This is a genomic window from Archangium sp., assembly GCF_057119385.1.
The window spans coordinates 1-57,671 of sequence record NZ_DBNGVP010000017.1 but is presented as its reverse complement, the minus strand read 5'-3'; the positions used below and the strand labels follow the sequence as shown (position 1 = coordinate 57,671).

Here is a 57,671-nt window from a genome sequence, read left to right as displayed (position 1 = left end):
AAGACGCAGGGGCTGCTCGGAGGCGCGGACGGCTACCTGGTGGCGCCGGTGGAGCCCGAGGAGCTGGTGGCCACGCTGCGCACCGTGCTGCGCACGCACGAGGTGGCCCGGGAGCGCGCGCAGCTGCTGGCGTCCGAGCGCGCGGCCCGCGCCGCGTTGGAAGCCGCCAACGCCCAGCTGCGCACGCAGGTGGACATCCTCGCCAACGTGCAGGACAGCATCATCGTGTCGGACCTGTCCGGCCGCATCACCTACTGGAACGAGGGGGCCACGCTGCTCTTCGGCTACGACGCCGCGGAGATGCTGGGCCAGTCGGTGGCGCTGCTCTACCCGAGCCAGGCCTCCCAGGAGCTGGCGAAGGGTCTCGCCGACGTCATCACCACGGGCGAGCGCTCGGGCGAGTGGCTGGGAAGGCGCAAGGACGGGAGCGAGGTATGGGTCAGCGTCCGCACCGTCCCCATGCGCTCGGCCCAGGGAGCGCCCACCGGCTTCATCGGGGTGAGCCGGGACATCACCGAGTTGCGTGCCCTGCGCGCCGACGCGCTGCACCGGGCGGAGCTCGCGCAACAGCTCATGGGCATCGTCAGCCACGACCTGCGCAACCCGCTCACCGCCATCACCCTGGCGGCGGAGTCGGGCCTGCGCAAGGAGGGCCGGGACGAGGCCGCCCAGGTGCGCCTGCTCACGCGCATCCGCAGCAGCGCCGAGCGGATGACGCGCATGGTGAGGGACCTGTTGGACTTCACCCAGGCCAGCATCGGCGGCGGCATCGTCCTCAACCTACAGCCCATCGATCTGCACGAGCTGACGCGGCAGGTGGTGGAGGAAGTGCAGTTCGCCCACCCCGGGCGCAAGCTCCGGGTGGAGTGCACGGGCGACGGCGAGGGAACGCTGGACGCCGACCGCGTCGCGCAGGTGCTGACGAACCTGTTGACCAACGCCCTCCAGTACAGCCCGTCCGATACCCCCGTGACCGTGCGCAGCATCGGCGAGGATGGGACGCTGCGGCTGTGCGTGCACAACCTGGGGACGCCCATCTCCCCCGAGGACCAGCGGCACATCTTCGAGCCCCTGCAACGCGGAGCGGACAGGACGGACAGCGCCCAGCGCAGCATCGGTCTGGGGCTGTTCATCGTGAATCACCTCGTGCGCGCCCACCACGGCGACATCCAGGTGCGCTCCAGCCCCGAGGAGGGCACCACCTTCCAGGTGCGCCTTCCTCGCCACGTAGGGGACGCCGGGTCCTCGAAGGACTGACCCGGCCGTCCCCTCGCCTCACGGACAGAAGCGGGTGTCCGCGTGCCGGCACGCGTGCAGGTTGCGAGGCACCTCGAGCCAGGAGATGTCCGGCGTGGTGTTCTTGCGCTCCCGCAGCGTCTCGCTCACGGGAGCCTGTCCCACGCCCGGCATCACCACCTCGTAGCGGATGCCGCCCGTCGAGGACACGGAGACGACCGCCGCCGGCTCCGGAGGCGGCGCGAACGCATCCAGCGTCTTGGCGGGCATGTACCCGAGCAGCCTGCCGTCCTTGTCCGTCACCCGGTAGCCCTCCGCCTGGTCCGGCATCCCGGTGATGACGTCCGCCTGCCACGAGCGGCTGATGTCCCCGCCCCCCGACAGCTTGCAAGCGGAGACGGTGGCCGACGCGGGAGGCGAGAAGCTCGGCCAGAACACGATGCCACCCAGCACGGCCGAGCCCGCCGCCGTCTTCTCCTGCAGGCCGCCATACCGGAGGAACCAGCCCGGCCCCTCCATCGTGCCCCGCGGGAGCGACGCGAGCGTGCTCGTGGGGACGTAGCGCTGAGGCCCCAGCTCCGGGTGCACGTACGTCGCGTAGGCGCTGTCCGGAAGGGTGACATCCACCAGCGAGCAGGCGACACCCGCGCCGCACGCGAAGGCGGTGTCCGTCACGCGCTTCTGGTCGAACGCGACGGCCTCGGTGGCGCTCTCGAAGTGGCGCTGCCAGCCGCCGTACGCGTGGAAGCCGAAGTAGCGGTTGTGCGGCACCTTGTCCGCGTCCGCGCCCAGGTTCAGGTCCCCGTGCGAGTCCGTGGGAAGCGTGGCCAGCGTGCACGACCACTCACCGCCCGCCTTCGCGCACTCGGCATCCGTGCTCGCGGGCGCAGAAGCTCCCGCCGCGGGGAAGTAGTAGGAGCCGCTGCCCAGCGCCGTGCTCTTGTCACACCGGATGCGCAGCCCCGTGAGCTCCATGCGCGCGGACGAGCACACCGGCGCCACCGAGCCCGTGAGCGCTCCCGTGTTCTTCACCAGCACCCCGTTGTCGTACTCGATGACGGACGTGCGCAGCAGACCGTTGATGTCCGCGGTGAGCTCCGCCTCCACGTCGCACTTCATCCGCACGCAGGCCAGCAGATCATCCGGGCCGCAGTTGGTCCCCTCCTTGGAGCGCAGGTGCTGCCGGTCTCCCGTGCCCAGGAAGGCACGCAGCCAGCCCGTCTCCGGCTGACGCACGGTGGAGGCGATGTGGAAGAACGGCTGCTTCTCGAAGTCCTTGCCACCACGCGCCATCTCCAGCGAGCGCGCGCCGAACCAGTTGTTCACCCGGCCATCGCTCCCGAGCACGCCCGGCGCATGGAAACGGAACGTCCACACCTGGCCTCCCATGTCACCTGCGACGAGCGTGTCGAAGAAACCATCCAGGTCCATCTGCACGCTCTCCGCGTCACCGATGTCCACCAGCGCGGGTGCCGCCGCGATGGGCAGCATCCGGTTGAGCACCTCCGTCGTGTACGCATCCGGCGAGGCCACACCGGGCCGCGCCTCCGCGGACCACAGCGTGTCACCCGTCCACGCATCCAGCATGTACACACCGCGGCCGCGCGACAGGTCCGTGCTGTACCCGCCGTTGAGCACCGCCACCCAGCGCTCCTCCCAACCGCGCGCATTGCTCTTCGCGAGCCGCACCGGGCCGATGGGCGGCGGCTTGGGCGCGAAGTTCGTCCACGACTGGCCCACCATGGCCGACTCCGGCTCGCACGCGTTGGGGAACATCCACCGGAAGGGCTTGCCGTCCGGCTTCAACATCTCGCGCGGGTTCGTCAGGTCCAACGCCGCGAAGCGCTGGCCCCCCGAGCGCTCGGTGAGGATGGCGAGCGTGTGGAACTCGCCCGCCTCCTTCACGCCGTTGCCCGTGGCGCCCGCCGAGCCGTCCGTCCAGACGTCGCGCACCATGGCCGTGCCGTCCACGAAGTACTCGTGACCGTTCATCATCAGCCCCAGCTTGGGCAGCAGGTCCGGCGGGATGAAGCCCCACAGCTCCTGGCCCGTGCCCAGGTCGTGCACGTCATCCACGGCGCTCGTCTTGTCCCGCGCGAGCGCCGTGCCCGCGTGCACGGCGTGCAGCATGCCGCCGTTGGAGCCCACCAGCACGATGCGCTCGCGCTTCGCGTTCGTCTTGCGGAACACGTCATAGGAACCGAACCGGCTCGCGCTGGAGCCGCGCGGTGGATCCATCGGCGTGGCCGCGTAGCAGGGCGTGCCCGCGGACGGCGTGGCGCACGACGTCTCGGACGACACCGAGGCCGTGAAGTCGTCGTAGAGCGTGGACAGACACTGGCCACTCAGCCCCAGCGAGCACAGGAAGGGCTCGATGGGCGGCTCCACCGTCACCGGCGTGGAGTGGAAGATGTCCGCGAGCTTGCACGAGCGCGACGTGCTGCCCGAGCACGGCCGGTCCTCGCCCGTGAGCAGGTCCCCGTCGTAGTCGAACACGTCCACGCCGCGCACGAAGCGGATGAGCGACTCCACGCACCCGGTCCGCTCCGCGGGCGTGCCCGTCCAGGCCTTCTTCATCTTCGCGAAGGCCACGGCGCAGAAGCCGTCCCCCGCCGACAGCAGGTACTCCTCCAGCTCGGCGCGATGGGCCACGTCGAAGGGCATGGGCGGGTTGTCCGCCGCCGTGAAGCGGCCATCCTTGTCACGGTCCACGAGCGTGAAGAGGCAGCGGCCTCCCGTGGGGTTGAGCGGATCCGCCGGGTCGCACGGCGCACTCGCGCTCCGCTGGCCGAGCGTCTCCGCCAGATCCCAGAAGGGCTGGGCCGGCGTGCCTCCCACCAGACGGCCATCGCTGGAGAGCGAAGCCGTCCGCACCTTCACCCAGACGCCCTCGGTGTTCTCCTGGACGATGTTGGCGCGCGTGAAGCTCGCGGGGTCCACCACCGCGCCCGGCGCGGGCGTGAAGCCCGCCGGCTTGTCGAGGAAGAAGGAGTCGTCGCAGTCCTTGTCTCCATTGAGATCGCGCGGGTCTCCCAGCGGGCTCCGGGCCAGCGACAGCTGGCAGCCCTGCGAGAACTCGCTGAAGAAGAAGAAGCGGTAGAGGTGGCCCTCGTAGGGACGGCCCCGGCGCGGCGTGAAGCGCGGCACGTACGAGGACTGCGAGCCTCCCGCCTGCACGCTCGCGACACTCGCGGACGAGAACGCCGTGGAGACCTCCTTCACGTCCCCGAGCGCGGCCATGAGCGCATCGCGCAGCTCTCCCGCGTTGTTCGCGCGGAAGAACCGGCCCTTGCCCGCCTTCGCGATGCTCTGGAGCATCGGGCTGTTGTCGCCGTAACCAATCGTGTACGTGCGCACCGACTGGTCCCCGTCGAGGTCGTCGCGCAGGTCCGCGTTGGCCAGGAAGAAGGCCACGTCGTCCATGAAGTTCTTGTTCGTCTTCGCCAGCCCCGTGGGCCAGTTCGCGTAGTCGCAGTCCTCCTTCGTCGCGCCGAACTCGTCGCAGTAGTTCACCCCACCCGGCGCCGGGTTCGTCTCCGGGCTGCTCGGGTCGAACGTGAGCGGCGTGCCGTCCGCGTGCTTCGCGCCCCGCGCCTTCAGCACCTCCATCATCTTCGTGATGGGCACCGTGTTGTCGTACCGGGGCGCGCCATCCGCCAGCACGATGATGGAGCTGGCCTGGCAGGCCGAGCACACGGAGCGATCCGTACCCGTGCCCTCCCACGGCTGCGTGTCCTTGAGCCACTCGTCCGGCGACTGCGCGCCCCACGGCTTGCCGTCCTTGCCCGTGAGCACGTCATCCACCGTGCCGCCATTGCAGCACCCCGGCCAGCCCCAGCCCGGGCTGATGGGGTTGGTGAACCACCTGGCCCACCGCCCGTCCACCTTCTGCGAGGAGAAGTACCCGCCCAGTCCGAAGAGCGCCTCGCCGATGGAGCGCTCGTCGTTGCGGAAGGAGATGGAGTTGATCGCCTTGCGCAGCTCCGCCCGCCCCAGCGCCGTCTCGTCCAGCACCGGCAGGGACTTGTCACACGAGGGCTTCAGCGGACGCAGCAGCACCGGTGGATCGAACCAGCCGTGGTCCGGGCCGAACGTGGCCACGCCCATGCGCAGGTCCACCGCCGTGGAGACCACGTCCTTGAGCACCTTGCGCGCCACCACGAACTTCGGCGGACGCACGTTGAGCACGCGGCCACTCAGCACCCACCTGCGCCGCGCCTCCACCGGCAGCGTCTCGCCCGCGGAAGGCGTGGGCGTGCTCGCCAGCGGACCTCGCCACCAGCCCTTGTCCGTCAGGCACTTCTGGCACTCCGCGTACACGGGCGAGCCCCACGGCTCGCTCCAGTCCAGGGCGTTGCCGCACACGTTCATCGTGTCCGTGAAGCCCAGCGTGCTCCGCATGTCCACCGGCAGCGAGTACGGGCCCTCCTCCACCTGCCACGCCAGGCGCCGCCCACGCGAGTGGTAGTACTTGTCCGGATCGAAGAAGTGCGTCTGCGTCGTGGAGAAGTCCGGATCCGCGTCGAACGGAATGGAGCCATTCAGCGCTGGATCCGCGCTCCCACGGTCGAACCACTTCATCGCGTCCACCAGCGCCGGGTCCGAGCAGCCCGGCTTCGAGGTGTCACCCACCTCGGGCAGGTACTGCGCGTACTCCTGCATGGACGCGTTGTTGCCCACCAGGAAGAGGGCGCCCGGCGGGCTCGAGGGCACCTCGAAGAACTCCTTGTCGCCTCCTCCCGAGGCGTTGATCATCGTGTCACCCAGCGCGGCCGCGCCCGTGCAGCACGCGGCCTTCCCGGGCACCGGCACACTGCCCGTGCGGCCAGGCAGGGCCAGCAGCCCCACGGCTCCAGCGGCCACCAGCCCCACCGCCAGTCCCACGCGACGGTTGAACCACCGCTTGCCCGCACGTCCCACTGCGTCGAAATCGATGCGCATATCCAGGCTCCCAGAGGACGGCCTCCCCCCACGGACTCCCTTCCACCTCGCATCCAGACAGCGTCGGGCCGCCCCCCTCCAGCAGAGTCCGGAGCCCTGACACCCCACACCCACCGTGAGGGTAAATGTGCCGTGGCATCGAATCCGCCCGGATTGAGGTCATAATGGGCCCGGCTCGGTGAGGACTTCCCTCGGCCCGGGGGATTGACATGGGCGGCCGGGCCCTTCTGGAGACCTGTTCATGCTCGCTCTGGCGCTCCCCGCACGTGACACCCTCCGCGTCCGTGCACTCCTGGCGGATACCCACCGGCTCGTCTGGGTCGTGGACGAGGCGGGACGGATGCAGGAGGCCTCACCCTCGTGGGCGGCCTTCACCGGCCAGTCCCCCGGTCAGATGATGGGCTGGCACTGGCAGCACGCCATCCACCCCGAGGATCGCGGTCCGTTGGACCCGGAGGGCGAGCTGCTCGGGCCCGGCAACTCCACGGGAGGGGAGCTCACCTTCCGCGTGCGCCGCGAGGATGACGTCTGGCGCGACGTCCAGGCGCGGGCACTGCCCGTGAAGGACGAGTCGGGCCGGACCGTGGAGTGGCTCTTCCTGGGCGAGGACATCACCGGGCACGCCAGCGCCGAGCACACCGCGGAGGCGCTCAACGAGAGCGAGGAGCGGTTCCGCTCGCTGGTGCAGACGTCGGCGTCGGCCATCTGGACCACCAACGCCCAGGGCCTGCCCGTGGAGGACGCACCCACCTGGCGGGCCTTCACGGGCCTCACGCTCGAGCAGTGGCTGGATGGAACCTCGTGGCTGGAGGCCATCCACCCCGAGGATGCGCCGGCCGCCCGCGAGGCCTGGAGGAACGCCGTCACCACGAAGACGCCGTTCGCCCGCGAGTACCGCCTCAAGCACGCCAACGGGAGCTGGCGCTGGGTCATGTCGCGCGCCGTGCCCATGTTCAACCTGGACGGCGAAGTGCGCGAGTGGGTGGGCACCAACACGGACATCTCCGAGCGGAAGAACGCCGAGGCCGAGCGCGACCGGCTGATGGCGGAGCTGGAGACGAACGAGCGGCTGCTGTCGGCCATCCTCGAGCAGATGCCCTCGGGCTTCCTGCTCGCGGGGCCCCATGGCGAGCTGACGTACGCCAACGCCCAGGCGGAGGCCATCTGGGGCCACGAGCTCATCCAGTCGCCGGACGTGCGGGGCTACGCGGCCTACCACCAGCACCGCCTGGATGGCACCCCGTACCCGCCCGAGGAGCTGCCGCTGGCGCGCAGCGTGCTGCACGGCGAGGTGGTGCGCGGCGAGGTGCTGTGGCTGCGCCGCCCGGACAAGGACAACCGCTTCATCAAGGTCAACTGCGCCCCCATCCGCGACGAGCGCAGCCGGACCATCGCCGCGGTGATGGTCTTCGACAACATCACCGAGGCCCGGCAGGCCGAGGAGCACGCCGCGCGCTTGCAGGTGGTCACCTCCGCCCTGTCCCAGGCCCTCACCCAGGCCGACGTGGCCCGGACGGTGCTGTCCGTGGCCGTGGGCGGCATGGGCGCCGAGGCCGGAGCCGTCTACCGCCAGCGCGCGGATGGCTCGCTCGAGAGCCTCCATGACGTGGGGTACCCGGAGCGCTTCGTCCGTCACGTGCGCGACCTGACTCCCGCGGCGAACAACCCCGTCGTCGACGCGGTGCGCACGGGCCGGGAGATCTGGCTGCGCTCCACCGCGGACATGCAGGCGAATTACCCGGAGATCGTCACCCTGCGGGCCTCCGAGCGGGACCATGCGGTGGCGGTGTTCCCCATGTGGGTGCATGGACAGTCCGTGGGCGCGCTCGTGCTGAGCTACCCCGACCCGCGCATCTGCGTCCCCGAGGAGCTGCAGTTCCTGCAGATGCTCGCGCAGCAGTGTGGCCAGGCCCTGGAGCGCGCGCGCCTGTACGAGGCGGCCGAGGCGGAGCGCCAGCGCGCCGAGCAGGCCAGCCGCCTCAAGGACGAGTTCCTCGGGGTGCTCTCGCACGAGCTGCGCACACCCCTGACGGCCATCCTCGGCTGGGTGCAGATCCTCCGCACGCGGCAGCTGCCCCAGGACAAGCGCGAGCGCGCCCTGGAGACGATCGAGCGCAACGCGCGGGCCCAGACACAGCTCGTGGAGGATCTGCTGGACGTCAACCGGATCGTCAGCGGCCGGCTGCGGCTGGACGTGCGCCCGACGCACCTGGAGAAGGTCATCGAGAGCGCGGTGGACGTGGTGCGCCCGGCCGCCGAGGCGCGAGGCATCCAGCTCCAGGTGTCGCTGGTGCCGCAGACGGTCTCCGTGCAGGGGGACCCGGACCGGCTGCAGCAGGTGGTGTGGAACCTGCTGTCCAACGCGGTGAAGTTCACGCCCCAGGAGGGCAGCGTGTCGGTGTCGCTCTCGTGGCGGCCCGCGCACGTGGAGATCCAGGTGCGCGACACCGGAGACGGAATCGCCCCGGGCTTCCTGCCCCACCTCTTCGAGCGCTTCACCCAGGCGGATGCCTCCTCCACGCGCCGCCACGGCGGACTGGGGCTGGGACTGGCCATCGTGCGCCACCTGGTGGAGCTGCACGGCGGCACGGTCGAGGCCCAGAGCGCCGGCAAGGGACAGGGCGCCACCTTCACCGTCCTGCTGCCCCTGGTGGCCCCCCGCCCGGACACGGCCGAGCCGGCCCGCGCCCTTCCCCAGCACCCGCCCCAGCTCCCCGCCGACTACCCGAAGGCGCTCCACGGGCGCCACATCCTGGTGGTGGAGGACGAGAAGGACACGCGCGAGCTGGTGGCCACGCTGCTCCAGGAGGGCAAGGCCCGCGTCTCCAGCGCGGAGAGCGCGGCCCAGGCGCTCGAGCTGCTGAACCGGGAGCCGCCGGAGTTGATCATCTCGGACATCGGCATGCCGGGGATGGATGGCTACGCGCTCATCCAGGAGATCCGCACCCGGGCCCCCGAGCAGGGCGGACGGGTGCCCGCCGTGGCGCTCACCGCCTATGCCCGTCAGGAGGACCAGGCCGCGGCGCTGCGGGCGGGCTTCGACTCGCACGTGGCCAAGCCGCTCGAGCCCGCGGAGCTGCTGTGGGTGGTGGCCACGCTGCTGAAGCGCTCCTGACGGTGCGGACTCCCCCCCTGCCGGTGGGCAGGGGGGCGAGTGAAGTCAGGCACGAGACGATTGCATCCATTTTCACGCGGCGGCTGTTCACTGCACGCTCCGGAGTTTCATGCGCAGGGCCCTGAAGCGGGCCCTCCTCCCGGGCATCATGCGCACCATCGGTCAGGGAGTCGTTGCCCGGCCATGGGGCCTTCGAGCGGCCGGTCATGAGGTCAGCCCACAGGAGATACGCTGGGATGAAGACGCCATCGCTGGAGAGGCCATCGACGTGAGCGGTCAACCCTGCAAGCTCCTCATCATCGCCCGTCATGCCGGGCTTCGCGCCGAGCTTCGTCAGTTGCTGGAGCAGGACACCGGGAGCCGGTACGAGGTTCTCGAGCTCGAGACCAGCACGGCCGCGGTGCACGCCCTGGAGGCTGGAGGGCTCGCGCCTGACTGCCTGCTCCTCGCCCATGAGCCGCCTGGCCTGGATGCGCTGGAGGTGCTGGCCGCGCTCCGGGCGGAGCGTCCTGTTCCCCCCTGCCCGGTCGTCCTCTTCCCGGCCGGCCCGGTGGACGGGCGCGACACCCGGCGAGCGGCACTGCGGGCCGGCGCCATGGAGGTCCTCGAGAGCAGCTCGCTGAATGCCCGGGCGCTCACCCACGCCATCGAGGACGCCATCGAGCGCTTCACCCCCTGGCGGACGGCGCGGGACGCCCATCGAGACGATCCCACCGGAAACAGCCGGGCGCAGCTCGAGGCCGTTATCGAGCGGAAGCACACAGAGGAGGCCCTCCGCCAGAGCGAGGCCCGCGCGCACCAGGCCGCCGCCAGGGCCGAGGCCGAGAGCCGCCTGCTGGACGCCGTGCTCGAGGCGGTGCCCACCGGCATCATCGTCGCGGACGCGAACGGCAAGCTCGTCCGGATGAACTCCGCCAATGCGCGGCTGTGGGGGCCCGCCCCCGCTTCCACGAGCGTGGACGAGTACCGCGAGTGGAAGGGCTGGTGGGCCGACGGCTCGGAGCGGCATGGGCGCCGCCTGGAGCCGGGTGAGTGGGCCATGGCCCGGGCCCTGGGCGGGGAGCTCGTCCCGGGCGACCTCGTGGAGCTCGAGCCCTTCGACGCACCGGGGACACGCCGCACCATCCTCAACTCCGCCGCGCCCGTACGGGACGAGGCGGGAAGAATCCTCGGCGCCGTGGTCGCGCAGATGGACATCACCGACCGCGTCCAGGCCGAGGCGGCCGTCCGGAGGAACGAGGAGCGGCACCGGCTCGTCAGCCGCGCCACCAACGACGTCATCTGGGATTGGGATCTCACCACGAACCGGCTCGAATGGAACGAGGCGGTGCGCGCGCATTTCGGCTGCACGCGGGAGGAGCTCGGCCCCACCATCGAGGGCTGGTACGGCCGCATCCACCCCGAGGACCGCGGCCGGGTGGTCTCCGGCATCCACGCGGCGATCGACGGGGGCCAGGACTCCTGGAGCGACGAGTACCGCTTCCGCAGGAGCGACGGCTCCTACGCCGCCTTCCTGGATCGCGGACACATCGGCCGCGACGCCTCCGGCAAGGCCATCCGCATGATCGGCTCCATGCTGGACCTGACCGAGCGCCACCGCACCGAAGCCGCCCTGCGCGAGAGCAAGGAGCGCTTCGAGGCCCTCGCCGACAACATCTCGCAGCTCGCCTGGATGACGGACGAGACGGGCTCCATCTTCTGGTACAACCAGCGCTGGTTCGACTACACGGGCACGACGCACGAGGAGATGCAGGGCTGGGGCTGGCAGAAGGTGCACCACCCGGACCACGTGCAGCGGGTCACCGAGCGCTTCGTGCGGCACATCGCCTCGGGCGAGGTGTGGGAAGACACCTTCCCGCTGCGCAGCAGCACGGGGGAGTACCGCTGGTTCCTCTCGCGCGCCCACCCCATCCGGGACGGCTCGGGCCAGGTGCGCCGCTGGTTCGGCACCAACACGGACATCACCGCGCAGCTCGAGGCCGAGGAGCAGCTCAAGGAGGCCCTGCGCTCGCGCGACGAGTTCCTCTCCATCGCGAGCCATGAGCTGAGGACGCCGCTCACGTCGCTGAAGCTGCAGATGCAGATGACCCAGCGCCGCATCGAGCGGGGGGACGCCGCCGCCTATGAGCCGGAGCGGGTGAGCAGGCTCGTGGAGCAGTCGAACCAACAGCTCGCGCGGCTCACGCGGCTGGTCGGCGACATGCTCGACATCGCGCGCATCCGGACGGGACGCCTCGGCCTCGAGCCGGTCCCGGTGGATGCCGTCGAGCTCGTCCGCGAGGTGATGGAGCGCCTGGGTCCGCATCTGGCCGAGGCACGCACCCCCGCCACGCTGGAGGCCCCGGAGCGGCTCGAGGTGGAGTGGGACCGCTTCCGCATCGAGCAGGTGGTGACCAACCTGCTCACGAACGCCATGCGCTATGGCAATCACCAGCCGGTGGCCGTAAAGCTGCGGCCGCGGGAAGGACGCGTGCTGTTGAGCGTGGAGGACCAGGGGCTCGGCATCGCGAAGGAGAGCCAGGAGCGCATCTTCAACCGCTTCGAGCGGGCCATCTCCGCGAGCGACGTGTCGGGGCTGGGCCTGGGGCTCTTCATCAGCCGGCAGATCGTGGAGGCCCACGGCGGCCGCATCTGGGTGGAGAGCGAGGGCCCGGGCCGGGGCTCCGCGTTCTTCGTCGAGCTGCCCGTGTTCCCCGACGTCAACCCGCTGAAGCTCGGAGGCCCGGAGCTGGGTGGGGCCTCGCGCCGCCCGAGCGTCAGGGCGTGAGCGGGTGGGGATGCCCGAGCCCCTGTGAGGCTCGGGCCCCCTCTCCCCCAGCATTCACCTCATGTCGCGCGGTAGCGCGTGCGGTGGATCGCCCTGAGCAGCAGGAGCAGGACACACGCTCCCACGAAGGCGACGATGATGGTGGACACGATGCCGCTTCCGGGTGCGCCGATGCCAAGTGCCCGGAAGAGCCAGCCACCGATGAACGCGCCGACGATGCCGACGACGATGTCTCCCACGATGCCGTAACCGCCGCCCACCACCGCCGAGGCCAACCAGCCCGCGATGAGGCCGACGACAAGCCAGATGACGAGTGTTTCGATGGTCATGAGAAGTACCCTCGAGTGCGAGTCCCCCTACAAGTAAGCACCCGAGCACGCGGAGCCGAGGGGACAGGCAGCCAGGAGAGCGTCACTTCGGCCGGCGATGCTCCACCCCCGAGGGACCGGCCACCACCAGCTCGGAGGTCAGGCCGATGAACAGGCCATGCCCCACGATGCCGGCCCGGGCCTCCAGCCGCGTGGCCAGCTGCTCCGGCTGCTCGAGGGGACCGAACGCGCAGTCGAGGATGAAGTTGCCCTGGTCCGTCCGGGAGAGCGCCCCGTCCCGCCCCCGCCGCGGGGTGATGCGCGCGCCGAGCCCCTCCAGGAAGAGCGCCTGCGAGCGCCAGCCGAAGGGCAGCACCTCCACCGGCACCGGCCAGCGCGTCCCCAGCCGGGGCGACAGCTTGCCCGCGTCCACCACGATGAGGACCCGCCGGCTCGCCTGGGCGACGATCTTCTCGCGCAGCAGCGCCCCTCCCCCGCCCTTGATGAGCCGCAGCGCCGGATCCACCTCGTCCGCCCCGTCGATGGTGAGGTCCAGCACCGGGTGCTCCTCCAACGTGGTGAGGGGCACCCCCGACGCGCGCGCCAGTTCCTCCGTCCCCACCGACGTGGGCACGCCCACCACGTCCGTCAGATTCCCCTCGGCGCGCAGGGCCGCCAGCCGGTGCACCACGAAGGCCGCGGTGCTGCCCGAGCCGAGCCCCACCACCATGCCCGGTTGGATGGACTCCACCGCCCGCTCGGCGGCCTGGCGCTTGTAGCGGGCGACGTCTCCCTCTCCGGTCGTGGACATGGCGGACACTCCCTTCAGATCTGCACCGCGCCCGTGTCCAGCAACGTGGCGGGGTGGGTGGGGCTATTTCGCGAAGCGGCGGAAGAAGCTGGTGTCGTTCCAGTGGGGGCGCTCAGGGGCGTTGGCCACGGTGCGGGCGAGGCCGGCGAGCAGCCGGACGAACTTCGCCGCGCCCTCCTTGTCCACCGGCTGGGCCAGGTCATCCGAGGGCGCGTGGTAGCGCTCGGAGTACCAGCCGCGCAGCGTCTTCTCCTCGGGGGAGCCCGGCACGGCGCCGAACTTGAAGGCCAGCGCGGGCACGCCCTCGCGGATGAAGGCGTACTGGTCGCTGCGCACGAAGCCCATGCGGTTGGGCTGCGGGTCCGGCAGCACCGTCACCCCGTGGGCCGCCGCCACCTGCTCGAGTGACGCGCCGAGCGTGGACTCCTCCTGGCCGTACGCCACCACGTGGGTGAAGGGCACGAGCGGCAGGAACATGTCCATGTTGAGGTCCGCCAGCAGCCCCGCCGCCGGCACGGTGGGACGGGCCGCGAAGTACTTCGCGCCCAGCAGGCCCTTCTCCTCGCCCATCACCAGCGCGAAGAGCACCGAGCGCTTCGGCTTCTCCGGCGAGGCCTGGAGCGCCCGCGCCACCTCGAGCACCGCCGCCACGCCCGAGGCGTTGTCCATGGCGCCGTTGTAGATGCGGTCCCCCCTCACCGGCTCGCCGATGCCCACGTGGTCCAGGTGCGCGGAGATGACCACGTACTCGCTCGCGAGCTTCGGATCGCTCCCGGGCAGGATGCCCACCACGTTGGCGGCCTGGACCGGGGAGGTCTCGAAGGCGACCTCGGCCTTCAGGCGCGAGGGCAGCTCGAACTTCGGCAGGGGCTTGTCCGCGTTCGCCAGCGCGACCAGCGCGTCATAGGTGTGCGGCGCGCCCGCGAACAGCTTCTGCGCGTGGGCCATGTTGACGACGACGCTCAGCTTCAGCCCCTGGTCATCGTTGAGGGCGGGGTCGGCGAACATCATCGCGGGCTGCTTGCGCGCCCCGGCGGCCCGCTCCCAGGGGACCTCCACCAGCTTGGGGTTCTGCAGCATGACGATTCCCACCGCCCCCGCCTGCTTCAGCGCCTTCACCCGCTCGCTCGTGGAGCCGTGGTGGGCTCGCAGCGCGCCCGAGACCTTCTCGGGGCCTCCCTGGAGGACGACGGCGATCTTCCCCTGGAGGTCCACGCCCGCGAGGTCCTCGTGACCGGCCTCGGGGATGGTGAGGCCGTAGCCCACGAACACCAGGGGGGCATCGACGGAGCCCGCCTCGCCCGTGCGGGAGGAGATGATGGCCTCCTTGCCGAGCGTCAGCCGCGTCTCCTTGCCCCCGCGCACCAGGGACAGGCGCGAGCGCTCCTCCACCAGCCGGCGCGACACCAACGCCACCTCCTGGAGGTAGCTCTCGCCGGCTCCGGGCTTCACTCCGGCGGCCGAGAGCTGCTCGGTGACATAGGCCGCGGCCTTGCGATAGCCCTCGCTGCCCGTGTCGCGGCCTTCCAGCGAGTCGCTGGCGAGGAACTCCACGTGCTTCCACCAGCTCGCCCCGGTCGGAGCGGGTGCTTCGGCCTGGGCGGCGGAGGCGATGAGGGCGAGCGCGGCGAGGAGCGGAGTACGAGGAGAACGGCGCATGGAGGACTCGCTTTCGGCCCGGAGGAGCCCGGGCACGGAAAAAACGGCGCGGCCCCCAACACCCGGCCGGGCGGATCATTTCCGGCGACTCGCGCGGGTGCACCCCGCGCCCGCGTGGAGTGGTTCTGGGGTGCCGCCGAGGCCGTTGAGCTGTCAGCCGTGTCCTTGTGACGCCGTCCTCCCGGGGGGTGTGATCCAGGCCACAGCGGCCGAGCACTCGCGGAGGTAAGAGGGTGGATGACCATGCCCTCGGGGCGTGGCCTTCCAGCGACTGGACAGCCGCTGAACCTCGAAGGAGCAGCCGTGGCACACCGGGCGGGGTACACCCTTCACGAGCAACTCCACTCCAGCCAGCGCTCCACCCTCTTCCGCGCCACGCGGCTCAGGGACCAGTGCCCGGTCATCCTCAAGCTCACCACCAGCGACTATCTCGACCGCCGCCGCACCCTGGAGCTGCGCCGCGAGTACGCCATCGCCCGCCGTGTCGAGGGTGACGGCATCCTCCGCGTCCTGGGCCTGGAGGAGTTCCCCGACCGGGCCGCGCTCGTCCTGGAGGACTTTGGCGGCATCTCCCTGCGCCACCTGCTGGACGAGCGCGGGCCCCTGGAGGTGAGCACCTTCCTGGACTTCGCCGTGCGCATCAGCGCGGCCCTGGGGCACATCCACCAGCACGGCGTCATCCACAAGGACATCAAGCCCCACAACATCATCGTCAACCCCACCACCGGCGAGCTGAAGATCACCGACTTCTCGCTCTCGGTGGGGCTGTCGCTGGAGGCCGTGACTCCCGAGCTGCCCACGCACCTGACGGGCACGCTGGCCTACATGGCGCCCGAGCAGACCGGACGCATGAACCGGGGCGTGGACTCCCGCGCGGACTTCTACGCCCTGGGCGCCACCTTCTTCGAGCTGCTCACCGACCGCCGCCTCTTCATCACCCACTCGCCCCTGGAGTTGCTGCACGCGCACGTGGCCCAGGTGCCGCCCTCGCCCCGAGAGCTCAACCCCGAGGTGCCCGAGCGCGTCGCGGCCATCATCCTCAAGCTGCTGTCCAAGGCGCCCGAGGAGCGCTACCAGAGCACCTGGGGCCTCATCGCCGACCTCGAGCAGTGCCAGCGCCAGCTGCGCGAGGGCGGCTCGCCGCCGTCCTCTCCCCTGGGCCTGGCGGACCAGCCCCACCAGTACCGCCCGCCCCAGGGACTGCATGGGCGCGACGCGGACGTGGCCCTGCTCACCCGGATGTATGCGCGCGCCGCCGCCGGCCGGGGCCAGTTGCTGCTCATCTCCGGCCCGGCGGGCATCGGCAAGTCCTCGCTCGTCAACGAGCTGTACCGCGTGACGGCCGCCAGCCGCGGGCGCGTGGCCATGGGCAAGTGCGACCAGCTCCTCCACAGCGAGCCCTTCGATGCCGTCCAGCAGGCCCTGCAGGACCTGGTGCGGCAGACGCTCGGGGCGGGCGAGGCGGAGACGGCCCTCATGCGCGAGCGGCTCCAGGAGGTGCTCGGGGCGAACCTCTCCGCCCTCGTCGAGGCCGTTCCCGACACCCGCGCCCTGGTGGGCGAACAACCTCCGTCCCTCCCGCTCTCCTCCTCCGAGTCCAGGAACCGCCTCAACCTCGTGCTCGCACGCACGCTGCAAGCCTTCGCCACACCCGAGCATCCACTCGCGCTCTTCCTGGATGACCTCCAGTGGGCCGACACCGCCACGCTCACGCTGCTGCGGAGCCTCGCCCGGGATACGTCCTCCCAGCACCTGCTGCTCGTGGGCACCTACCGCGATGCGGAGGTCTCCCCGGAGCATCCGCTCTCCCTCGCGCTCGACGAACTGCGCGCCACCGGCACTCCCTGGGAGCAGCTCCACCTGGCGCCGCTCGGTCTCAAGGAGGTCGCCCGGATGGTGTGCGAGAGCACCTCCGTGGAAGCCGAGCGCGCGCTGGAGCTGGCCCGCCTCATCCACGCCTGGACGGGCGGCAACCCCTTCTCCGTCAAGACGTTCCTCCGCTTCCTGCACGAGCGCGACCTGTTGCGCTTCGACCCGCGCAGCCGCCGCTGGGAGTGGGACCTCGCCCGCATCGAGTCCCAGGGGCTCCCGGAAGACCTGGCCGCGCTCATGGTGGCCGAGAGCCAGCGGCTGCCCGAGGACACCCGCGCCCTGCTCCAATCCGCGGCGTTCCTGGGCGTGACGTTCGGCTTCCATGATCTCATGGTGGCCCATGGAGCCTCGGCGGCGGAGACGGCACGCGCCCTCTGGACGGCCATCGAGCGCAGGCTCGTGCTCCCGCTCGGCAAGGACTACGTGCTGTTGGACCCCCAGGGCGGCGCGGTGGATCCCACGGAGCTGGACGTCTCCTTCCGCTTCCAGCACGACCGCGTCCGGCAGGCCGCCTACTCGTTCGTCCCCGAGAACGAGCGCACCGCGCGGCACCTGGAGGTGGGCCTGCGTCTGTACGAGGACGCCCGCGCCACGAAGACGCTCGACGAGCGGATGTTCACCATCCTGCCGCACCTGGGCCACGCGCCCGAGCGCATCGGCCCGGACGCGCTGCGGCTGGAGCTGGCCGACCTCCACCTCGCGGCGGGACGCCGGGCGAAGAGCTCGGGCGCCTACCGCACCGCCTGTGAGCTCTTCCGGACCGGTGCCGGACTCATCCCTCCCGCCGACCTCGAGCAGGAGCACGAGCGGACCTTCGCGCTGCGGAAGGAGCTCGCCGAGTCCCTCTATCTCACGGGGGAAATCGAAGCGGCGGCCTCCGGCTTCTCCGCCCTGCTCGCCCAGGCGCGCACCCCGGCCCAACGCGCCAGTGTCCTCTGCCTGCAAGCCATCCTGAGCACCCTCAACGACCGGCATGCCGAGTCCCTGGAGCTCGGCCTCGAGGGTTTGCGCCTGCTCGGAATCGACATCCCCTCCGAGCCCGAGGACGCCACCCTGGCCGTGGAGCTGCGGCGGGTGGAGACGGCGCTGGAAGGCCGGCACATCGAGTCGTTGCTCGACCTGCCCGCGATGAGCGATCCCACCGCGAAGCTCGCCGCCGAGTTGCTGGGCGCCATCGTCATCGCCTCCTACTTCGTCTCCCAGCGGCTGCTCGTCCTGCTGACGCTCCGGCAGGTGCGGCTGAGCCTGGAGCACGGCAACAGCCGCTTCTCGCCCTATGGCTACGCCGCCTATGGCTTCGTCGTCTCGACGCTCCGCGACGACCCCGCCACCGGCCGGCGCTTCAGCCTGCTCGCCCACGAGCTCGCCACGCGCCTGAAGGATCCGATGCAGCAGGCCCGTGCCCTCTACATCCACGCGGGCTACATCGAGCACTGGACGAAGAGCGCGCGCACCGGCATCCCCCAGCTCGCGCAGGCCTACAAGGTCCTCCTGGAGAGTGGGGACTGGCAGCACGCGGGACATTGCTTCACCTTCCTGTCCTGGCGGCGGCTCGCCCTGGGAGAGTCGCTCCAGGAGGTGCTGGCGGAGAACCAGCGCTTCATCGAGCAGATCTCCGCCCAGAAGGACACCTCCAACCTCCAGGTGCTCCGGACCTTCCGGCGGGCGTTGCTGCAGCTCACCGGGGCCCCGGAGGAGGAGTCCTCGCGGGAGCCCCTCCCCACCCGGCTCGGGGCCGCCGCCATGGCCTATATCTCCCAGGTGCAGCTGGAGCAGCGGTACCTGTTCCGCCAGCACGAGGAGGCGCTCGCCCTGGCGCGGGAAGGCGCGGTCTACATGCGCGCCATGCCCGGGGCCTTCCTGCTGACCACGCACGCCTTCTATTCGGCGCTGAGCGCGGCGGCGGTGTACCCGGGTGCCAGCGAGGACCGGAAGCAGGAGCTGCTGGCGGCCCTGGAGCAGCAGCGGGCGTACCTGGAGAAGTGCGCCCAGCGCGCGCAGGAGAACTTCTCGCCCTACCACCTGCTGGTCCGCGCGGAGCTCGCCCGCGTGAAGGGGCAGCACGTCGAGGCCCACACCCGCTACGAGGAAGCCATCGCCGCCGCGCGCGCCAGCGGCTTCACCAGCGTGGAGGCCATTGCCTGTGAGCAGGCCTGCCGCTTCCAGGCGGAGCTCAACCGTCTTCCCCTCGCCTCCGCCTACCTGGTGGAAGCCCTCAACGCCTACGAGCGCTGGGGCGCGGCCGGCAAGGTGCACCTCCTCGCCGCCGAGCAGGCCCACCTCCTCCATGCCTACAGCTCCAGCCTCCGGGCCTGGGACCACAAGCTCCAGCAGGCGGGCCTCTCGGAGCTCCCGTCCAACCCCGACCTGTCCAGCACGGACTCACTGGCCGAGGTGCTCGACGTCTCCTCGGTGATGAAGGCCTCCCAGGCCATCTCCAGCGAGCTGCACTTCCCCCAGCTCGCCGCCAACCTCATCGACATCCTCATGGAGAGCACCGGCGCCCAGCGCGGCGTCCTCGTCCTCCAGCGCGAGGAGGACTTCTTCGTCGAGGCCTCCGGCGAGCTGGGCCACGGCAGCGCTCCCCTGCTCCCCGTCGAGCGCATGGCCCAGAGCGGCGCGCTCTGCCACACCATCGCCGAGCTGGTGCTCTCCACCGGCACCCACCTGCTCCTCGACGATGCCTCCTCCCAGGAGCCCTTCCGCTCCGAGCCCTACGTCTCCCTCCACCACGTCCGCTCCGTCCTCTGCGTCCCCATCCTCCACCGCAAGCAGCTGCTCGGCCTCGTCTACCTGGAGAACAACCTCACCGCGGGCGCCTTCAACTCCAACCGCCTCAAGGCCGTGGGCATGCTCCTGGCCCAGGCCGCCATCTCCCTGGAGAACGCCGGCCTCTACCGCAAGCTCGAGAAGTCCCACCGCACCCTCGAGCACCGCGTCCAGGAGCGCACCGAGCAGCTCCACTCCAAGAACGCCGAGCTCCAGGGCGCCCTGGAGAGCCTGCGCGCCATGCAGGCCCAAATCATCACCCAGGAGAAGCTCGCCTCCCTCGGCTCGCTCACCGCCGGCATCGCCCACGAGCTGAAGAATCCCCTCAACTTCGTGAAGAACTTCTCCGAGCTCTCCCTGGAGCTGCTCCAGGAGCTGCGCGAGTCGGTGCAGAAGCACGAGGACCCCGGCTCCCTTCTCCAGGAGCTGGAGCAGAACCTCACCAAGGTGTGTGAGCACCAGCAGCGCGCCAGCGGCATCATCAACGGCATGCTGCGCCACGCGCGCAACAACCGGGGCGAGCGCCGGGCCATCTCCATCAACCAGCTGGTGGAGGACGCCGTGCGCCTCGTGGACCATGGGTTGAGGGCCCGGCGCCCTCCGCGCCACGTGGCCTTCGACGTGGCCTTCGACGACACCGTGCCCCCCTGCCACCTGGTGCCCGAGGACCTCAGCCGCGTCATCCTCAACCTGCTGGACAACGCCTGCTACGCCGCCCAGCAGAAGGCGGACCGCGACACGGACGGTCAGCCCCGCTTGAAGGTCTCCACCCACTGGACGGGCAACGAGGTGGAGATCCGCGTGCGCGACAACGGCAACGGCATCCCCGCCTCGGTGCGCAACAAACTCTTCACCCCCTTCTTCACCACCAAGCCCACCGGCGAGGGCACCGGGCTGGGCCTGTCCCTCAGCCACGACATCATCGTCGTCACGCTCGGCGGCAAGCTGCGCGTGGAGTCCGAGGAGGGGCAGTACGCCGAGTTCACCGTCGTGCTTCCCGGTGAGCTCGCCCGTCCCCGGCTCCGGAGCTGACGTCCCCGTGGCTCAGAGGTACGTCACCGTCCCATCCGCGCGCGTGCAGGAGCCATCCTGCGCGGGGTTGCCCACGGAGCGGAGGATCTCCGTCCCCGAGGCGGGCAGCCGCCGTCCCGCCAGCTCGGAGCCGATGGCGCGCACCAGCAGGTGCTTGAGGAGCTGCACCTGGTAGCAGGGGATGTGCGGCTCCGCGTGCGAGTCGCCGATGCCCGAGTCATTCGTGAGGAAGATGTAGCGGCCCAGGGTGAGCTGGGCGGCGACGCGCATCAGGTACTCGGCCTCGTCGGCCACGCCGCTCGCCGCGACCGGGTACACCTTGATGCCGGAGAGGCGGGCGCGGTTGGCCTCGCGCAGGAAGGCCTGGTAGTTCTGCACGTGCGTCGGCGCGTCCGCCACCAGGAAGGTGAGGCGCGCGGTGTTGCCGGTGCGCCACGAGAGCTGGTGGATGGCGCCCAGCCCGCGCTCCATGGCCTCGGGGTAGTCGCCACCGCCCTCCGCCCACTGCTCCGACAGCCGCTGCCGGAAGACGGCCACGTCCGCGGTGAAGTCGAAGGGCCGCACCACGTACGCGTCTCCGTCGTCGCGGTACATCACCAGCGCGAAGCGCGCCGAGACGTCCGGGTAGGCGCCGCGCACCGAGTCGACGATGTTCTGGATCTCCGCCTTCAGGTAGCTGATCTCATCCCCCATGCTGCCGGTGGCATCCACCACGAAGGCCACGTCCAGCTCGGTGGGCAGCACGCCGCGCGCGCCCGGCAGCGTGACGTTCCACGCGGTGCCCTCCACGGTGGTGGTGACGGGCGTGCCCGGCTGGCCGGGCGGAGGCGACACCGTCACCGAGAAGCTCCCGGTGCCCTGCGCGCCATCCTGCGTGGGCAGGAAGAGCAGCCGGCCGTCGGTGGCCGTGGGCGCCTCGAGCCGCTTGCCCGCGGCATCCCCCACGGTGACGCGCGCATTGGGGACGGGGATGCCGTCCTCGTCACGCACGGTGATGAGGATGCGATCCGTGCTGGGGTGCGCGGGCATGCCCTGGGGCGCCTCGGTGAGGTACTTCTGGAAGAAGGAGAAGTTGAGGTTGTCGTCCCAGTCTCCGGCGGTGAGCTGCCCGGGGGACGGGGTGGAGCCGCCCTGGCCCGGCTCCGGGGAGCCCGAGCCTCCCGGCACCGCCACGTCTCCCGAGTCGCCACCGCTCCGGGGTGACTCATCAGGCGGGCTGGAGTAACCACCGCCCGAGCCATTTTCCGAAGAGTCGCCTGCTGCACCACAGGCCGAGAGCAGGGCCAGGGCCGCCACCAGCGCGCCGAGAGCGAACGGCTTGTGTCTCATGTCTGTCTCCGGGTGAGGGGATGAGGAATCGGAGCGGCGCGACTGCAAGCGCCTTGCCTCGCGATTCACCGCCCGCGCGCGGGGAGAGACTCCGGACGCGGCACCCGGCGCTCACGGTTTTCCACCACGGAAAACCGAGCGGCCAGGGCTCATGCGCCAGAAAAAAAAATCGGGGAGGAGCCACCCCCGTAGCTCCTCCCCGACCCACTTCCCCGTACTGCCCCCGAAGGACCGCTGTGCTGCCCCCGACAACGCCCTGCCCGTCAAACTCTTCCCGACCCCGACAACCCCACCCCCACCCCCACCAACCCGCCGCCCCCGACCGACCCCGACCCCGTCCCGCCCGTCGTACGCTTCCCAGCCCCACCCGACCCCGCCCTGCCCGACCACCCCACCCGCCCTGCCCCGCTGACTTCTTGCCTGGACATAGAGCATCCCGCGTGCCAGCCGGCCTCCAGGGACAAAGGCCCGTGATTTCAAGCGCTTGTCTTTCGATGAAGGGCGGAACCTGTCCCGAAGTCGGTAAGACTTACAGGAGAAAATTGCCGTGGAGCAGTAAGAGGTGCCCGAGGGGCGATATGCGAGTCGCGACCGCGCGTTCCAGGCGCATTCCGCTTCATCCACGTCGGGAGAGAACTGGATGCACCGCGCGCGTTGGCTGTCCGGGGGGATGCTGGTCGGGCTGTTGCTGCTGGGTCGTGCTCAAGGAGCTCGCGGACGGCCGCGTCGTGGTGAACGCGTTCCGCGCCAGCTACACCACCATCGGGCGGACCGCGCCCCACCCCGGCTCCACCCAGACGGATGCGAAGACGGGCTATCAGATGACGTACGACGGTGACCCCATGTCCTATGTCCGTCCGGAGATCGTCCGGGACCTGGAGCTGGAATGGCAGATCCTCTCGCGGGTCTCCCCCTCCGCGGCCCGCGAGCTGGAGACGCAGGTGGACGAGTACCTCGCCGAGCAGTCGAAATAGCCCACGCGAAGAGCGGAGGGACTACGCCAGGAAGTCGAAGCCCACCGCGAGACGAAGCTGCTGGAGCGCCACGGAGGGAGGCAGGGCCCGCATCAGCAGGTCCCTCCCCCACCGCGCCACCGGGTTGCGCAGGTAGCGGATGGATCCCGAGCGCAGGCTCAGCGCGGCGATGTGCGCGGTGCGAGGCCGGCGTCTCGCCTCGTAGGCGCGCAGCGCGCGGACGCGGTCGGAGTCCTGGCGCAGCAGCTTCGCCAGCACCACGGCGTCCTCGATGGCCTGGCAGGCCCCCTGGCCCATGTCGGTCACCATCGCGTGCGCCGAGTCACCCAGCAGCGTGACCGGGCCCTCGCCCCAGCGCGGCAGCGGCTCCAGGTAGTGGATGTCCGTGCGAAGGATGTGGGACTCCGCCGTGGCACGGACCAGCGGCTCGACGGGCTCCATCCAGCCCCGGACGTGGCCGAGCACCGCCTCCTGGTGGCCTCCCGGCGCGTCCTGTCCGCCCTCGGGCGCGGGCGCCAGCAGGAACCAGTACATCCGCCACGTGCCCTCCGGACTCCGGCCGAGGTGACAGATGCCGAAGCGGGCCCCCGGACCGTAGATCTCGAACTGGCTCCCTTCGGGAATCACCTCGGAGGCGACGTCCACCACCCCGCGCCAGGAGGTCCGGCCGCTGTACTTCGGCCGCACCTCCGGGAACAACCGCTGGCGGACCACCGAGTGCAGCCCGTCCGCGCCGATGAGGCAAGAGCCCGTCACCCGCCGGCCATCGGCGAAGGTGACGTGGACCTCTTCGCCCTCGACGTGGAAGCCCGTACAGGCGGCGCCCAGGTGCACCCCGTCCGGCCCGAGCTCCCGCAGCAGCACCTGCTGGAGCTCCGCGCGGAGCAACCCCACCGTGGGCTGGCCCACCTCCCGGCACAGCTCCTCCACGGCCAGGCGGGAGAGCACCTGGCCATCGCAGCGGTGCATCACCGTCTCACGCCACGAGGCCCCCACGCCGGCCACCTTCCCGGCCAGCCCCAGGGCATCGAAGGCCCGCATCGCGTTGGACCAGAGTGACAGCCCGGCGCCCACGGGCCGGTACGCCTCGGCCCGCTCGTACACCGCGACCTCGAGACCGGCCTGACGCAGGGCGATGGCGGCACTCAGCCCGCCCATCCCCCCGCCGATGATGACGACTCCGCGTGACGACATGAGGCCCTCCCCCCGTGCAGCGGGAACGGACCTCGGCGGAGACCCGTTACCGCGTCAATAGTTCCGGTACTCGAACACGTCCAGGACGTACGAGACGCCGTTGCGGCACTGGATGAGAAACTTGGCGGTGCCACCCCGGGTAACGTAGTAGCGCTCGACGAAGACCTCATTCGCGACCAGGGCCGGAACGGTCACGGTTCCCCCCGTGGGCTCCGTGGGGCCGAAGACAGCACCTTCATGGCTCCACCCGGTCGAGGACTGCGAGGCGCAATTCGCGCCGCCTCCGGCCGGGCCCATCGGACCGGTGTCGCCCTTGTCTCCCTTGTCTCCCTTGGGCCCCGCGGGCCCCGCGGGCCCCGCGGGCCCCATGGGCCCGGCTGGACCGGTATCTCCCTTGGGGCCTTGCTGACCGACCGTCACACCCAGCGCGGAGTTCTCCTCCGGCAGGGACCCACGCGAGACGCTGACGAGATAGGTCCCCGGGATGTTGAGCAGTCCAAACGGAATGGCGAGGGTCAGCGTCGTCTCCGAAGAGAACACCACCGAGACGGGCAGCCCCGCGAAGACGGCGGAAGGGGCCGTCGCCCCGAAACCCTCGCCATACACATGGAGCCGTCCCGTGGAGGGCTCCGGATACACGGAGGTGATCAGCAGGCGGGTCGCCGCGGAGCCCACCGCGGGCCAGAGGGCCAGGAATGCGGCCGCGATCAGTGCACGGCTCTGAACATCGAATCCTCTACGCGAGGTCATGGTTCATCCAATCAGACGGACAACGGGTGAAAGGCAGCGGACGCTTCGTGTACACATGAAATCCCATCCTGGCGAGGCTTTCATGCTCATCGATTGCACCCGAGCGCCTCGCCAGCTCCATCCGAAACGTCACGGCCTGATTTTTCGCATGACGCTCTCCCGCGCCGGCCGGGGAGCTTCCAGGCCCTGCGGACCGTGGTGCTGGTGGCCGGATTCCCCGGCCGGATGCGCGCCCACCGACACGCCGGAGTTCAGCCTCGGGCTCGCCTGTGGGAACACCGGCATCGCCATGCACGAGCTCATGCACGCCCTGGGCTTCTACGATGAGCGCCAACGGCCCGATCGCGACCCGTATGTCAAAATCAATCTCCGGAACGTCCACCCCGACTACTCGCGCGACTTCAACGTGTGCCAGCAGTGCACGACGCAAGACCTTCCCTATGACCATGCATCCATCATGCATGTGGAAGGCACCTACCGTTCTGTCAATGAGCCCCCCACTCCCACCCTCGTGCCCAGACAAGCAGGCGTGCAGCTCATGGCGCCCCCTCGCAAGGCAGGCCTGACGGCTCTGGACGTCAAGAAGATCAACAAGCTGTATCAGTGCCACTGACGGAGTGCCCGTGGTAGCAACGGTCGCGGGCCATCGCCGAGTCGTTGATGACAGACATGAAGCGTGGAGGTGAATCGTGACCAGCAGAATGCCAACCCGAAGCACCTCGAACAGGATCGCCCCGGCCGCGCTGGTGTTGATGCTCGCGGGCTGTCAGCACGCACCGGAGTCCCAGACCGTTCCATCGTCGCCAGCGCCTGCCGCGGCGGCGCCCGTGAACCCCGGGCCCGGCATCTGGACCTACGTCTGCGAGAATGGCGAGACGCTCCGGGCGGACTACCCGGGCGCCGGCACCGCGGTGGTGGAGCGCAACGGCCGGACCCATCCACTGAAGGCCGCGCGAGCCGCGAGCGGTGCGCGCTACACGGGCCCGGGCCTGCAGTGGTGGACCCGGGGCACCCACGCCACCCTGAGCCAGCTGAAGCCCGGTGAAGAGCTCGCCAGCGATCCGGGCGTGGTGTGCCGGGTCTCCGTCGACGCCCCCGTCTCGCCGCCACCTCCCGGGGCGCCCGGCGGACTGCCGGACGATCGCACCCCACTGTCGGAAGCACCCACGGGACCGAAGAGCCCACAGGCCGCGGGCGATGTGGTGCAGACCTATTTCGCGCTGCTCGAGGCCGGGAAGTACGGCGACGCCTGGCGGCTCTGGTCGGATGACGGAAAGGCCAGCCAACGCACGGAAGCCGGGTTCGCCGCCGACTTCGACCGCTACGCCAGCTACCACGCCCAGGTCGGCGCGCCTGGCCGGCCCGAGGGCGCTGCGGGCTCGGTCTATGTCCAGGTCCCGGTGGTCATCTACGGGCGGTTCAAGGCCGGGAACGAGCTCCACCAATCGGGAACCGTCACGCTCCGGCGCATCAACGACGTCCCCGGTTCGACGGAAGAGCAACGCCGCTGGCACATCTTCCGGATCGAGCTCTCACCCGAGACGAGAGGGCTGGGCGCGCCCGAGACCCGAGGGACCCCCTGAGTGCGCCGACCGCGCGCACATGTGCTCGGGCCACCTCAGAGGCTGAGGCCATGGGGCGCCCAGTACTGGCGGACCCGAGGTGCTGGGCCAGGAAGACCGAGCCCATGCCTCCCTTCCCGAGCTCCGAGATGAGCTCGTAGGTCTCTCGCAGGATGGTTCCGACGCGAATGGGAGCCGGGGCGGGATGGGTCATGGGAGCCGCTTTCTTCCCATCCGGGTCTGACGCATCCCCCCCACGACACGACACCTCCCAAGGTGTCGGAAACATTGGAGAAACAAACTGGACAGCCGGGGCGGCGGACCTAGTGTCCTGGGCTTTGACGTACGCTCGTGGTCTCCCCGCGGTGCCACAGGCCAACCGGGTATCCATGCGGAGCAGGAGTACGGATGAGGATCGAGCGCCTCACACTCAAGAATTTTCGCAGCTTCGAGTCTCGTACTTTCGATCTCGCACCCTCCTTCAACGTCCTCATCGGCGATAACGGCGCCGGAAAAACGGCTGTCCTGGATGCACTCGCGATCGGCGCGGGCGCGCTCTTCCTCGGGCTCGATGGCGCGTCGCCCCCAGGCATCCACGGAGACGACGTGCGCCGTGTGACCCATGGCCTGGGTGAAGTCCCCACGCTGGAGCGGCTCTACCCGGTGAAGGTCACGTGCGAGGGGATTGTCGACGACGACCGTATCGAATGGACACGCACCCTCGAAGGGCCCAAGAAACACACCACGCATGGTGGCTCCAGCAATCTGGCCCAGCTCGCCGGAGAATGGGGTGAGCAGGTCAAGGCAGGACAGCCCATCACCCTCCCGCTTCTCTCCTACTACGGCACGGGACGCCTATGGCTGCAAAGGCGCGAGCGGCGTTCGAGCTCCTCGGATGGCGCTCGAGTGTTGAAACCCGGCTCCAGGCTCCGGGGATACCGTGGGTGCCTCGATCCAACGTCGAATCACAAAGCGTTCGTCTCCTGGTTCAAGACCATGGAGCTCATCCAACTGCAGCGGGGGGCGCTCGAAACACTCGAATCCGTCAGGCGCTCGATCGTCCGCTGTCTGCGCGGCTGGGACACCGTGCTCTATGACTTCCGCCTCGGAAGTCTGGTGGCTCGCAACCCGCACACCCAGCTTCCCTTCGAGATGCTGAGTGATGGTGTTCGGAACATCCTCGCCATGGTGGGGGACATCGCCTACAGAGCCGCCACCCTCAATCCCCACCTGCGCGAGGAAGCCGCCCTGAAAACACCTGGCATCGTCTTGATTGACGAGCTCGACCTGCACCTGCATCCGCTCTGGCAGCGAGAGATCGTGGATGATCTCAGGAACGTCTTCCCCTCCATCCAGTTCGTGGCCACGACGCACTCTCCCTTCATCATCCAATCCTTACGAGCCCATGAGCTCATCAACCTGGATGACCGGAACCGGGAGTCGTTGCCGAGCCGGAGCATCGAGGACATCGCCGAGGCGGTCATGGGGGTCGAGGTTCCCCAGCGCAGCTTCAGGCACCAGCAGATGATGGACGCGGCCCGCGCCTATTACGAAGCGCTCGAGGAGGCCAAGGGCGCCAAGGGCCCCAGGCTCGCCGAGCTCAAACAGCGGTTGGATGAGCTCTCGGCACCTTTCAGCGACGACGTCGCCTATCACGCGTTCCTCGAGATGAAGCGGCGCGCGGCGAATCTCCCGGGGGACGATGAATGAGGCCCGTGGAACGGGGACCCTGGCCCCTGGATCCCGACGGCACCCCGCGCCCGTTTTCGGAATATGCCATGGCGCGAGGTGAGCTCATCAAGCGCATCGGCGATTACTGCTCGTTCTGCGAGCGGAAGATCAACGCGAGCCTCGCGGTGGAGCACATCCTCCCGAAGATCCACCATCCAGCGCTCAGGTTGGACTGGAACAACTTCCTCCTGGCATGCGTGAACTGCAACAGCACCAAGGGCGACGAGGATCTGAAGCTGGGGGACTACTTCTGGCCTGACAGTGACAACACCGCGCGTGCCTTTGCGTACTCCGAGGATGGACTCGTGGGTCCAGCGCCCCACCTGACGGCCGCGCAAAAAGAGGTCGCGGAACGGACGATCCACCTGACGGGGCTCCACAAGACCCCGACCCATGATCCAGCGGCCAGTGATCGACGTTGGAAGCAGCGCCTCGATGCATGGGGTAGAGCAGAAGAAGCCCGAGAGGATCTCTCCAAGAACGACAGTGAGATCACGAGAAGGCTCATCGTCAGGCAGGCAACCGCGCTCGGGTTCTGGTCCATCTGGATGACCGTCTTCGCCTCGGATCTCGATATGCGCCAGCGGTTCATCACCGCGTTCGAGGGCACACCTGGCGCCTGTTTCGATGCACGGACACAACCCGTCCAACGCTCAGGTGGCGCCCTCTGAGCGGCTGTCCCGTCCACCGCCTGGCGACCGCTGCCCCCTCCAGGGACAGGCGGCTTCACCGGGCGGGTCCCCGCCCGGGCCACCCGGCTATTGCCGCCCAGGAGCCCCCTGCGGTCAGATGCTCCGCATGTCCGCTCCGCTCTCGCCCGACGTGCTCAATACCCCCGAGGGAATCTCCAACCCCTACCCCGCCTACCGGGCCTTCCAGGGCCCCAACCCGGTGCGCTACCTGAGGCTCCCCGCGGGGCCGCTCACGGGCCGGACCGAGCCGCTCTACGCCTGGGCGCTGCTCCGTCACGCCGATGTCCTCGCCGCCATCCGCGACCCCGCCACGTTCTCCTCGCAGACGCCGCCGGTGTTCAAGACGATGCCCCGCTTCGCGCTCCTGCACGATGACCCGCCCTACCACACCCGGATGCGGCGGCTCGTGAGCAAGGCGTTCAGCCCGCAGCGCATCGCCTCGCTGTCGGAGTGGATTGGCCGCCTCGCCCACGAGCTGCTCGACACCACGGGCAAAGGCCCCGTGGAGCTCATGTCCGCGTACGCCGTCCCCCTGCCCATGCGGGTCATCGCCGCGATGCTGGGCGTGCCCGACCAGGACTATCCGTCCTTCAAGCTCTGGTCCGAGGCCGTGGTCGCCTACGTCGGCCTGTCCAAGGAGGAGCGCATGCGCAAGATGCAGGAGATGGCGGAGTACCTGGACCGGGCCATCGCCGCGCGCCGCGCCCAGCCCGCCGAGGATCTGCTCTCCGCGCTCGTGGAGGCCCGGGTCGAGGGCGAGGCCCTCACCGACCTGGAGATCCGCAGCTTCGCCGCCGTGTTGCTCGTCGCGGGCAACGAGACGACCACCAACCTGATCGGCAACATGCTGGCCCTGCTCGCGGATCGTCCGGAGCTCTGGCGCCGGGCCCGCGAGGATCGCTCGCTCGTGGAGCCCATCATCGAGGAGGTGCTGCGCTACGAGAGCCCGGTGCAGCGCTTCCCCCGGGTGACGACGCGGCCGGTGAAGATCGGCGACGTGGAGATCGCCGCGGGGGAGATCGTCGACATGGTCTACGGGGCGGCCAACCGGGATCCCTCCGTCTTCGAGGATCCGGACTCCTTCCGGCCCGAGCGCCCGACGAACGCGCAGCACCTGGGCTTCGGGCTGGGGACGCACTTCTGCCTGGGTGCGCCGCTGGCCCGGCTCGAGGCGCGCGTCACGCTCAACGCGTTCCTGGACCGGTTCCCGGCGCTCGGCCGGGGAGCGGGCGCCGCGGTGCGGCAGGGGTTCGCCCCGGTGAGCCTCGGCTACAAGTCGCTGCCGCTCGTGCTCGGCTGAGCCGGGGGCCCGCTACACCAGCGGCAGCTCCAGCGTGGCCGTGGCGCCCTTGCCCGGCCCCTCGCTCTCCAGCGTGAGGCGCCCGCCCAGCTTCCGGGCGGCCAGCGCGCTGGAGTGCAGCCCCAGGCCATGCCCGTCCTCGCGCGTGGTGAAGCCCTGGCGGAAGAGCCGGTCGCGCACCTCGGGCGCGATGCCGATGCCGTTGTCCACCACCTGGATGCGCGCCACGTCCTCGCGCGCGTCGAGCCGCACGTACAGGTGGCGCTGGCCCGGGGGGAGCGCGGCCATGGCGTTCTTGGCGTTGGTGATGAGGTTGATGAGGATCTGCAGCACCTTGTGCTTGTCCAACCGCGTCCGGGACAGCGTGGAGAGCTCCCGGACCACGTTGATGCCATGGCTCTTGAGCGTGGGCATCTGGATGCTCAGTGCTTCCTCGACGACCAGGGGCAGATCGCACTCCTCGGTGACGAGCGTGTCCCCGGCATAGCTCTGCTGCACCTTGACGATGGCGCGGATGTGCTCGACGTGCTGGGTCGTCGCCTCCAGGCCCTCCTTCAACACCGTCTGCTCGTGGAGCAGCTCATCGGAGAGCTCGGAGAGGTATTCCGGCAGCAGGGAGCCGCGCGGATCCCGGGCGAGGAAGTCCGCCAGCGCCCGCCGGTGGTCCGCGAGCATGCTGGCCACCTGCTTCAACCGCCCCAGGCGCGAGGTGGCCACCGTCTGGTTCATCATCTGCACGTTGACGATGGCGCTGGTCAGCACGTTGCCCACGTTGTGGAGCACGTTGTTGGCCACCTCGGCCATGCCCGCCGCGCGCGCCGTCTCCACCAGCTGGGCCTGGGCCTGCCGCAGCTCCCGCGTCCGCTCGTCCACCCGCCGCTCCAGCTCGTCGTTGGCGCGGCGCAGGGCGCTCTCGGCGCGCTGCACGTCGGCGTACAGCCGCGCGTTCTCGATGGAGATGGCGGCCTGCGAGGCGAGCTGTCCCAACAGCGAGAGGCGCGCGGGCGTGAAGGCGTTGGTGGTGAGGCTGTTCTCCAGGTAGAGCATCCCGCGGAACTCCTCCTGGCGCAGCAGGGGCAGGCACAGCAGGGAGCGGGCCTTCCCGCGCTCGAGCCAGGCATCCGACGAGAAGGAGTGGGGCTGGGAGGCATCGCCGATGAGCACGTGCTCGCGCGTGCGCTTGACGTAGGAGAGGACGGTCCACGGCAGGGGCGTCTCGTCCGGGGAGCCCTCGGGCACCGCGCCCGAGTGGGCCACCACCGAGAGCGTGTTGCCGTGGGGCAGCAACAGGGCGCCGCGCTGGGCGCCCGCGTTCTCGATGGCCACCCGCAGCAGCGTGGCCGCCAGCCGCTCGAGGACGATCTCCCCGGAGATGGCCTGCTGGGCCTTCACCACCGTGAGCGCGTCGAGGAGCTGCGTCGAGCTCGTGTCCGAGAAGGTCGCATCGGAGGCGGACGCGGTGGTGGCCAGGGACGGCCATTCGGCGTCCAGGTGCCGCACCTTGCCGTGGGCGCCCCAGCGCAGGTACGCCTCGCGGGCCTTGGACGCGTAGGCCTCGGCGATGGTGGGCACCTGCCGCTCGCGCCAGTAACGGGCCGCGAGCTCGTTGGCCAGGGCGGCGTTCTGGAGGAAGCCATGCTCGCGAGCGGACTGGACGGCCTCCTCGTAGGCGTGCAGGGCTTCCTTCTCGCGGCCCGTGAGGCGGGCGAGCTCCGCGAAGACCATGCGCTCGGGCGCGCGGAAGGTCGAGGGGACGTTGCGGGCCCACCCGGCCAGCCGGTGCTGCGTCTCCCGCAGCGTCTCCAGCGCCTGCCGCTGCTCCTCCGGGCTCAACTCGCCGAAGCTGGCCGCCAGCGTCAGGGCGCGGTAGAGGTGGAAGTCCAGGGCCTGGAGTTGAACGAGCATGGCCCAGGACAGCTCGGCCGCCCGCGCCCCCGCCTCGCGCGCCTCCGCGTAGGCCCCGCTCAGGTAGCGCGAGCGCATCTTGAGGATCCAATAGAAGCACCGCATGGTGCTCATGCGCTGGGGTGACAGCCCGGCCTCGAAGGACTCCTCGTCGAAGTCCTCCCCGCTCAGCGAGCCGAACGCGCGCGAGACACCGCGCAGGTCCTGCACGTGCCGCTGGATGTGGTGGAGGATGTGTTGCACGTCCTGGAAGCCCGCCTTGCGGACGAAGGCGAGCCGCGCGACGGACTCCTGGTACACCTCGTCCAGCGGGTGCCCCACGGCGAAGCGGTCCGTGAGGATGTTGATGCAGCAATAGCAGGCCGTCTGGAACTCACTGCCCTGCAGCGCGAGCTGGAAGCCCCTGCGCAGCGGCTCCAGCGTCCCGGACAGGGGCCGGGTCCAGTAGGTGATCATCGCCATGAGGTAGATGATCCGGCTGCGGAAGGCGGTCAGGTCGTAGCGCTCGACGAGCGCGCAGGCCAGCTGGCCGAAGGCATCTCCCTCCGGGTAGCGCCCGAAGGCGGAGCCCAGCACCGCGCCGTACCAGCCAAACCCATAGGCGGCCGCCTCGGTCATCCCGTGGCGCAGGACGAGGGAGACCATCCGGCACAGGTGGAGGATGAACAGGTTGCGGTCGAAGAAGGACGCGGGCGCGGAGAGCGTGGAGAGCACGCTGATCACCACCTCCAGGTCCGGGTCCGTCATCCGGGGCAGGTCGATGAGGCTGGAGATGGGGCGCTCGCCCAGCAGGGCCTGGACCTCGTCGTTGGCGGCGGCCACCTCCTCCCAGGTGGGGTGCGGAGAGATGGGCAGGCCCATCCGGGCCAGACACTCCACGAGGCAGGTGGTGGCGGCGTGGATTTCGCCGGCGGCGAGGTGGATGCCGCTCTTCAAGCGGTAGACGGCCGCCATGTCCGCGCGGGTGCGCGCCCGGGGCAGGAGCTCCTCCAGCAGGCGGCGGGCCTCGGCGGCGTTGCCGCTCATGAGCTCGCAGCTCGCCTGGTCGCGCCGGAGCTTGAAGGCCAGCGCGGGGGCGGTCTCCCAGGGGTCTCCGGGGAGCAGGTGGAAGGCCGTGGACAGATAGACGACGGCCGAGCGGAAGGCGGTCGAGGCCTTGGCCCTCCCACCGGCCTCGGCGTTGAGGCGGGCCACGCGGTGGCGCTCCTCGGGCTCGGAGAGCAGCTCCGCGCCGGCGTTGAGCTGGCCCACCACGTCGAAGAGCTTCTCGTGCACCTCCTCGGGCGACAGGCTCGCCAGCAGCAGGCGGCCGATGTGCAGGTGGACGGCCTTGCGCTGGGCCTCGGGGATGAGGGCATGGGCCGCCTGCTGGATGCGGTCATGCAGGAAGCGGTACTGCCCGGGGCCGGCGCTCATCAGCAGGCCCTCCTGGAGCGCGGGCTCCAGCCCCTTCTCCACTTCGGCCGTCTCCGCCATGTGGGAGATGACGAGCAGGATGCGCGGGGAGAAGGTGTTGCCCACGCAGGCGGCGAGCCGCAGCAGGTGCTGGGTGCCATGGGGGAGCTGGCGCAGCTTGCCCACCATGAAGTCCACGACGTTGTCGGAGTAGCCCCGGGCCCGGACCCCCTCGGCGTCCCACCGCCAGGAGCCCTCGGAGGTGCGCGCCAACAGGCCGTCCTGGTTGAGCGTGAGCAGGAACTGCAGCAGGAAGAAGGGGTTGCCGCCGGTCTTCTCCCGGGCCAGGGCCGCGAGCGGTTCGATGAGGTCCGCCCCCGCGCCGGGGAGCGTGTCCGCCACCAGTCGCTGGACGTCCTCCAGCGCGAGCGGCTCGAGCGGGAGGTCCGTCACCCAGGCGTTGGCCTTGCGCACCACCTCCAGCGTCAGCGCGAGCGGATGGGTGGGGCCCACCTCGTTGTCCCGGTAGGCCCCGAGCAGCAGCACGGGCGGTGCATCCGGGTGGGTGAGCAGGTGTTGGAGCAGCTGGAGGCTGGCGAGGTCGGCCCACTGGAGGTCATCCAGGAAGAGGACGAGCGGATGCTCGGGCGTGGCGAACACGCCCAGGAGCCTGCGGAACACGCGGTTGAAGCGGTGCTGCGCCTCGACGGGCGGCAGCTCCGGGACGGGCGGCTGCTTGCCGAGGATGAGCTCCCACTGGGGCACCACGTCCACGAGCACCTGGCCATGGCCCTCCAGGGTCTGGTGCAACTGCTCGCGCCAGCACGTCAGCTCCTCGTCCGTCCCCGAGAGCAGTTGCTGCGTCAGCGCGCGGAGGGCCTGGGACAGGGTGGAATAGGGAATGTCCTGCTGGAACTGATCGAACTTGCCGCTGAGGAAGAAGCCGCGCTGGCGCACCACCGGCTTGTGCAGCTCGTGCACCACCGAGGACTTGCCGATGCCGGAGTAGCCGTGCACCAGGACGAGCTCCGGCCGGCCATACCGGGCCACGCGCTCGAAGCTCTGGAGCAGGGCGGCGGCCTGCGTGTCGCGCCCGTAGAGCCGCTGCGGGAGCTGGAAGCGGGTGGGCACGTCGTGGACGCCGAGCGGGAAGTCCTCCGGCTCGTTGCGGAGCAGGCCGTCGCGGCAGCGCTCCAGATCGGCCCTCAGCCCCTCGGCGCTCTGGTAGCGCTCCTCGGCCACCTTGGCCAGCAGCTTCAGGACGATGGCGGACAGGACGGGCGGCAGCTCCTTCACCCGCTCGAGCGGGGGCTGCGGCGCGAGCGCCATGTGGGCATGGAACCACTCGAGCGGGTCGCGTCCCTGGAAGGGGCGGCTGCCCGTCAGCAGCTCATAGAGCGTGATGCCCAGGGAGTAGAAGTCGGTGCGGTAGTCCACCGAGCGGTTCATGCGCCCGGTCTGCTCCGGGGACATGTACGCCAGCGTCCCCTCGATGAAGGACGCCTGCAGCGCGTCCACGTGCTCGACGAGCTGGAGGCTGGCGATGCCGAAGTCGATGAGGTGGGTGTCGCCCGAGGGGGTGAGGATGATGTTGGAGGGCTTGATGTCCTTGTGGATGATGCCCCGGCGGTGGAGCCCCGCGAGGGTCGAGGCCAGGGAGATGGCCATCTCCAGGACGCGGAGCACGTTGAAGGGCTGGCCGGTGAGCTCGGACAGGGGAATGCCCTCGATCTCCTCCAGCAGCAGCACCGGGCGCTCCTGGAACTGCTCGCAGGCGAGGGCCCGGGAGATGCCGCGCACGTCCCGGAGCCGCTGGAGGATGCCGAACTCACGCTGGTAGCGCTCGCGCTCGCGGGAGCCCGGGGAGGAGGCCACCGGCGTCTTGAGGATGAGCGGGAGCCCGTCCGCGTCGCGCACGGCGTGGAGCAGCAGGTTCATGCCAGTCGACTTGACGACGCCTCGTGGCGTGTAACCTGGGATGTTCAGCATCTCGGGCGTCCTGGGCTGGGAGCCGCCCGCACAGCGGCCAGACCACCATGGGTGGGGCGCGGATGGGACCAGACCCGGGGGGGATCCGCAACGCGGGAATGCACGCCAGGAGCGTGCTCCCTCCCCCGCGAGGCGGCCACATGGAGCGGGCCCGCTGCCCGTTCACGCCTGCCTGACCGCCGGGGAGGCGGGCTCCCGCGCCACCGGGACCCGCAGGACGAAGCGGGCGCCCCCCTGGGGGCGGTTCTCGGCATGGAGCGAGCCTCCGGCCCTCGAGACGTACTCGCGGCACAGGGCCAGCCCCAGCCCGGTCCCCTTCCCCGGCGGCTTGGTGGTGAAGAAGGGCTCGAAGAGCCGCGCCAGCACCTCCTGGGGAATCCCCGGGCCGTTGTCCTCCACCTCCAACCACACCTCGCCCGCCACCGGCCGGGCCCTCACCACGATGGCCGCCCGGCGCGCGGGCACCGCGTCCTCCACCGCGTCCGCCGCGTTCAGCAACAGGTTCAACAGCACCTGCACCAGTTGCCGCTGCCCCAGCCGTACCGGCGGCAACCCCGGGCCCACGTCCAGCGACACCGCCCCCAGTCCGCGCAGCCGTACCATGGCCAGCCGCTTCGCCTCGTCCATGGCGTCCTCCGCCAGCCCCTCGTCCCCCTCGCCGCCCTCTCGCGAGAAGCGCCGCAGGTCCATGACGATCTGCTGGATGCGCAGCACGCCCTGCTGTGTCTCGGTGAGCACGTCCCGCAGCTCCGCCAGGTCCCCCGGCCCGCCCTCGTTGCGCAGCTCGCGCTCCAGGAAGCCGAGGTTGGACTTCACGAAGGCCAGCGGGTTGTTCACCTCGTGCGCCACCCCGGCGGCCAGCTGCCCCACCAGCACCAGCCGCTCCACCTCCGCGCGCTCGCGCTCGGCGTGCACCCGGCGGCGCTCGCTCTCGGCGAGCTGCTCCAGCACCGCCAGCCGCTCCTGCTGCGCCACCTTCTCCGCGTCACGCATGCGCCGGTACGTCTGCCCTCCGACGATGGCCGCCGCGCCCAGCAGGCCGAAGCTCGACACATGCAGCAACATCTCCCGCGACGGCAGGCCGGCCATCATGTCCAGCACCCCGGTGCTGGCCAGCACCCCCACGGAGGCCACCACCGTGGGCAGGCGCGAGTCCGGGCTGAAGATGGCGAGGGCAAAGGGCAGGGAGCCGAGCATCGGAAAGCAGGGGCTGCCGGGCCCACCGGTGTGGTGGATGAGCGCCGTCACCGCCAGGAGCGTGGCCGTCCCGGTCCACATCCCCGTCGACTTCACGGGAACCCACCCCAGCCCCACCGCCACCCCAATCACCCCGAAGCTCGCGCTCCACCCCAGATACGCCAGCACGAGCTCCAGGCTGAAGTCGCCCGACGCCATGACATGGGCGGCGCAGCCCCCGAGGAGCAGGGCCGCGCAGACGAACAGGTTCTTCCTCTTCACCCGGCGCAGGGCCTGCAACTCGGAGGGGTCAGCCGTCATTGAAATGCAATGCTAACATTCCGGCCAGCGGGGATGAGGGGGGCCCCCACCATGCGTTCCTGGCAACACATCAGGAGACGGCGCCTGCCCGGGCACGCCGCCAGCTCAGCCCAGGAGACGCTCGCCGAGCAGATAGCCGACGGTCATCGCCAGTACCAGCAGCGCGCCTTGCAGTTTCGGCGGTGCGGGCAAGGGGATGTCGAGCAGGCGGCAGCCGGCTCCGATGGCCAGCGCCAGGACGGGACCGATCATGAGCTCCATCATGTGCGCGTCTCCTTCGTCTCACCGCTGGGCCCGCCACAGTCGTGGCGATGATGCGCGGGGTGCGTCGCGATGAAATGATCGGCCAGCAGGTAGCCGCTCGTCATGGCGACCACGAGTGAAGCGCCCACCAGCATGGGCGGCGCGGGTACCGGAATGCCCAGCCAACGGCAACCCAGGCCGATGGCGAGACCGAGCAGCAGGCCAACACAGAATTTCCAGCTCAAGGGACGTTCTCCAACGCGACGACGTGAGGGCTCGAGGGCGTGGCACCCATGAAGTGGCGCACGGTGGGAGGCTGCGCGTCGCGATGCAGGGCGCGAATCTTCTCCTGCAAGCGCTGCTCCTCATGGGTGACACGCTCATGCTGGCGGAGGTGCTCCAACCAGGAATCGACGATGAAATATTCGAGGAAGCGGCCTGGCTGCGCCGCGTCCTCCATCACCCCCCACTGCACCGCACCGTCGCGCCGGCGGGTGCCTCCGAGCAGGTGGAGGTGGTGCAGGAACTCGTCACGATCCGCCTGCGCGATGAGGTATTCCACCGTCACGAGCACCGGACCCCGGGCATGGGCGACCTCCTCGGCCACGGCCGGTTGCGGCCAGTGCGAGGACGGGGTGGTATCCCGCCCCATGGCCACGCTCAGACGGAAACGCAGCGAGAAGATCCCCGCGAGCACCGCCGCTACCGCCGCCACGGTCAGCGAAATGCGGGTACCCGCCTGCTGCGCGAGCGACCCCCAGATCAGGCTGCCCCCCGCCATGCCCGCGGAGAAGACCACGATGTAGAGCGACAGCGCCCGGGCGCGGACCCAGGCGGGCACCGAGACATGCGCGGCGGTCTGCAGCGATGACAGCACGGTGATCCACGACAGGCCGTTGGCCAGCATCGCCACGCAGAGGAACCGCGGGTCACGGAGGTTCGCCAGGACCAGCATGGTGAGCGCGTAGAGCAGGGTCGCGGCCGGCACCAGCGTGTCGGCATCGAACCGTTCGCGGAGCTTCGGCAGGACGATGGCACCACCGATGGCACCCGCCCCGATGAACCCCAGCAACAGTCCATAGGTGCCCGCACCGGCGGAGAGCTCCTGCCGGACCACGATCGCCATCAGCGCGGGAAGGGCACTGGCGAACACGAAGAAGCAGGCCGATTTGACCAACACCGACCGGAACTCGCCGGCTTGCACCGCGTAGCGCAGCCCCGCGCGCAGAGCGCCGCCGAAAGACTCGGCGGGCAGGGCCGAGGCGGACTTCGCCCGCTTCCATCGCCACAGGACGAACACCAGGCCCAGGAACGACAGCGCATTCAGGGAGAACGCCCAGGATGCACCGAATCGCGCCACGACCAGTCCGCCCAGGGCGGGGCCGATGGAGCGCGCGATATTCACACCGATGGAGCTCAAGGCCACCGCCGGTGCCAGCATCGGGCGCGGAACCAGGTCGGCGGTGGTCGCGGCCTGTGCGGGCATCCCCATCGCCGCGCCCGTACCGAGCGCGAATGTCAGACACAGCAGTGACCAGGCATCGAGCCGGCCAGCATGAGCCTGCACGGCGACCGCCGTGGCCACGAAGAGCATCCACAGCTGTACCCAGAGCAGGTACCGCCGGCGGTCAACGATGTCCGCCAGCGTGCCGGCCACGAGCGCGAACGCCACAACTGGGAGCGTCGTCGCGGACTGCACCGCCGCGACCATGAGCGGTGAGCCCGTCCGCTCCGACATGAACCAGGAGGCGGCGACATCCTGCACCCAGGTTCCGATGTTGCTGGTCAGGACCGCCAGCCAGAGCGCTCGGAAGCTGGGATGGCGCAGCGGAGCCCATGCGCCCGTCACCTGAGCATCAGAAGGCATGGCACAAGCAGCCCAAGGCACCCCAGAAGTCGCGCGGACCGCTGACCGGCGCGGGGTGGTGCGCGGCATGATCCTTCCCGTGACCATGCACGGCACACGACGTTCCGTGTGCGTGCGCATGCGCTCGCTCGAACATGGCGCGGGCCTGCGCCTGGGTGGCGCCCTGGTAGCCACCGAACCGGTTCACCGGCGACCAGTCCGGCATGGGCCTGGGCAACACGGGAGCGAGCGGGCCGAAGTCATCACTGCCGTGCACCACCTTGCCGCCCACCACGGTCAGCACGCTGGTGATGTCCTTGATGGCCTCTTCCGGCACGTGGAGGAAATCCGAGGACAGCAGCGCGAAATCGGCATAGAGGCCTGCCTTCAGGAGGCCCTTGCGATCCTGCTCATGGGAGAACCACGCGCTGCCGTGCGTATACAGGCGCAACGCTTCTTCCCGCTCCAGCAGGTTGTCGTCGCCATACATCGACAGACCGCCCACGGTGCGGCCGGTGACCATCCAGTACAAAGACATCCACGGGTTGTAGCTGGCCACGCGGGTGGCATCGGTGCCGGCACCGACCGGCAGGCCCGCATTCAGCATCTTGCGCACTGGCGGCGTGTTCCGAACCGCCGCGCGGCCGTAACGCTCCGCGAAGTACTCGCCCTGGTACGCCATGCGATGCTGGATGGCGATACCGCCCTGCAGGGCGCGCACGCGTTCGATGTTGCGATCGGAGATGGTCTCCGCGTGGTCGATGAACCAGTGCAGTCCGTCGAAGGGAACCTCGCGGTTCACCTTCTCGTAGACATCGAGCACGCGGCTGATGCTCTCGTCGTAGGTGGCATGGATGCGGAACGGCCAGCGGCGTTGCGCCAGCAGGCGGACCACGTCCTCCAGCTCGCCCTCCATGCCCTGTGGCAGCTCTGGGCGCGGTTCACGGAAGTCCTCGAAGTCCGCCGCCGAGAAGACCAGCATCTCGCCAGCGCCGTTGTGGCGCAGCATGCCGTCACCCTGGAGCGGCTTCAGCATCCGCGACCACCTGTCGAAGTCCGCGAGCTCGCCCCCCTTCTTCTGGGTGAACAGGTTGTAGGCGATGCGCACCGTCAGCTCGCCGTCGGCATGCAGCTTCTGGATGATCTCGTAGTCTTCCGGGTAGTTCTGGAAGCCTCCGCCAGCATCGATCACCGAGGTGATGCCCAGCCGGTTCAGCTCGCGCATGAAATGGCGGGTGGAGTTGAGCTGGAATTCCGGCGGCAGCTTCGGTCCCATCGCCAACGTCGCGTACAGGATCAGCGCATTGGGCTTCGCCAGCAGCAGGCCGGTGGGATTGCCGGCCGCGTCCCGCTCGAGCCGCCCACCGGGCGGATCAGGACTGTCCTTGGTATAGCCGACCGCGCGCAACGCGGCGCGGTTGATGAGGGCCCGGTCATACAGGTGCAGGATGAAGACCGGGGTCTCCGGCGCGGCCTCGTTGAGTTCCTGGAGCGTCGGCAGCCGCTTCTCGGCGAACTGGTGCTCGCTGAAGCCGCCCACCACCCGCACCCACTGCGGCGCCGGTGTCCGAGCCACCTGCTCCCGGAGCATCGCCATCGCATCGGCCAGCGTGCGCACGCCGTCCCAGCGCAGCTCCATGTTGTAGTTCAGACCACCGCGAATCAGATGCAGGTGGCTGTCATTGAGGCCGGGGATGAGGCGCCGGCCCCCGGCATCGATGATCCGGGTCCCGGCGGTGGCATGTGCCATCACCGTGGCCTCGTCGCCGACGGCCAGCACATTGCCGCCGGCGACGGCCAACGCCGTCGCCGATGGGTTGTCCGGGTCCAGCGTGGTGATTCGGGCGTTTCTGACGATCATGTCGGCCATCGGTACAATCCTTCTCATTCCGGCGGCTCGCGCCGGAGACAATCGTTTTCACCTATGGACAGACCGATGGCCGCATGGCCATCAGTGACCGCCTTCGGACGCGCTGAACATCTGCTTGGCGTACTGGATGCCGATGCCGTAGCCACCGCCGTGGATCTTGGCGATGCCGGTGGTCAGGCCATACGTGGCCTCCCGCGCCCAGTCGCGCTGCAGCTCGAGCAGGTACTGCAGGCTGGTCATCGGCGCCGCACCGGCCTGGATCATCCGGCTCACGGCGCGCTCGTGCGCCTCGTCGGTCACGTCACCGCAGGCATCGGTGATGACGAACGTCTTGAAGCCCTGGTCGATCGCCGACAGCACGGGACCCACGATGCACACGCCGGTCCACAGGCCCGCGAACACCAGCCGCTCCCTCTCGAACGCGTTGATCTGGGCGATCACCTGCTTGTCTTCCCAGGCATTCATGGAGGTGCGGTCGTAGACCTTCGCGCCAGGAAACGCGTCGGTGATCTCCGGGAACAGCGGCCCCGAGAAGCTCTTCTCCGCGACGGTGGTCAGCAGGGTGGGCACGCGGAAGCCGGCGGCGGCCTTGGAGATGAGCGCGGTGTTGTTGCGCAGCGTCGCGATGTCGATCGAATGCGTCGCGAAGGTCATCTGCGACTGGTGATCGATCAGGATCAGCGCATGGTCGGTGGGCGACAGGAGGCCCTTTCCGGGCGTAGGGGTGGCCTTGGGGGTCATGAAATTCTTCCTCTTCGGGTTGGGGTGATGCCAGACAGAGTAGAGAGTCAGGACCCGAGGCAAAACACCCGAAAGCACATGAAACGGCTCACCCGAAAGAGGGAGCGGACACCCACCAGCCGCTATGCACCCCCGCGGGCCCCCTGGTGCGGTGCGATCGTATCTGGGATAAGGGACTCCCTCCTCCCCATTTCGGGGGATTCCAACGGCGTCGATGCCGGATATCCAGCGAAGCTCCCCTGGTCGAGATCAAGGACGGAAGCGATGAGCTCCACGAACCCGCCCATTCGCATCCTGATTGTCGACGACCATCCGCTGCTGCGTGAAGGGCTCAGCAGCCTGATCGCCGGACAACCGGACATGCAGCTGGTCGCCGAGGCGGAGAATGGAGAGCAGGCCCTGCAAGCCTTCCGCGACCATCAGCCAGACATCACGCTGATGGACGTGCAGATGCCCATGATGAATGGCATCGATGCGATCACGGCGATCCGCGCCCAGTACCCCACGGCGAGAATCATCGTCCTGACGACCTACAAGGGCGACATGCAGGCGTTGCGCGCCATCAAGGCTGGCGCCTCCGGGTATCTGCTCAAGAGCATGTTGCGCAAGGAGTTGGTGGAGACCATCCGCAGCGTGCATGCGGGACGCCGCCGCATCGCCGCGGATATCGCCACCGAGATGGCCGAGCACGTGACGGACGATGAATTGACGGCGCGGGAATGTGACGTCCTGCGCCTCGTGGCCGCCGGCAACGCCAACAAGGAAGTCGCCGCCCGGATGGGCATCTCCGAGGAGACGGTCAAGACGCACATGAAGAACGTCATGACCAAGCTCGGGGCCAGGGACAGGACGCATGCGGTGGTCGTCGCGATGAAGCGGGGAATCATCGACATCTGAGCGTGGGTGCTCGGTGGCAACGGCTCGTACCCGCTGAGGTGGAAGACCGATGGTGAGGCTCTGGTATCAGGCGCTGTTCCTCGGGCTCATCGCGGTGCTCGCATGCTTCGCGGAGACGGCGCTGGCGTTCAGTCAGGACCGGCGCCTCACGCAGTTCCACCACACCCGGTGGACCATCAAGGAAGGCGCTCCCGGGCAGATCTCCGCGATCGCCCAGACGGAAGACGGGTATCTGTGGCTCGCCGCGGCCGCTTCGTTGTACCGGTTCGATGGTGTCCGCTTCGAGCGGTTCGAGCCGCCCTCGGGTGAACCCTTCTCCGCCATCCAGACCTTGTATGCCCCGCCCGGGGGGGGGCTGTGGATCGGCTTCCAGCTCGGCGGCGTCGCGTTGCTGAAAGAGGGACGCGTGACCCGGTACCGAAGCACTGATGGCGCACCACCCCGGACGGTCTCCGCCTTCGCCACGGACCCGGACGGCACCGTGTGGGCCTCCGACATGGGTGAAGGACTGTACCGTCTGTCCGGCGCGCGCTGGGAACAGGTCGGAGAATCCTGGGGGTATCCGGCCGAGGAGTGCCGGTACGTGCTCGTGGACCGGGACGGCACGCTGTGGGTCGCCACCGAGACGACACTGCTGTATCTGCCGCGCGGCGCGCGCAGGTTCGTTCCCACGGGCGTCCGCGCCGGATGGGTGTTCCAGTTGAGGCAGGCGCCGGATGGACGGCTCTGGATGACGGAATCGGGCGGTGACGTGCGGCCGATTCCGGTGCCCGGCCATGGACAGACGGAGAATCCACCGGCCCTGCACGTGGAGTCGGCGGGCCTGCTGTTCGCCCGCGACGGGAGCCTGTGGCTCACCACCCTGGGGGATGGGATCCGCCGCATCGCCCATTCCGAACGCCTGCCCGCTGGCGACGCGGCGGCGGTGCGCGGGGCCGTGGAGTCGTTCACCGAGAAGGACGGCCTGAGCGGAGATTACGCGTGGCCGGTGCTCGAGGATCGCGAGGGCAATGTCTGGGTGGGCACCAGCGGCGGACTCGATCGCTTCCGCACCAGCTCGATGGTGCTGGCGGAGTTCCCGCGCGGTTCGCACGATTTCGCCCTGGCCGCGGGGGATGCCGGCGAGATCTGGGCGGGTACCACCAACCGTCCGCTGATGCGCTTGCGCGACGGCGAGGTCTCGTTCGAGCAGCTCGGTTCCCCGGTGCGCTCCGCCTACCGTGACGAGGAGGGCGTGCTCTGGCTGGGAGCGGACAACGGCCTGTGGCGGCTCGAGGACGGCCGGCTGGGTCACGTCACGCCCCTGCCGGCTCCGTCCACGCATGTGCAGGCCATGACTCGCGATCGTCGTGGCACGCTCTGGGTGTCCATGACGGGTCGTCCACCGATGCAGTGGAGGGAGGGCCGTTGGCACCCGGTGAAGGAGTGGCTGGGACTGTCGGACGACGAGCGCATCCACATCGCGATGACCGATGGCCGCGGGCGGGTATGGCTGGGGCATCAGCGGGGCATCATCACGCGGGTGGACGGCGACGAAGTCCGGCGGTTCACCGAGGACGATGGACTCAATCTGGGAGTGGTCACCGCCCTGGCCGCCGGCCGCCAGCAGGTGTGGGCTGGAGGCCATTTCGGACTGGCCTTCCATGACGGCGAGCGCTTTCGTCCACTCGTCGCCGACGGTGACGAGTCGTTCCGCAACGTGAGCGGTATCATCGAGCGCCCCGATGGAAGCCTGTGGGTGCATGCCGTGCCGGGGGTCTTCCATATCCCGGCCGAGGAGATCCAACGCGCGATGGCCGACCCCGGCCACCGGGTGCGCTACGAGTTGTTCGACTTCCTCGACGGGCTTCCGGCCAGGCCCACGCTGCTGCGTCCACTGCCCACCGCGGTCGCGGGCGGCGACGGGCGCCTGTGGTTCGCCACCAGCAACGGGGTGGTGTGGATCGATCCCGAGCGGATCGCCCGCAATCCGTTGCCTCCGCCGGTGTCCATCCTCTCCGTGAAGGCCGATGGCCGCTGGTACGCGCCATCCTCGGACGTGACGCTTCCGATCCAGCCCGCGAACCTGGAGATCCACTACACCGCGCTCAGCCTGTCCATTCCCGAGCGCGTGCGCATCCGCTACCGGTTGGAAGGCGTGGACGAGCACTGGCAGGACGTCGGGACGCGGCGCACCGCCTATTACGGCAACCTGGCGCCGGGGCGGTACCGCTTCCAGGTGATCGCCTCGAACAACGACGGCGTGTGGAACGAGCGCGGCGCGAGCCTCGAGCTCGTCGTTCCACCCGCGTTCCACCAGACCTGGTGGTTCCGCGCGCTCTGCGGGATGACCGGACTGCTGCTGCTCTGGCTGCTGTATCTGCTGCGTCTGCGCCAGCTGACCGCGAAGATGCGGGGCCGGCTGGAGGAGCGGCACGCGGAGCGCGAGCGCATCGCCCGGGAGCTGCACGACACCCTGTTGCAGAGCGTGCAGGGCCTGGTGCTCCGGTTACAGGCCGTCGCCGAGCAGCTCCCCGAGCACGAGCCGGCGCGGCAGGCGATGGAGAAGGCCCTGGACCGCGCGGACGAGGTGCTGGCCGAGGGCCGAGACCGGGTGATGGAGCTGCGCTCGACCGCCCACGATGGCCGCGACCTGTCGGACGCGCTCGTGCAGGCCGGGGAGGAGTTGGCGGAGGACATGCCGATGTCGTTCCGCCTGGTCGTGGAAGGTGAACCACGGGAGTTGGACGCCGCCATGCAGGGGGAGATCTTCTTGATCGGCCGCGAGGCCCTGCTCAACGCGTTCCAGCACGCCGAGGGCACGGCCGTGGAAGCGGAGCTCCGCTACGGCTCCGACGCGTTGCGCATGCGCATCCGGGACGACGGCAAGGGCGTGGCCCCGGAGATTCTCGAGATGGGCGGCCGTCCGGGCCACTGGGGCCTCGCGGGGATGCACGAACGGGCCGCGAGGATCGGGGCCACGCTGCAGGTGTGGAGCCGGACCGAGGCCGGCACGGAAGTGGAATTGAAGGTCCCGGCGGCGATCGTCTACCGGCGCAGGCCGAAAGCGGCCTGGTGGAGCGGGCTGAAGAGGGCCACCCGCCTGGGACGAGGGCGCTGAGCGCGCCCCTCGGTGGCATCTCGCCTCCCCTACTCCTTCGCCCGGGCCGCGCCCGGCCGGCCCAGCTCCTCGGCGAGCAGCTCGGCGACCAGCCGGACCCGGCGGCTCGTGCGCACGTCCTGATGCGTGACGAGCCACATCGGCAACGTGAAGGGAGGAAGGTCCTTCAGCACGCGGCGGACGGAGGGGTCGGCGTCGCCCACCTCGGAGATCATGATGCCGATGCCCGCGCCTTCGCGGACGAGCGCCCACTGCACGTGCTGGCTCTGGCTGAGGAGGGGGAAGTTCTTCTCGGTCAGCGGCAGGCCGAGCGCCACGAGGCCCTTGAGGTAGGTGTCCGCGCGGCCGAAGCCGATGAAGCTCGCGCGCGAGAAGTCGTCCCGGGTGAGCTTCGTGCCGAGCGTTCGCAGGTACTTCGGCGCCGCGTACAGGTAGGCCTCGTTGTCGCGGATCTTCCGGGCGATCAGGTCGGGCTCGGTCGGGCGGAAGCTCCGGATGGCGATGTCGGCCTCGCGGCGGCGGAGATCCAGGGGGGCGTTCGAGGCGACGATCTCCACCTCGATGCCCGGATGCCGGGCGCGCAGTTTCGCGATGACCGGCGGCAGGAGGTAGGTCGCGATGATCTCGCTGGCGGTGATGCAGACGGGGCCATCGAGCGACACCGTCTGTCCGGCCGCCACGCGTGAGACCCGGAAGGCCGCGTCGCACATGATGCGGACGTGCTCGATGAGCTCGAGCCCGGTGGGCGTGAGGGCCAACCCGCGCCCCACGCGCTCGAAGAGCGTCACGCCCAGCTCGGCCTCGAGCGCCGCCACCTGGCGGCCCACCGTTGGCTGCGCGATGCCGAGCGCGCGCGCCGCGGCGGAGAAGGACCCCTCGTCGGCGGTCACGAGGAACGCGCGGACGTGATTCCAGTCGAACTCCACGTGGCTCCAATCCATGCACTTCCGCATAGCACATCGGCGGTTCTGGCCGAGGACAGGTGCGGTCCTGCATGGCAGAACAGTGACCCAAGGAGAACGCGGATGAAGGCAATCGTGTACGAGGACTACGGCCCGCCAGAGGTCCTGAAGCTCCAGGACGTCGTGAAGCCCGAGCCCGGGGAGGGCGAGATATTGGTGCGGGTCCGAGCGGCGGCGGTGACCACGGCGGACAGCACGTTCCGCAAGGGCGACAGCTTCAGCACGCGGCTGGCGGCGGGTCTCGGGAAGCCGCGCAAGCGCATCCTGGGCACCGAATTCGCCGGAGACATCGAGGCGGTGGGCAACGGTGTCACGCACTTCAGGCCGGGCGACGCGGTCTTCGCCGCGACGGGAACCGCCTTCGGCGCCCATGGCGAATACGTGTGCCTCCGTGAGGACGGAGCGGTCGCGCACAAGCCGTCGAACATGAGCCATGACGAGGCCGCGTCTCTGTGTGACGGAGCCATGACGGCGCTGCCCTTCCTCCGCGACCACGGGCGCGTGCGGAGCGGGCAGACGGTCCTCATCAACGGCGCTTCCGGAAGCGTGGGCTCCGCCGCGGTGCAGCTGGCCAAGTACTATGGCGCGCATGTCATCGCGGTCTGCAGCACGGGAAATGTCGACAGGGTGCGAGCCCTCGGAGCGGACGAGGTCATCGACTACACGCGGGAGGATTTCACCCGTCGCCGGGGCGCCTATCACGTGGTGTTCGATGCCGTGGGGAAGAGCTCCTTCTCCCGCTGCAAGGAGGCGCTGACGGACGGGGGCATCTACCTCTCCACCGTTCCCACCCTGGGGATGTTCGCGGACATGCTCTGGACGCGCTTCTTCGGCAGCAAGAGAGCGGTCCTGGCGCTGACCGGCCTGCGGCCGCCGGGCGAGAAGAAGAAGGACCTGTGCTTTCTCAAGGAGCTCGCCGAGACGGGACGGATCCGCGCGGTCATCGACGGCCGCTATCCCTGGGAAGACAGCGCCCAGGCCCACCGCCGCGTCGACTCGGGACACAAGCAGGGCACCGTGCTCCTCCAGATGGGCGCGTGAGATGATGGGTCAATTGCCGACGAGGAAAACATACTCCGAGTCAAGAAAGGGTTCACAGGAAAGCGAGACCGGTATAACCTGGAATCTTCACTCCTGCTTGTGAGTCATTGTCAATGTTGAATCATCTGAAACACCCGGGCCTGGGGAGCGTGCTGGGCGCACTGTTGTGGATGGCCTGTGGCACCCCCGCCGAGCCCCTGCTGCCCTCCGGAGAGCCCCTGGACGAGCGGCTGTCGGCGCTGTGCTCGGGCCAGAGCGTCACCTCGCTCACCCTCACGGGCCTCAGCTCCTATGAAGGGGAGCTGGCCGGCAGCGGCTCCTGGACGGTGTCCAGCCCCGGCAACGCCGCGCGCCTGGAGTACCGGGTCAATGGTGTCCTGAGCAGCAGCGAGGAGCGCACCGGTGCTTCCGGCACCTGGTACTTCAGCGCCTCGGGCACCCGGTGTGGCTGGCACACCGTCGAGGTGAAGGCCTGGCCGATGGTCATCGACAGCTCGGGCAACCGCACCACCTGCTGGAACAGCCCCAGGAGCATGAGCCGGAGCGTCCCGCAGACGTGCCCGGCCGCCCTCGCCGCGGGCTACCAGAACACGACGCTGTTGAAGGAGGACGGCACCGTCTGGGCCTGGGGCCAGAACTATTTCGGCCAGCTCGGGGATGGGACCACCACCAACCGCTCCACGCCCGGGCAGGTGATGAACCTCAGCGGCATCACCACCCTCGCCGCGGGTGGCTCCCACAACCTGGCGCTCAAGGGGGATGGCACCGTGTGGGCCTGGGGCTACAACTCCTCCAACCAGGGCGGAGGGTGCGGGGCCGCCAACTGCACATGGCCCCAGCAGGTGCCGGGCCTCGGCGGCGTCATCGCCATCACCGGGGGTGACCGGTTCTCGGCGGCGCTCAAGCAGGACGGCACCGTCTGGACCTGGGGCGACAACTTCAGCGGCCAGCTCGGGGATGGGACGATCAACACCCGCCCCACGCCCGTGCAGGTGGTGGGCCTCGGCAACGTCATCGCCATTGACGCGGGCTACCATTTCATGGCCGCGCTCAAGGCGGATGGCACCGTGTGGGCCTGGGGCCAGAACCTGGGCCAGCTCGGGGATGGGACGACCACCCAGCGCAACGCGCCCGTGCAGGTGGTGGGCCTCGGGGACGTGGCCGCCATCTCCGCGGGAGGCTTTCACATGATGGCGCGCAAGCACGACGGCACCCTCTGGGCCTGGGGCGCCAACAGCTACGGCCAGCTCGGTGACGGAACCACCACCAACCGTCTCACGCCCGTCCAGGTGCCCGGCATCAGCCACCCCGCCCTGCTCAGCGGGGGCGGCCTTCACTCCGCGGTGATGAAGCAGGACGGCACCCTCTGGGGCTGGGGGCGCAACACCTATGGAGAGCTCGGGGACGGGACGGCCACCAACCGCTCCACGCCGATTCAAATGGGCACCCTTGGAAACGCCACCCACCTCTACAGCAGCACCTATCACACGGTGATGAGGCAGCAGGGGGGCGCCGTCTGGGCCTGGGGAACCAACGCCAACGGCCAGCTGGGAGATGGGACGACCACCAACCGCTTCACGCCCGTCCAGGTGATGGGCCTCTAGGCCCGCCGCGTCGGGGCACTCGCGGAGCCTGCAACGCGCGGAGGGGTCGGGCATCTCTGCGGGGCGCGTGTCCCCATGAGGGGACCGCGGACCGGAGACAAGGGAGCAGAGATGTCCGAACCTTCGAAGAGTCCCTGGCGCCATGCCCTGGCGCTGGGGGGCCTGGGCTTGTCGTTGCTGGGGGGCACGGGCTGTGAAGGCAGACAGCCGCAGTCCGCCTCCTGCCAGAAGTTCGTCGCGTGCGTGAATGCCCTCGATGAGGCGAGGGGCAGCCGCACCAACCTCGCCCGTTTCGAGCCGGAGGGGGCGTGCTGGGGCAGCCCCGAGGGCGCGAAGCTCTGCGGGGATGCCTGTGAGCGGGGCGTGGGGGTGATGCGGGAGCGCATGCCGGAGCTGCCGGGAGCGTGCGCGCCATGAGCACCCGTCTTCGTTCATTGCTGGCGCTGGCGGTCCTCCTTCCCATCATCGCGCGGGCCCACAGCCCGTCGGTGCTCTCGCCGGGGGTGCCCACGGTCATCGAGGACACCTCCATCTCCTACGCGCTCTACGGCGTGTTCGAGACGGGGGACGAGGTGTTCCGCGTCAAGGTGAGCTTCCCGGAGGACTTCGCCCTGCCGGTGGAGCTCTTCGTGCCGCACCGGGAGGAGCTGAAGGAGCACCGGCCGGCCTTCGCGCTGGTGGGTCCCGGGCTCTTCTTCACGCCCACGGCCGAGGAGCGCGCCGCGCTGCCCCTGCCGCTGCCCGAGGGCGCTGGGGCGTACGTGGACCTGAACCGCGTCTCGCCGCGGCCCGTCTTCTACGAGACCTTCACCCGGCGCTTCTTCTGGAGCACGGGGGTCGTCGCGCTCGTGGTGCCCAAGGGGGACTACGAGTTCTGGATGTGGTCCCCCCACAAGACGCGCGGGAAGTTCGGCATCGGCTTTGGTGTGGAGGAGGGCGGCGACTTCAGCCGCGCCTTCGAGGATTGGAGCGTGTATGCGTATTAGTCTGATGGCGCTCGGCCTGCTGGCACTGCCGGCGAGCGCGCGGGAGCCGTCCGCGCCGGGCCGCTTGGAGCTGTTCATCGCCCCGGAGGTGACCCTGGTGGGCCTGTCGGCGGGGGTGCGGCCGGAGCTGCTGGTCCGGCTGGGAGGAGAGGGGCCACACCGGCTGCGCCTGGCGCCGGGCCTGCTCGTGGGCCCCGAGTTCACCTACGTGCCGGTGGCCCTGGGGTACCGGGCCTCGTTCCGGGACGGGCAGGTGGTGCGCCCGCTGGTGGGCGCCGGCCTGGAGTACCAGTACCGCTTCGTGAGCGATGGGGAGCCGGCCCGTCAACTGGCCTTCTACCTGGAGGCGGGTGCCACCTTCGCGGTGTCGTCCCGGCTGTCGGTGGGACTGGCCGGCAGCGCGGATGTCACCTTCCGGGGAGGTCCGGGCGCCGGGCTCGGCGTCCGCGCGCTCGTGGGCTGGATGCTCTGAGGGAGACCCGCCGGGCATCGGGTTGCCACGGCGGGGTGTCACCCCGGGCCTGCTCCGCGAGCGGCCACTCGGCGGGCGCTCCTGGCGAGGTATCCTCCAGACGGATTCCAGGGAGAGCCCCCCGACAGTCATGATGCATCTGCCCACACCCACGTCATCCGCCCACTCGCTGGACATCCCAGGCTACAGGTTGCTCGGCTCGCTCCGTCTGACGGGCGCCAATGTGCTGTTCCACGCGGTGGGTGAGGCCGACAACCGGCCCGTCATCATCAAGACGCCAGCGCACCCCTCTCCCGGCCCGCGCGAGTGGGAGCGCTACCGCCGCGAGCACGGCATCCTGCAACGGCTCCAGGAGGTGCGGGGCGTGCCCCGGGTCCTCTCCTGCGAGCTGCTCCAGGAGCGTCCGGTCCTCATCCTCGAGGAGGTGGAGGGCTCGCCCCTGGTGGAGTCGGTGGGCCAGCGTTTCGCGGTTCCCCCCTTCCTCGAGCTGGCCATCTCCCTGGCCTCGGCCCTCGGGGAGATCCACCGGCGGGGCGTCATCCACAAGGATCTCAAACCCTCCAACATCATCGTCACGCCCGCGGGAGAGGCGCGCATCATCGACTTCGGGAGCGCCACCCTCCACCGGATAGAGCACGTGGATTCGGCGGCCTCCAGCCTCATCGAGGGGACGCTGGCGTACATGTCCCCCGAGCAGACCGGGCGCATGAACCGCACCGTGGACTCCCGCACGGACCTCTATTCGCTGGGGGTGACGTTCTACGAGCTGCTGACGGGCAGCCTGCCCTTGCGCGGGAGTGATGCGCTCGGCTGGTTCCATGCGCACCTGGCCCAGCAGCCCAGGCCGCCCCAGCAGCTCGTGGCGGACCTCCCCCCCGCCCTGTCCGCCATCGTCATGAAGCTGCTGGCCAAGGTGGCCGAGGAGCGCTACCAGAGCGCCGAGGGACTGAAGGCGGACCTCGAGCGGTGCCGGGAGGAGCTGCGCCAGGGCGTCTCCCGGGTGTTCCCGCTGGGCGAGCGCGACTTCCCCAGCCACTTCCAGCTCCCCCAGCGCCTCTACGGGCGCGAAGCCCACGTGGCCACCCTCTTCCAGGGCTTCGAGCGCATCGCCCAGGGAGGGCGGCCAGAGCTCATCCTGGTCAGTGGCTACTCCGGCATCGGCAAGTCCTCGGTGGTCAACGAGCTGCAACGGCCCGTGGTGGAGCGGCGCGGCTTCTTCCTGCGCGGCAAGTTCGATCAATTCCAACGCGACGTGCCCTACGCCACCCTGGCCCAGGCCATCCGCGGGCTGGTACGGCAGCTGCTCGCCGGCACCGACGAGGAGCTGGCGGCATGGCGCGAGCGGCTGCGGCAGGCCTGGGGAGAGCAGGGCCAGGTGCTGGTGGACCTGGTTCCGCAGCTCGAGCTCGTCGCGGGCAAGCAGCCGGCCCTCCAGGAGCTGCCGCCCTCCGAGGCGCAGGTCCGCTTCAACCGCGTCTTCATCCACTTCCTCCGCGTCTTCTCCACCCGCGAGCACCCGCTCGCCGTGTTCCTCGATGACCTGCAATGGGCGGACCTGGCCAGTCTGGGGCTCCTCCAGCACCTGCTCGGCGAGCCGGACGTGCCGCCGCTGCTGCTGGTCGGGGCCTATCGCGACAACGAGGTCAGCCCCTCCCATCCGCTGATGCTGATGATGGAGCAGGTGCGCAAGACGGGCGCGCGGGTGACGGACATCCGGCTCGAGCCGCTGAGCCCGGCTCAACTCCAGCAGCTCGTCGCCGAGACGCTCCCGGGGGCGGGCGAGGAGCTCGTCGTGCCCCTCTCGGCGCTGCTGCTCGAGAAGACGGGCGGCAATCCCTTCTTCCTCATCCAGCTGCTGCTGACGCTCAACCAGGACGGCCTGCTGGCGCGCACGCCGCAAGGGGCATGGCGGTGGGATGCGGCGGGCGTCCGGGCCAAGGCCTACTCCGACAACGTCGTCGACTTCATGGTGGGCAAGCTGCGCCAGTTCCCCGCTGGGACGCAGCACCTGCTGCGCCTGGCGGCGTGTGTGGGCAATGGCTTCGCGCTGCCGATGCTGGCCATCATCTCCGGCGTCGAGCCGTCCGAGGTGGAGCAGAGCCTGGAGCCCGCGCTCCAGGAGGGCCTGCTGGCCCGGCACGGCCTGGAGCACTACCGCTTCCTCCATGACCGCATCCAGCAGGCCGCCCAGGCCCTCATCCCCGAGGAGGAGCGCGCGGCCGTGCACCTGCGCATCGGCCGCCTGCTGCTGGCGAGCCTGTCCGCGGAGCAGGTGCGCGAGAAGCTGTTCGATCTCGTGGGGCAGCTCAACGCCGGGGCGGCGCTGCTCGAGGACCCCGAGGAGCGCCTCCAGGTGGCGCGGCTGAACGCCGAGGCGGGCCGCAAGGCCAGGGCGGCCATCGCCTACCGCTCGGCCATCGCCTACTTCGAGACGGCGTTCGGCCTGCTGCCGGGCGAGCCCTGGACGGCCCACCCCGAGCTGGCCTTCAAGCTGCGTCTGGAGCAGGCGACGTGCGAGTTCATGAATGGCCATGCCGCCGGGGCGCGCCACCTGCTGGCGGAGCTCCGCCCCCGGGCACGCACCGCCCCGGACATCGCGGCCGTCTACCGCCTGACGAGTGAGCTCCACCTCGCCCAGGGGGAAATCCAGGAGGCCCTCACCTGCTTCCTGGAGTGTCTGGCCCTGCTGGGCATGCCGATGCCGCCGCACCCCACCTGGGAGGAGGTGGTGGCCGCCAACGAGGAGGTGTGGGCCCTGCTGGACGGGCGCCCCATCGAGAGCCTCATCGATCTGCCCCTGCTGACGGATGCGGACATCCAGGCGGTGCTCGGCGTGCTGGGCGCCATGTTCGCCGTGGCCTACTTCACCGACAACAACCTGCTCGCCCTGCACCTGTGCCGGCTGGTCTCCCTGACCCTGCGCCACGGCAACAGCGAAGCGGCCGTCCACGGCTACACCTATTACGGCGTGGTGCTGGGCTCCACCTTCAAGAAGTACCGGGAGGGCCATGCCTTCGGCACGCTCGGCTGCGCCCTCGTGGAGCGTTACAACTACGCCTCCTCTCGGGGCAAGGCGCTCTTCACCCTGGAGATCATCAGCTTCTGGACCCGGCCCCTCTCCGTCGCGAGGGAGCTCGCCCGCGGCGCCTTCCACCACGCGCTGCAGGCCGGAGACATCCCGATCGCCAGCTATTGCTGCAACCACATCGTCACCAACAGCCTCTCCCAGGGAGACAAGCTGGAGGACGTCTACCTGGAGTCGGTGGCGCGCCTGGATTTCGTCCGCAAGGCGGGCTTCCTGGACGTGCAGGACATCATCCTGGGCACCCAGCGCTACGTGCAGCAGTTGCGCGGGCTCTCGCGCTCCTTCGACACGCTGAGTGGGGATGGCTTCGAGGAGGAGGAGTTCGAGGCCCGGCTGACCCCCGGGCGCATGAGCACCCTGCGCTGCTGGTACTGGCTGCACAAGCTGCAGTCGCGCTTCATGTGCGGGGCGTACGCGCAGGCGCGCGAGGCGGGAGAGAAGGCCGCTGCGCTGCTGTGGGCCTCGCTCAGTCACATCCAGCTGCTGGACTTCCACCTCTACCGGGCCCTGACGCTGGCCGCCAGCTTCCAGGGGGCCGCGCCCGAGGAGCAGCGGCGGTGGCTCGAGGCCATGGAGGAGCACCAGCGGCAACTGGCGGAGTGGGCGGGCCATTGCCCGGAGACGTTCCTCGCCCCCGAGCGGATGGTGTCCGCGGAGCTGGCCCGCGTGAAGGGCCGGCCGGAGGAGGCGATGAACGCCTACGAGGAGGCGCTCCAATCCGCCCGGGCGCACGGCTTCATCCACCACGCCGCCCTCGCCAGCGAGCTGGCGGCGAACTTCTGGCGCGCGCGCGGCCTGGCGAGCATCGCCGAGGGCTGTGCCCGCTCGGCCCGCGAGGCGTACCAACAGTGGGGCGCCCGGGGCAAGGTCCAGCACCTGGAGTCCCGCTGGCCGCACCTGGTGTTCGCCGGGGCCTCCCCGGACACCAGCGCCTCCTACGACACGGGCTCGGCGCAGCTCGACGCGCACACCGTGGTGAAGGCCCAGCAGGCCATCTCCGGGGAGATCCTCCTGGACCGTCTGGTGACCACGCTCACGCAGGTGGCCATCGAGAGCGCCGGCGCCCAGCGCGGTGCCCTCCTGCTCCCGAGGGGGGACACGCTCCAGGTGGTGGCCATCTCCGCGGGCGCCTCGCCGGACGCGCCCCTCATCGTTCCGGGCGAGGGCGTCCCCCAGGAGCTGCCCTGGACACTCATCGCCTACGTCAGGCGCACGCACGAGCACGTGCTCATCGGTGACGCCACCCAGCCCCACGCCTTCTCCTCCGACGAGTACTTCGGGCGGGCCCGGGCCCGCTCCGTGCTCTGCCTTCCGCTGCTGCGCCAGGAGACCTTCTCCGGGGTGCTGTACCTGGAGAACAGCCTGGCGACCGAGGCCTTCAACCCGGCGCGCATCGCCCTGCTCGGGCACATCGCCTCCCAGGCCGCCATCTCCATGGAGAACGCGCGCCTGTACGCCGAGGTGCAGCACGCCGAGGCGGCCCTGCGCCGTGCCAATGACGAGCTGGAGACACGGGTGGAGGAGCGCACGCGGGAGCTCCGGGATGCCCAGGCCCAGCTGGTGGACACCGCGCGCGCGGTGGGCATGTCCGAGATCGCCTCCAATGTCTTGCACAACGTGGGCAATGTCCTCACCAGCGCCGTCGTCAACCTCGAGCTGATGCGCGAGTCGGTGGGCGCCTCACGCGTCGGCCGGCTCACGCAGCTCGCGCAGATGCTCCACTCGCACCGCGACGGCCTGGCGGACTTCCTCACCCGGGATGCCCGCGGCAAGAACCTGCCCCACTACGTCTCCGCGCTCTCCGAGGAGCTCTCCCGCGAGCAGCAGCGCCTGCGGGAGAGGTTGGAGGAGATGGGCTGGCACATCGACCACATCCGCTCCATCGTCCAGGTACAGCAGACCTACGCCAAGACGTCGCTCCTCATCGACGAGTGCGACCTGTCGCGGCTCGTCGAGGATGCGCTGCGCATCCAGCGCCCGGCGCTCGAGCGCCACGGCGTCTCCATCACCTGCGAGCTCGCGAGCACCGCCCGGGTGCGGGTGGACAGGCACAAGGTGCTGCAGATCCTCATCAACCTCATCAGCAACGCCCAATACGCCATGGGGGGGCTGCCCGAGGGACAGCGGCGGCTGCTGGTGCGGCTCACCACCGGGGAGCGGCTGGCCCGCGTCCAGGTGGTGGACAATGGGGTGGGAATCGCGCCGGAGGTCCGCGAGCGGCTCTTCTCGCATGGCTTCACCACGCGCAATGATGGCCATGGCTTCGGCCTGCACTCGAGCGCGCTCGCGGCGATGCTGTTGGGAGGCACCCTCCAGCTGGAGAGCGAAGGGCCGGGCCAGGGGGCCACGGCCACGTTGGAGCTCCCCCTCCCGTGAGCGCTCAGCCGAGGAAGTCCAGCACCAGCTGGTTGAACTTGTCCGGGTTCTCCAGGAACATGAAGTGGCTGCCGCCCTCGGAGGCACTGAAGATGGAGAGCTGGGCCCCGGGAATCTGGCGGGCGATCCACTGCTGCGAGCGCGGGTGGAAGATGCTCACCTCGCCGCCGACGACCAGGGTGGGCACGTCGAGGGTGGGGATGAGATCCCTCCAGTCCTGGCCGCAGTGGTCCACCAGCAGCCGGGCGGCGGCGGCGCGGGGGAACTTGAGGTTCTGCTCGATGACCTCAGCGAGCGCGTCCTCGGGGAAGGAGCTGGAGAAGAGGCCCCGCACCAGCCCCTCGGACACCCGCACCCCGTCGGGTCCGGCCAGGCCCGCGGCCGTGTCATAGAGCGACTGCGGGGTGAAGAGCGTGCCCGCCTCGGCCCGCTCGTCCTCGGACCAGCCCGGCCAGGCCGTCACCGCCGGCGCTTGATCGATGAGGATCAGCCGATCCACGCGGCTGCGCCCGAATTGCTCCCACAGGCTCCAGATGACCGAGCACCCCATGGAGTGCCCCGCCACGGTGATGTTGCCGCCGTCCATCTTCTCGAGGAACTCGTGCAAGTCCTTGGCCAGGCGCGCGATGCGGTAGCCGCCCGCGGGCTTGTCCGAGTCGCCGTGCCCGCGCATGTCCAGGGCGATGACCCGGTGGTGGCGGGACAGCGCCTGGAGTTGCGGCCAGTACATGGCCGCCGTCTGCGACCAGCCGGGGATGAGCACCAGGGGCTTGCCCCGGCCCGCCTCCAGGTAGTGCAGCCCCACCCCATCGCTCGTCACGAAGGTGCCGGAGCGCACCTGGGCGGAGCCCTCCGGCCGCGCGCCCCTTGCATCCGCGGCCCGGGGCCAGGCCACCAGGCCCCCACCGAGGGCGGCGGCCCGCCGGAGGAATTGACGCCGACTTCGGGACACGGCCTGGGAATCATTGCTCTGGGGGTTCTTGGAATCCATGGCGCCTCGCTTTTGGAACGAAGCTCAATCTACGGAACAACTCCGTGGCGGAACAACCCCGAACAACCCCTTCCCCAGGGAACTTCCGTCAACGCTCGACGCCGGGTTGACGCTGGGCTGACAACGCTGACGCTGGGCTGACGATCTCCTCGCGGGATGGCGTGACAGACTTCACGTCCTAATGGCTTTACGTCAAAGGAGGGGTGGGCTACAGACACCGGTGCCTCGACGAGTCAACTCCTGACGGTTCGAGGGAAAGGATTTCCCATGAAGAACCCTCTGACTTCGGCGCTGGCCGCCCTGGGCCTGGCGCTGGGCGTGGGCGTGCCCGCTGGCGCGCACGCGGCGGTGCCCTTCGACTGCCGCACCCTGGACTACGGCATCTACTGGTACGGGCTGAGCAACGCGTCCCAGAAGGCGGTCGCCGGCGTCTACAATCCCTACTTCAACGCCGCCAAGCCCACCGTCATCTACGTGCACGGCTGGCAGAAGGACGGCGTCATCAATGGCAAGCGCGAGACGTTCAACTACGCGGAGAACGATCCCACGTACGGCGTCAACGTGAACATGGCCGACGCGTGGATCAACGCGGGCTGGAACATCGGCATCTTCTACTGGAACCAGTTCGC

At 69.8% G+C, this 57,671-nt stretch carries 35 protein-coding genes (1 of these 35 running past the window's edge); 19 read left to right on the top strand and 16 right to left on the bottom strand.

The features are described from left to right. On the top strand, window positions 1–1,257 hold the 3' portion of the coding sequence (locus AC16DP_RS04120) for a sensor histidine kinase (RefSeq protein ID WP_329732431.1). It extends 297 nt beyond the left edge of the window; the window shows 1,257 of its 1,554 coding nt (coding positions 298–1,554); the start codon falls outside the window, past its left edge; it ends in the stop codon at window positions 1,255–1,257. A gap of 18 nt (window positions 1,258–1,275) precedes the next feature. Here AC16DP_RS04120 and AC16DP_RS04115 read toward each other — a convergent pair whose 3' ends face one another. After that, a complete protein-coding gene (locus tag AC16DP_RS04115; RefSeq protein WP_329732430.1) occupies window positions 1,276–6,177 on the bottom strand; it encodes a pilus assembly protein in 4,902 nt (1,633 codons plus the stop codon). Between the two features lie 241 nt (window positions 6,178–6,418). On the opposite strand from AC16DP_RS04115, the gene AC16DP_RS04110 reads away from it, so the two are divergent. Further along, window positions 6,419–9,292, top strand: a complete 2,874-nt coding sequence (locus tag AC16DP_RS04110; protein ID WP_329732429.1) for a PAS domain S-box protein — start codon at window positions 6,419–6,421, stop codon at window positions 9,290–9,292. Window positions 9,293–9,560: 268 nt separating this feature from the next. Beyond that, window positions 9,561–12,059 carry a PAS domain S-box protein gene (locus AC16DP_RS04105; RefSeq protein ID WP_329732428.1) on the top strand — a complete coding sequence of 833 codons (2,499 nt, stop codon included), beginning with the start codon at window positions 9,561–9,563 and terminating at the stop codon, window positions 12,057–12,059. 59 nt (window positions 12,060–12,118) lie between these two features. Here AC16DP_RS04105 and AC16DP_RS04100 read toward each other — a convergent pair whose 3' ends face one another. The 3 genes from AC16DP_RS04100 to AC16DP_RS04090 form a co-directional block, all read right to left on the bottom strand. Continuing rightward, window positions 12,119–12,388: a GlsB/YeaQ/YmgE family stress response membrane protein gene (locus AC16DP_RS04100; protein ID WP_329732427.1), complete on the bottom strand. Its 270-nt coding sequence runs from the start codon at window positions 12,386–12,388 to the stop codon at window positions 12,119–12,121. 82 nt (window positions 12,389–12,470) lie between these two features. Then, window positions 12,471–13,178 carry a ribose-5-phosphate isomerase RpiA gene (gene rpiA / locus AC16DP_RS04095; RefSeq protein WP_329732426.1) on the bottom strand — a complete coding sequence of 236 codons (708 nt, stop codon included), beginning with the start codon at window positions 13,176–13,178 and terminating at the stop codon, window positions 12,471–12,473. Between the two features lie 63 nt (window positions 13,179–13,241). After that, the gene (locus AC16DP_RS04090) at window positions 13,242–14,837 is read right to left on the bottom strand and encodes a M20/M25/M40 family metallo-hydrolase (RefSeq protein ID WP_329732425.1); all 1,596 of its coding nucleotides are present in this window, start codon (window positions 14,835–14,837) and stop codon (window positions 13,242–13,244) included. Between the two features lie 303 nt (window positions 14,838–15,140). On the opposite strand from AC16DP_RS04090, the gene AC16DP_RS04085 reads away from it, so the two are divergent. Beyond that, window positions 15,141–20,510: a trifunctional serine/threonine-protein kinase/ATP-binding protein/sensor histidine kinase gene (locus tag AC16DP_RS04085; protein ID WP_329732424.1), complete on the top strand. Its 5,370-nt coding sequence runs from the start codon at window positions 15,141–15,143 to the stop codon at window positions 20,508–20,510. Between the two features lie 12 nt (window positions 20,511–20,522). Here the strand turns inward: AC16DP_RS04085 and AC16DP_RS04080 are convergent, their stop codons facing one another. Next, window positions 20,523–21,839, bottom strand: a complete 1,317-nt coding sequence (locus AC16DP_RS04080; protein WP_329732423.1) for a vWA domain-containing protein — start codon at window positions 21,837–21,839, stop codon at window positions 20,523–20,525. Window positions 21,840–22,537: 698 nt separating this feature from the next. Between AC16DP_RS04080 and AC16DP_RS04075 the strand changes: the two genes are divergently transcribed. After that, window positions 22,538–22,813 (top strand): hypothetical protein, encoded by a 276-nt coding sequence (locus AC16DP_RS04075; protein ID WP_329732422.1) that lies wholly within the window; start codon window positions 22,538–22,540, stop codon window positions 22,811–22,813. A gap of 21 nt (window positions 22,814–22,834) precedes the next feature. On the opposite strand, the gene AC16DP_RS04070 is transcribed toward AC16DP_RS04075, so the two are convergent. Then, on the bottom strand, window positions 22,835–24,007 hold the full coding sequence (locus AC16DP_RS04070) for an FAD-dependent monooxygenase (protein ID WP_329732421.1): 1,173 nt from the start codon (window positions 24,005–24,007) through the stop codon (window positions 22,835–22,837). Window positions 24,008–24,061: 54 nt separating this feature from the next. Beyond that, window positions 24,062–24,757, bottom strand: coding sequence for a hypothetical protein (locus tag AC16DP_RS04065; RefSeq protein WP_329732420.1), 696 nt, complete (start codon window positions 24,755–24,757; stop codon window positions 24,062–24,064). 55 nt (window positions 24,758–24,812) lie between these two features. Between AC16DP_RS04065 and AC16DP_RS04060 the strand changes: the two genes are divergently transcribed. From AC16DP_RS04060 to AC16DP_RS04040, 5 genes are all read left to right on the top strand, one after another. Continuing rightward, a complete protein-coding gene (locus AC16DP_RS04060) occupies window positions 24,813–25,370 on the top strand; it encodes a M12 family metallopeptidase (RefSeq protein WP_483956634.1) in 558 nt (185 codons plus the stop codon). A gap of 88 nt (window positions 25,371–25,458) precedes the next feature. Further along, window positions 25,459–26,340, top strand: coding sequence for an MliC family protein (locus tag AC16DP_RS04055; protein ID WP_329732418.1), 882 nt, complete (start codon window positions 25,459–25,461; stop codon window positions 26,338–26,340). A gap of 387 nt (window positions 26,341–26,727) precedes the next feature. After that, window positions 26,728–28,029 (top strand): AAA family ATPase, encoded by a 1,302-nt coding sequence (locus AC16DP_RS04050; protein WP_329732417.1) that lies wholly within the window; start codon window positions 26,728–26,730, stop codon window positions 28,027–28,029. Between the two features lie 68 nt (window positions 28,030–28,097). Continuing rightward, window positions 28,098–28,721 carry an HNH endonuclease gene (locus AC16DP_RS04045; RefSeq protein WP_329732416.1) on the top strand — a complete coding sequence of 208 codons (624 nt, stop codon included), beginning with the start codon at window positions 28,098–28,100 and terminating at the stop codon, window positions 28,719–28,721. A 118-nt stretch (window positions 28,722–28,839) separates the two neighbouring features. Next, on the top strand, window positions 28,840–30,042 hold the full coding sequence (locus AC16DP_RS04040) for a cytochrome P450 (RefSeq protein WP_483956633.1): 1,203 nt from the start codon (window positions 28,840–28,842) through the stop codon (window positions 30,040–30,042). A gap of 12 nt (window positions 30,043–30,054) precedes the next feature. Here the strand turns inward: AC16DP_RS04040 and AC16DP_RS04035 are convergent, their stop codons facing one another. The 7 genes from AC16DP_RS04035 to AC16DP_RS04005 form a co-directional block, all read right to left on the bottom strand. After that, the gene (locus tag AC16DP_RS04035) at window positions 30,055–35,331 is read right to left on the bottom strand and encodes a trifunctional serine/threonine-protein kinase/ATP-binding protein/sensor histidine kinase (protein ID WP_329732414.1); all 5,277 of its coding nucleotides are present in this window, start codon (window positions 35,329–35,331) and stop codon (window positions 30,055–30,057) included. 162 nt (window positions 35,332–35,493) lie between these two features. Continuing rightward, window positions 35,494–36,828 carry a sensor histidine kinase gene (locus AC16DP_RS04030; RefSeq protein WP_329732413.1) on the bottom strand — a complete coding sequence of 445 codons (1,335 nt, stop codon included), beginning with the start codon at window positions 36,826–36,828 and terminating at the stop codon, window positions 35,494–35,496. A 105-nt stretch (window positions 36,829–36,933) separates the two neighbouring features. Further along, entirely contained in the window at window positions 36,934–37,092 is a 159-nt protein-coding gene (locus AC16DP_RS04025; RefSeq protein ID WP_329732412.1) for a DUF1427 family protein, read from the bottom strand. After that, window positions 37,089–37,316, bottom strand: coding sequence for a DUF1427 family protein (locus AC16DP_RS04020; RefSeq protein ID WP_329732411.1), 228 nt, complete (start codon window positions 37,314–37,316; stop codon window positions 37,089–37,091). The genes AC16DP_RS04025 and AC16DP_RS04020 overlap by 4 nt, the downstream gene beginning before the upstream one ends. Next, the gene (locus tag AC16DP_RS04015) at window positions 37,313–38,938 is read right to left on the bottom strand and encodes an MFS transporter (RefSeq protein WP_329732410.1); all 1,626 of its coding nucleotides are present in this window, start codon (window positions 38,936–38,938) and stop codon (window positions 37,313–37,315) included. The genes AC16DP_RS04020 and AC16DP_RS04015 overlap by 4 nt, the downstream gene beginning before the upstream one ends. Further along, window positions 38,928–40,787, bottom strand: coding sequence for an amidohydrolase (locus AC16DP_RS04010; RefSeq protein ID WP_329732409.1), 1,860 nt, complete (start codon window positions 40,785–40,787; stop codon window positions 38,928–38,930). The genes AC16DP_RS04015 and AC16DP_RS04010 overlap by 11 nt, the downstream gene beginning before the upstream one ends. Window positions 40,788–40,868: 81 nt before the next feature. Beyond that, window positions 40,869–41,528 (bottom strand): hydrolase, encoded by a 660-nt coding sequence (locus tag AC16DP_RS04005; RefSeq protein WP_329732408.1) that lies wholly within the window; start codon window positions 41,526–41,528, stop codon window positions 40,869–40,871. 264 nt (window positions 41,529–41,792) lie between these two features. On the opposite strand from AC16DP_RS04005, the gene AC16DP_RS04000 reads away from it, so the two are divergent. Beyond that, window positions 41,793–42,425: a response regulator transcription factor gene (locus AC16DP_RS04000; protein ID WP_329732407.1), complete on the top strand. Its 633-nt coding sequence runs from the start codon at window positions 41,793–41,795 to the stop codon at window positions 42,423–42,425. A gap of 49 nt (window positions 42,426–42,474) precedes the next feature. Continuing rightward, a complete protein-coding gene (locus AC16DP_RS03995; RefSeq protein ID WP_329732406.1) occupies window positions 42,475–45,525 on the top strand; it encodes a sensor histidine kinase in 3,051 nt (1,016 codons plus the stop codon). A 29-nt stretch (window positions 45,526–45,554) separates the two neighbouring features. Here AC16DP_RS03995 and AC16DP_RS03990 read toward each other — a convergent pair whose 3' ends face one another. Then, on the bottom strand, window positions 45,555–46,466 hold the full coding sequence (locus AC16DP_RS03990; RefSeq protein ID WP_329732405.1) for a LysR family transcriptional regulator: 912 nt from the start codon (window positions 46,464–46,466) through the stop codon (window positions 45,555–45,557). A gap of 84 nt (window positions 46,467–46,550) precedes the next feature. Here AC16DP_RS03990 and AC16DP_RS03985 point away from each other — a divergent pair, with 84 nt between their 5' ends. From AC16DP_RS03985 to AC16DP_RS03960, 6 genes are all read left to right on the top strand, one after another. After that, a complete protein-coding gene (locus AC16DP_RS03985; RefSeq protein WP_329732404.1) occupies window positions 46,551–47,528 on the top strand; it encodes an NAD(P)-dependent alcohol dehydrogenase in 978 nt (325 codons plus the stop codon). 113 nt (window positions 47,529–47,641) lie between these two features. Beyond that, a complete protein-coding gene (locus AC16DP_RS03980; protein WP_329732403.1) occupies window positions 47,642–49,132 on the top strand; it encodes an RCC1 domain-containing protein in 1,491 nt (496 codons plus the stop codon). 111 nt (window positions 49,133–49,243) lie between these two features. Further along, window positions 49,244–49,549 (top strand): hypothetical protein, encoded by a 306-nt coding sequence (locus tag AC16DP_RS03975; RefSeq protein WP_329732402.1) that lies wholly within the window; start codon window positions 49,244–49,246, stop codon window positions 49,547–49,549. Next, window positions 49,546–50,118, top strand: a complete 573-nt coding sequence (locus AC16DP_RS03970; protein ID WP_329732401.1) for a hypothetical protein — start codon at window positions 49,546–49,548, stop codon at window positions 50,116–50,118. Before AC16DP_RS03975 ends, AC16DP_RS03970 begins: the two co-directional genes overlap by 4 nt. Next, a complete protein-coding gene (locus AC16DP_RS03965; protein ID WP_329732400.1) occupies window positions 50,108–50,590 on the top strand; it encodes a hypothetical protein in 483 nt (160 codons plus the stop codon). Before AC16DP_RS03970 ends, AC16DP_RS03965 begins: the two co-directional genes overlap by 11 nt. Before the next feature lie 130 nt (window positions 50,591–50,720). Next, window positions 50,721–56,051, top strand: coding sequence for a trifunctional serine/threonine-protein kinase/ATP-binding protein/sensor histidine kinase (locus AC16DP_RS03960; RefSeq protein ID WP_329732399.1), 5,331 nt, complete (start codon window positions 50,721–50,723; stop codon window positions 56,049–56,051). Between the two features lie 4 nt (window positions 56,052–56,055). On the opposite strand, the gene AC16DP_RS03955 is transcribed toward AC16DP_RS03960, so the two are convergent. Then, entirely contained in the window at window positions 56,056–57,042 is a 987-nt protein-coding gene (locus tag AC16DP_RS03955; protein WP_329732398.1) for an alpha/beta fold hydrolase, read from the bottom strand. 267 nt (window positions 57,043–57,309) lie between these two features. Between AC16DP_RS03955 and AC16DP_RS03950 the strand changes: the two genes are divergently transcribed. Beyond that, on the top strand, window positions 57,310–57,671 hold a 362-nt coding region (locus AC16DP_RS03950), incomplete at its 3' end, for a hypothetical protein (RefSeq protein ID WP_483956632.1).

Excerpts from the sequence above, each read along its gene's own strand:
- AC16DP_RS04065 (WP_329732420.1), bottom strand. The coding sequence starts at position 24,757 with ATGACCTCGCGTAGAGGATTCGATGTTCAGAGCCGTGCACTGATCGCG.
- rpiA (WP_329732426.1), bottom strand. The coding sequence starts at position 13,178 with ATGTCCACGACCGGAGAGGGAGACGTCGCCCGCTACAAGCGCCAGGCC.
- AC16DP_RS04025 (WP_329732412.1), bottom strand. The coding sequence starts at position 37,092 with ATGATGGAGCTCATGATCGGTCCCGTCCTGGCGCTGGCCATCGGAGCC.
- AC16DP_RS04090 (WP_329732425.1), bottom strand. The coding sequence starts at position 14,837 with ATGCGCCGTTCTCCTCGTACTCCGCTCCTCGCCGCGCTCGCCCTCATC.
- AC16DP_RS04030 (WP_329732413.1), bottom strand. The coding sequence starts at position 36,828 with ATGACGGCTGACCCCTCCGAGTTGCAGGCCCTGCGCCGGGTGAAGAGG.
- AC16DP_RS04060 (WP_483956634.1), top strand. The coding sequence starts at position 24,813 with ATGAAATCCCATCCTGGCGAGGCTTTCATGCTCATCGATTGCACCCGA.
- AC16DP_RS04110 (WP_329732429.1), top strand. The coding sequence starts at position 6,419 with ATGCTCGCTCTGGCGCTCCCCGCACGTGACACCCTCCGCGTCCGTGCA.
- AC16DP_RS03970 (WP_329732401.1), top strand. The coding sequence starts at position 49,546 with ATGAGCACCCGTCTTCGTTCATTGCTGGCGCTGGCGGTCCTCCTTCCC.
- AC16DP_RS03990 (WP_329732405.1), bottom strand. The coding sequence starts at position 46,466 with ATGGATTGGAGCCACGTGGAGTTCGACTGGAATCACGTCCGCGCGTTC.
- AC16DP_RS03955 (WP_329732398.1), bottom strand. The coding sequence starts at position 57,042 with ATGGATTCCAAGAACCCCCAGAGCAATGATTCCCAGGCCGTGTCCCGA.
- AC16DP_RS04005 (WP_329732408.1), bottom strand. The coding sequence starts at position 41,528 with ATGACCCCCAAGGCCACCCCTACGCCCGGAAAGGGCCTCCTGTCGCCC.
- AC16DP_RS04055 (WP_329732418.1), top strand. The coding sequence starts at position 25,459 with ATGCCAACCCGAAGCACCTCGAACAGGATCGCCCCGGCCGCGCTGGTG.
- AC16DP_RS03960 (WP_329732399.1), top strand. The coding sequence starts at position 50,721 with ATGATGCATCTGCCCACACCCACGTCATCCGCCCACTCGCTGGACATC.
- AC16DP_RS04115 (WP_329732430.1), bottom strand. The coding sequence starts at position 6,177 with ATGCGCATCGATTTCGACGCAGTGGGACGTGCGGGCAAGCGGTGGTTC.
- AC16DP_RS04100 (WP_329732427.1), bottom strand. The coding sequence starts at position 12,388 with ATGACCATCGAAACACTCGTCATCTGGCTTGTCGTCGGCCTCATCGCG.
- AC16DP_RS04080 (WP_329732423.1), bottom strand. The coding sequence starts at position 21,839 with ATGAGACACAAGCCGTTCGCTCTCGGCGCGCTGGTGGCGGCCCTGGCC.
- AC16DP_RS03975 (WP_329732402.1), top strand. The coding sequence starts at position 49,244 with ATGTCCGAACCTTCGAAGAGTCCCTGGCGCCATGCCCTGGCGCTGGGG.
- AC16DP_RS04070 (WP_329732421.1), bottom strand. The coding sequence starts at position 24,007 with ATGTCGTCACGCGGAGTCGTCATCATCGGCGGGGGGATGGGCGGGCTG.
- AC16DP_RS04000 (WP_329732407.1), top strand. The coding sequence starts at position 41,793 with ATGAGCTCCACGAACCCGCCCATTCGCATCCTGATTGTCGACGACCAT.
- AC16DP_RS03980 (WP_329732403.1), top strand. The coding sequence starts at position 47,642 with ATGTTGAATCATCTGAAACACCCGGGCCTGGGGAGCGTGCTGGGCGCA.
- AC16DP_RS03995 (WP_329732406.1), top strand. The coding sequence starts at position 42,475 with ATGGTGAGGCTCTGGTATCAGGCGCTGTTCCTCGGGCTCATCGCGGTG.
- AC16DP_RS03985 (WP_329732404.1), top strand. The coding sequence starts at position 46,551 with ATGAAGGCAATCGTGTACGAGGACTACGGCCCGCCAGAGGTCCTGAAG.
- AC16DP_RS04045 (WP_329732416.1), top strand. The coding sequence starts at position 28,098 with ATGGCGCGAGGTGAGCTCATCAAGCGCATCGGCGATTACTGCTCGTTC.
- AC16DP_RS03965 (WP_329732400.1), top strand. The coding sequence starts at position 50,108 with ATGCGTATTAGTCTGATGGCGCTCGGCCTGCTGGCACTGCCGGCGAGC.
- AC16DP_RS04010 (WP_329732409.1), bottom strand. The coding sequence starts at position 40,787 with ATGGCCGACATGATCGTCAGAAACGCCCGAATCACCACGCTGGACCCG.
- AC16DP_RS04050 (WP_329732417.1), top strand. The coding sequence starts at position 26,728 with ATGAGGATCGAGCGCCTCACACTCAAGAATTTTCGCAGCTTCGAGTCT.
- AC16DP_RS04015 (WP_329732410.1), bottom strand. The coding sequence starts at position 38,938 with ATGCCTTCTGATGCTCAGGTGACGGGCGCATGGGCTCCGCTGCGCCAT.
- AC16DP_RS04040 (WP_483956633.1), top strand. The coding sequence starts at position 28,840 with ATGCTCCGCATGTCCGCTCCGCTCTCGCCCGACGTGCTCAATACCCCC.
- AC16DP_RS04035 (WP_329732414.1), bottom strand. The coding sequence starts at position 35,331 with ATGCTGAACATCCCAGGTTACACGCCACGAGGCGTCGTCAAGTCGACT.